Raw genomic sequence first — 55,875 nt, 5'->3', positions numbered from 1 at the left:
CGGCGTCGCCTTCGGAGCCGTGCTCGGCGTGGCCGTCGGCCCGGTCTTCGGCGCGGTCGCGGGCACGGTCTTCGGCAGCGCCTTGAGGGCGCTCTTCGGCTCGGCCGTGCTCGCGGACGGGCTGGGCGAGGAGCTCGGCTTCGTGCTCGGCGCGGAGCTCTCCGTCGCGGAGGGCGTCGCGCTCGGCTTGGCCGTCGTGACATCCGGCGCCGGCGTGTCGGACTGCGTGACACACGGACCGGGAGCGTACGGGTTCTTCGGCATCTCGTCGGCGAGCGCGAGATGCGGGGTTATGCCCATGCCCATCAGTACCGCTGTGGGCATCGCGGCGATGGCTATCGCCTTGCCCGCGGGCATCTGGAGCTTGGTGAAGAGCGACTTTCTCGGTGCGGCGTGGCGCGGCACCAATCTGGTACGGGGTCCGTCGCCGTGGGCCGGCAGAGCCTCGTCACCCCGCACTACGCCCTCCTATGGTCGTTGGTCGTCTCGTCGTCCGTTCCAGCGCCCGGCGACGCCGCGTTCTTCTCCAGCTGTGGTCCGTACGACTGCTGCTGCGGTACCGCGGCACCACCGTCGACCGACGCGCCGTCCGGCTCGGCCGCCACCGGAACTCCAGGCGCCCAGGCGACGGAGAGTGCTCCGCCGAGCAGGCTCAGCAGGAAGCCGATCAGGAAGCCGCCGATGTTGGACACCGGGATGGACACCAGTGCCAGCAGAATCGCGGCGACACCCGCGAATATCCGCACGGCCGGCTGGTACCACATGGTCAGGCCGAGCACCGCGAGGAGCACACCGATGACCAGCGAGCCCGCGCCCGCTGTGGTGGACATACGCACGGTGAGCTGGCCGAGGGTCATGTTCGCGTACGGGAAGTACGCGATCGGGATACCGCCCAGGAGGGTCAGCAGGCCCGCCCAGAACGGTCGCTGCCCCCGCCAGTTGTGAAACCGCGCGTGGACGGTATGGAAGGCGTTTGGTTGGTGCTCACGCAGCCCTGGCGACTCGGCACTCATGGAACAGCTCCCTGGGACTGGCTTTTGCGCAAGAAAAGTTGAGGGCGGTCGGGTGAGGAGCACAGGCCCCCCACCCGACCGGTCAAGCGACTAGTAGCACTCGTGAACGCCGGCCTTGACCGACATGCTCAGGTCCTTGAGCTTGAACGTGCCGGCGCTGGTCGCCCAAGCGGTCTGGCGCACGTTCGTGAGCTTGGCCGTCTCGGCCTCCTGCGCGAACGAGTTCGGCAGTGCCGGCGCACCCTGGCCGGGCGTCGTCGCCGGGCCCTGGGCCTTGTTGGTGGAGCCGGCCGCGACACCGATGTTGATGTTGCCGAACTCGGCATCCGCATCGAGCTGGTTCAGGTCGATGTACAGATTTTCGGCCTCGACCCGACGGGTCGGGTCACTCGCGCCCTTCGTACCAGCCGAGAGGTTCAGCGACACGCTCCCGAAGATGGGAACGTTCGGGATGACCACGGACTGGCACATGTCAGTGATGTAGGCGTGCTTGAAGCCGGAGACGGCGACGGGCTCAGCGCCCGCTCCGCCGGACTTGACGTCGACGCCGCCATACTGAACGAAGCCCGTGCCGTCAAGGTACGCGGCCTTGACCTTGAAGCTCTGGCCCGACACCGCGAACGACGCGGCGAGCGCGCCCTGGGCGAGCGCCATGCCGATCACTGCCGTGGCAGCAACACTCGGCACCATGACAACGGCGAACCGCTTCCACTTGGTGCCGCCTCTAACGACCGACTCCATGACTTTCCTCCTGATCGGACGTACACATCCGGCCGGATATGGAGATCCGGGGCCGGGATGGGGAGAAGAGCTACGTCCTCGGGAAAGGGAGCGCCGTCATCGAAGGCCGGTCCGCGGGTATGCGGACGGCGCAGTCCGAATCATCAGCGATCACCCCCGAGCGACAACCACTGGCCACGCTCTCGCGCAACCTGCTGGACAGGCCCTGCTGGGTGGGCAGAGACCCCCCTGTCCGGAAGCGGCGGCAGTTACGCCGTGCACTTCCACTCGGTGGGGACCCTCCCCCGGCTACCGCTGGGGGTCGCCCCCAGCCGCACCAGCTGGCTGCCGGATGGTCGGGGGAACAGGACCGAGCTTGGCCGATGGTGGTCCATTCCCAGCCGCTGCACAAGAGGTCTCGTTACCAGCGAGTAACGGAAGGATGTCGAGAGCGCGATCATCAAACGTCGCGATATCACGCAGCGTAGTTGCGGCGAGGGCGTGAATGTCCGACAAAGAGAAAGATTTCCGGAAGAAAAGGGGTCACTCTCTTACCGGAAGTAACAGCGACCGCACTTCATCACGATTGCGTAAAGTGCGGTCGCCGTATCGATGAATCAGCTGCGGTCAGAACAGGACGCGAGCCAGTGCGACACGCGCTGTCACCACGCGGGGGTCGTCGGTGCCGATGACGTCGAAGAGTTCCAGCAGACGCAGCCGTGCCGCGTCCCGGTCGTCACCGGCCGTACGGCGCACGGTGTCCACCAGTCGCCCGAAGGCGTCCTCGACATGCCCGCCGACGAGGTCGAGATCCGCCGCGGCCAGCTGGGCCGGCACATCGGCGGGGTTGTCGGCGGCGGCCTTGCGGACCGCCTGCGGGTCGGCGTCCTGCACCCGCTGCAACAGTTCGGCCTGGGCCAGGCCGAGCTTGGCCTCGGCGTTGGCCGGCTCGTCCGCCAGCACATTCCGGTACGCCTGGACGGCGCCGCCCAGATCGCCCGCGTCCAGCGCGTCGTGCGCGGCGGACAGCGCCAGCTCCTGCGGAGTGGCGGGCCGGGGCTCGGGGGTGGCGGCGGCGGCCGGAGCCGCGCCCGCCTCGACCGGAGCGGCGACGATGCCGAAGCGCTGCTCGCCCACGGCGATCAGCTGGTCCAGCACCTCGCGGATCTGGTCGTCGGCGGCCGCACCCTGGAAGAGCGGCATCGCCTGACCGGCGAGCACCGCGAAGACGGCCGGCACGCCCTGGGCGCCGAACTGCTGGAACAGCAGCTGGTTGGCGTACACATCGGCGCGGGCCAGAAGGAAGCGGCCGGCGTACTCGCCGACCAGCCGTTCCAGCGTCTCGTTGAGCTGCTTGCTCTGCTCGGCCTGTTCGGCCCAGAAGCTGATGACGACCGGGACCTCGGAGGAGCGCTGCAGTACTTCGCTCTCGAAAGTCTCCTCGGTGACATCGATGACGAGCGGGGAGGCGGCGGGGGCGCCGGCGTCCTGCCGTTGCGCCCTGGCCTGCTCGGCCTTCGCCTTGGCCTCACCGGCCGCCTTCAGCGCGGCGAGGTCGACCACGCCGCTCATGGACATGTTCCGTGGCTGCATGAGGTCAATCCTCCCCCCTCGTCGTAAAAAAGTGTGAACGGCCCCCGAACCGTCCGCCGGATCGCGGACAGCCGGGAGCCTCCACCGCTGTTCCAGAGTGTCCTTCTCGGCGTGGGTCCCCACCTGCGCCAGTGGTCATCGCTCTTTCGCTACGAGTCGTAGCGTAACTCCAAACTGTCCGGTCCCCGCAAGCTTCAACCCCGCGGGGCGGCGTGATCCCGGTCACGGAGCGGTCGCGGGCCACCCGGCGTACTGGCCGGTATGGTCCCAGCCATGCACAACGGCACTTCAGCGAAGAAGACGGGCCGCCCCCGCAGCGCCGACGCCGACCACGCGATCCTGGAAGCCACCAGGGCCGCCCTGGTCGAACTGGGCTGGGGCGGGCTGACGATGGGCGATGTCGCCACCCGGGCCGGCGTCGCCAAGACCACCCTCTACCGCCGCTGGGCGGGCAAGAACGAGCTGGTCGTCGACGCGGTCGCGGTGCTCTTCGACGAACTGGAGCTGCCCGACCGGGGAAGCCTCCAGGCCGACATCGAGGACGTGGTGCTGCAGTTCGCGGCGCTGCTCGCGCTCCCCGAGGCCAGGACCGCCCTGATGGCCGTCGTCGCCGAGTCCACCCACGACGAAGCCCTGCGGCGGCGGATCCGCGAGGCCATCGTGGACCGGCAGAAGTGCCTCGTGGTCCTCGGCCGCCGCCGCGCCCAGGACCGCGGCGAACTCCCCCCGGACGGCCCGGACACCGCCGACACCACCACCCAGATCGACCTCATCTTCGACGTCATCGCCGGCGCCGTCGTCCACCGCACCCTGGTCAGCGGCGAACCGGTGGACGCGGCCTGGGCCCGCACCTTCACGACGTTGCTCCTGGGCGGCCTGGCCGCCATCCGCTGATCCGGGGCCCTAATAGGTGGATGGGGCAGGCTCCTCGCCGTAGGCGTCGAACTCTCCCGCCTTGACGCTCTTCACGAACGCGTCCCATTTGGCAGGAGTGGTGACGACGATGGCTTCCGGGGCATCGCTCTCCCGGATGAGGACCATGCCGTCGTCGCCCACGGTGACTTCCAGGCACTCCTGCCCACATCCGGTCACCCTCAACCAGGTCCATAAAATGCCACAGTTGCCCGCGCATGACGCTTTCCGCCGCCAATTTGGGCACGGATCACCGGCTCATAGAGCGCTGCCCAGTACTTGGGTGCCGCTTCTGAGTCCAGCACTTCCTGCCTGGCCATGCGCGCTTCAACACCTCTGTCCATGCCCACGTCGGAGTCCGGGAAGCGCCCATGTCGAAAGAGCGCTCGCATGTAGTCGGGCGTCTGAAGCAGTCCCGGGACCAACACCGTCTGCCAAGCACTCAGCGAAACGGCAGCGGACTCCAGGTGCGCCAAAGTCGGCAATGCCGGTCAGGACGCCTGCGTATCGATTCCACCAGCCTCTACAAGTGTCCTTCTTGGCCATTTCAACCAGGGCATCGGCCAGTTTGCGATCCGTGACGCCGTACACCTTGAGCAGGCCACGCAGTTCGAAGCGTCGGATACCGTTGAGTCCTGTCTCGATGCGGCTGATCTTCGCCTTGTTGCACTTCAGCGACCTGCCCCCGTGGTGGTACACCGTCCAGCCGCCCTTCGGGTGGCAGTGCAAGACCCAGTGCAACCCTCCCCCGCCCCCGCTCCACCGCCGACAACCGGGAGGCGGGCCAAGGCCTCCACCTCGTTGCCGACTGCGCCACAACTTGGGGTATCTCCACCGACACCACCGGCAAGACCTTCTGGTTCGAACTCAAGTTCGGTGACTGATCGGCGGCGGGCTGCCCGCTGGAGGCACTGGACCCGTAGTGACCCCCAAGGCCGATGCCCAACGCCCGCAGAGCGAGCCCCTCGCATGAGAGGCCGCCCTGCGGGCGCAGTTCCGACTCTGGGTTCAGCCGCCCAGCCGCCTCTAACAGGGCGGCTCGATCAACGCGTGGTCAGGTCTGTCAGAAAAGCGACATCGACCACATGGAGCGGACCGTAGCCGAACCGCTCGCCCAGCGCTTCGAACCGCTCGTACCAGGCCTGGTCGATGGGGACCCAGTATTCGGCCATGGCCCGGAGGAAGAGCCGGAAGCCGAGATCTGGGCTGACCTGAGTGACGGCCAGTTCTAGCGCGGGGACCACGCCGGAGACCTCGTAGTGCCTACGTGTCATGGCTGACGCCGTCAGCCCGGGTCCCGCCACCAGGAGTTCGTCCAGCACGGCGCCGGTCAGTGAATCGTCCGCCGGTGCCGGGACGGCAACTACATAGGTCGCGTCCTCCATGCGGATCTGCTCAATGCAGATGTCCGCGATCTGGCGCAACCAGTCACGTCCATCGATGCCGAGGTGTTCAAGGTCGTAGGTCCGGCCTGTCGCCGCATGCCACAGGGCAGTGAGCGCCCAATTGGGGAGCGGCGACTCCCGTAGCCGGATCACGTCCTCCAGGATCGCGTGCGCGGCCTTCGCCCCGCCGTCAACGCCGGCGTGGTCGACGACGACGTCGGCTGCAGTCTGCTCCCGCGCCCATTCCTGATGGAACCGGCTGGTGAGGCGGGTGAGACCGAAGTCAAGCTCCGAGTAACGCTCGACCATACCTGCTCCTCAGTTGGGGAAGGTCGAATAGACAATGTACCCGCGCGGATGTCCCGGCATCTTCTTCAGCAGCAAAGTGAATTTATTACTCGCTGGATAGGAAGAACCGTCGGCTACATACGTGGTACCGAGCGAATTTTCGCCAAACTCGCCCGATATTGTGAACAGCGAGGTATCGGCTTTGGTGCGCATCCAGAGAGCGAATTTGTCTCTGGCCTTCTTACTCTTGGCCAGATAGCCCGCGAGGCCGTAGTCGGCCGCCTGCTGTGCGAGCTGCGCGTCGGTCCAGACGCTGTTGATACCCAGTCTTGTTCCTATCGTCTTCGAGATGGCCAATCTGAGGGATTCCGCCACCGTGGGGTTGACGTGCTCTTTCAGTGTGTGGGCGGCGTCAGGGAACTTCGCCTCATCAGCGACCAGTTCGGTGCAGTTGTGGACCAGCAGATCCTGCGGCTGGGTGCCGCTCGTACGTACATAGAAGGTATGCAGCCCATCGACCGTCAGGTCGTAGACCATTTGTGGGGCGAGGCCAGCATTCTCGCGCACCGAACTGACTGCGTGGACAGACCCGTCCGCTGCCCGCAACAGGTCACCAACGTGCAGTTCCGAAGCGAAGATCCAGCCGCGCTCGACCACATACACCCGGTGCCCTGCAGTGCTGGTCAGGCTGCCTCCGCCGGAGAGGGTGACGTCGACCAGCCGCTCCGTGTTGTGTACGAAGGAGGCGGTTACCAGCTCCGGGCGCAGCCCCCCGGTTGCCGGATCGGTCGCCATCAACCAGTCACCGGCGTGGACCGAGCTGATCGCCCGGTGTGAACCGTCAGCCATGAGGACTTGTGTGCCGCCCGGGAAGCTGTTCCTCGTACAAGCTGCGAAGGCGTCCTCGACGAGGTGAACTTCCTCATCGATCGCGGCCATCACTTTGGCGTCGAGGCTCAGGGCTCTCAGAGCCTTGTACGCGTCGGCGATACCGATGCCTGTGTGCAGTGCTGCGTCGAGCGCGCGAAGAAAGTCGGCGGCTTGGAGGACTTTTGCCTCCGGGACGAACCAGCTTGCTGTCCAGAGGCAATCTGAGACGCTGCCCTTGGCGCATTCGGCAATGTCCTGCACGAGCATGATCAAGAGGGCCTTGAAGATGTCCGGTTCGAGGAGCCAGAGCCCGTTCAGAAGCTCCTCGTCAGCGACGGAGACTATGTCCCACGTACTGAAGTGCTTGGTGACAACCTTGGTGACCTCATTGGTCGTACTACTGAGCCAGGTGCTGCTGCCGGCTGGGCAGGTAGCAGCAGTGACGTCGATAGGGGCCCCCGGATTGTCACAAAGGTAGAAGTCGACGGTCAGGTTGAAGTGCACCTTGTAGTTGACGTCACAGCCGCTGTTGCCCATCCCGAGGACGCAGTCGTTCTGAGGTTTCGGATCCTCCAGGAACACGATCTTCTGTGTGGTGAACATGTTCGCGACGCCGGTAGCTCCGCCGCGCCCGAGGTTGGCTTGGGACTGTGCGGTCTCGGCCCGGATCGCAGCCTGCTGTGCCTGTTCAGCGGCCTCGCGGGCGTTGGCCGCAGCCGTCTCGGCGGTCGTGGCGTCGCGTTCGGCCTGCTCGGCGATTCCGCGTGCAGTGCTAGCGTCGCCTTCCGCTGCGGTGGCGGCGCTACGGGCGGAGGCGGCGTCGGTTTCGGCGGCGTCGGCTGAGTTGCGGGCCTGGCTGGCATATCCGCTTGCCGTATCGGACGCCGTCGCCGCTGCGGCCGCGTCGTCGGTGGCCTGTTGGTCGTACGCGACCGTGTGGGTTTCCGCTGTCACGGCGGCTTTCGCCGCCGCCGAGGCCTCTGCTGCGGAACTGCGTGCTTGCGTGAGGGATGTTGCCGCCCTGGAGGCGGAGGCGGCTGCTTCGGCTGCCGCGGTGGCGGCGGCCTTGGCGTCAGCGGAGGCGGCTGCTGCCAGGGCTACGGCTTCGGTTGCGGCCTTCGCCGCCTGGCCAGCCTTGGCCTGGGCGAGTGCCTCTTGTTGCTGGGCTGCGGTCTTGGCGGCCTGGCCGCTGAGGACAGCCAAGCCGGCGGAGGCATCAGTTTCCTTGTAAGGGGAGCCGAGTTCGATCGCGTCGTTGGCGGGCTTGATGACCTGTGTCGCCGAGTCGCGGGCGGCCAAGGCTGCTTGGGCGGTGGAGTATGCGAAGCCAGCGGTGCGTACTGCGTCGGCCGCTGCGGCGTTGGCCTCCAGTCGGGCGATCGCGGCATCGGCCTTCGCCGTGGTGGCCTGCGACTTCGCAGTATCGGCGTAGATCTTCGCCAATCGCACATTCTCAGCGGCGGCCGCAGATGCTGCGATCGCGTCCGCTGCGGCCGCATGCGCCTTCCGCACCGCGGCGTTGGTAATCGCCACGTCGCGCTGGGCGGCATCAGAGGCCGCCTTGGCACGGGACGCTGCAGCCGTGGCGCGAGTGGCTGCTTGGCGCGCGTTGGAGGCAGCTGTCGTTGCTTCATCGGCAGCCGACCGAGCGTTGGTCGCAGCGGTGGTGCCATCATTCGCGGCGGTCCGCGCCTGGGTGGCGGCGGTCCTGGCTCCTGTGGCGGCGTCGGTGCCTTCTGCTGCGTCGGCGTACGCCTCCAATGCGTATGCTTTGGCCTCTGCACTGTCTCGATTGCCTTCGGCATCCACGGCGTGGTTGCGCGCCGTAATCGCCCTGCTCTCCGCCGCCACTGCCGCGTTCATCTTCTCGGTGGCCGTCGATCCTGCGGCCTGTGCGGTGCTCAGCGCGGTCGCCGCGACCTGGCGTTCGGACTGCGCTCGGGTATCAGCCGCAGAGGCCTTCGCCCGCTCGCTCTCGGCCAGTTCCTTCTGTGTTTTGGCGTTGTCACGCTCGGCCTCAGCGGTCAGCCGCTTCGCGTGCGCGTCGGCGGCAGCGTTCTTCGCCGTGTTCTCAGCGGCTCCAGCCTTGGCCTGGGCGGCCTTGGCCTTGACCGCGTTGGCCCCGGCTCGGGTGGCTTGGACGGCGGCGCCGTCCGCAGCGGCCTTGGCCTGGGCCGCGGCCTCCTGGGCGGCGATCCGACGGAAGTCGGCCTGCGAGGCGTGCGCCTGAGTCTGGGCGAGAGCCATCAGCGTCTTGCTGTCAGTGGCAGATGCGAGGGTGGCGTTCGAGGCGGTCTCCGTCGCCTTCGCCACCGCCGTCGCGGCGGCGGCCGAAGCACGGGTGACCTGGACGGCCTGCTGCCCGTACATGAGCCCGCGCCCGCGGGGCAGCCCGGCCGCATCCGCGATGTTGTAAGCGGTCTGCTGAGCGGCTACCGCCGCGGCGGCTTGGATCTGCGCGGATCGTGCGGCCCGTGAGGCGACGTGGACCCGGCCCAGCGCCATGGCCTGCGCCTTGACGATATCGGTCTTGACCTTGGCGAAGACCGCTGCGGCCGGGTACTGCAGGCCCGCGCTGGCAGGGGTCTGCTTGAGCCAGTAGGCCTGCCAGTCCGCCAGCCTGCTCGCGATGATCGACTGACCGAGGGCCTCGCCCATCGCCTGCGTGGCCACCTGCAGATCTGCTGAGGCCTGGGATTCCGCGCCCAGGATCGTGTCGCGCGGGACCGTTTGGCCGGCGAGCTCGTTCTGCCATTCGGTCGATGCCTGCGCCACCTCCGCGCCCAGCACCTGATGCGGGTCGAAGGGGTTGGTGCTGGCACAGGACGCAAAGCGGGCCTTGAGGCCCTCGACGTCGATCCGGAACTCCATCGACGCCGGATCGGGCGCCGTGGCGGGGAAGCCGCCGTATTGCAGGAAGAGCCGGGCGTCGTCGGCGTACAGGTTCTTGGACGGCGCGTCCGCCAGATCTTTCCAGCCCCGCCGGTCCTCGTAGGAGGCGGAGCCGTTCCAGTCGTACTCGGCGTTGCCCAGGGCCCGAACCGCGTCTGCCGACTCCTTCCCGGCCTGCGGCATCAGATCCTCATGGAACAGGTCGTACTCGCTCTGCCAGAACCGGTCGGCGATCCAGCCCGACAGACCGGTGGTGTTGAACGGATTGTCCTTCCACTCGATCCACTGGAACCCGGTGAAGGTGTAGCCATCCGGGGGCGGAGCGCTGAGGGACTTGTTCCACTCGTTGTAGCGGAAGTAGAGCTCGTCCACCTTGGCCGAGGCCCACGCCTGATCCTTGTCGAAGGCAGTGTCCAGCGGCACCCCGTTGTCATAGTCGGTCCTGGCAGCCTGCAGGAGCTCTTCTTCTGTGCCCTTCAATCCACGGCGGGCAGCGTTCTTGAGCTCTTGGCCGCCCTTGCGCTGCACGAGATTGAGCGTGCACTGGGCTGCACGTACCTCTGCGGCGTGGGCCGCGTTGAAGGCGGGCGCGTCCTCGGCGGCTCCGACCGGAACAGTGCGGGCCAGCGGTTGGAGTTGGCCGCCGGTGAACGTCACCGCCGCGACGGTGGCCAGGGCGGTGGTGGTGATGAGCCGCCCCAACAGGCGTCTGGGCAGGCGGGGGAAGGGTGGCGCGTTGGTGCGCATGAGCGTGGGTCAGCCGATCTGCTGATGCTGCCCCGGGCGGTCGTCGACGATCGTCGGATGACCGGGCCACAGGGCAGAGAAGTGGTGGGCCCGGACGTCAGAACAGGGTGTTGAAGGAGCTCCAACCGGAGGAGCCGATCTGCACCCGGGCGGCGAACGGGGCGGCGGAGTCGCCCGTGCCCTTGAACAGCCACAGCGCCCCTGCGGCGTCGCTGGCGATCAGGTCGGCCTTGCCGTCACCGTTTTGGTCACCCGTGGAGATCAGGACGTTGTAGGTGTTCCATCCCGCGCTGACCGTCAGCCGGCCCGTGCACACGGCGTCGGTCACGGCGTTGCCGGAACCAGGGAAGAGAAACAACGTCCCACCCGTGGAACGGGTGATGAGGTCTGCCTTCCCGTCGCCGGTGAAGTCCGCCCGCCCGATGATCCGGTCCATACCCTGGAAACCTGTGCCCAGGCGGACCTTCGCGGCCAGCACGCCGTCAGCCGCGGCCTGGTACAGCCACAAGGCCCCTGAGGGCTCCCGGGCGATGAGGTCCGGCTGTGCCGCTCCGCCGAAGTTCCCTCCCGCGACCAGAAGGTCGAACTGGTCCCATCCCGTGCCGAGCAGCTTGGTCTCGATTCCGCGCTCGGCGGTGTAATACAGCGCCCCGCCCATCCGGAAGTACAGGTCGCTGGCCCCGGCGGCGGAGACATTGTTCTGGACGATCGCGGTGGCGTTGCCGAACCCGCCGCCCAGATCCACCGCCGACCGGAAGCCGCCCGTGCCTGCGGGTTCGTAGTCGTACAGGTGCCCGTCAGCCCTGCGGCCGAACGCAGGAAACATCGGGGTGGTGGAAGTAGCGGCCTGAGCGGCAGGCCCTGCAGCCTGCGCGGACCCCCGGACGGCGGCCGGCGACGACGCCGAGGCCGCGACGGCCATGACGAGTACGGCGGCTGAAGCCAGACCGGAAGCACGGATCACCGCCCGGCGGATCGGGCGTTTGACGAAATTGAGCATGCGGACGAACGTCCTCACAAACGACACGAGCGCGAACACGCGCGCAGGCGCAGGCGCGACAGATCCGCCTGGCCACCCCCCACGGATGAACACACGCCAGGTCCACGACCATGGCCAACGCACACTATGGGAACTTGTGTTCGCTTGTGAAGACCGTGTGAGGGTGGCTTGCGACTGCTTGGGTCTCTGAGTCCTGATTCGGACTTGTCGTGCGCTCTACACCTGGTAGCGGTCCGTCGCGAAGAGGTTCAGGTTCTCCGCGACCCACTCCGAGGTGCGGCGCAGTCCCTCCTCCAGGGACACCTGTGGCTCCCATCCCGCCCACTGGCGCGCCCGGGAGTTGTCCGACAGCAGGCGCTGGACCTCGCTGCCCGAGGGGCGCAGGCGGGCCGGGTCGACGACGATCTCCGCTTCTCGGCCGGAGGCGGCGATCAGGGAGCCGGCGAGGTCGCCGATGGAGACCTCGCGGCCGGTGCCGAGGTTGACCACCTCGCCGAGGGCCCGGTCGCAGCCGGCCAGGGCCAGGAAGCCGGCGGCGGTGTCGGTGGCGTAGGTGAAGTCGCGGGTCGGCGCGAGGGATCCGAGGCGGATCTGCCGGGCGCCGGAGTGCAGCTGGGCGAGGATCGCCGGGATGACGGCGCGCGCGGACTGCCGGGGGCCGTAGGTGTTGAAGGGCCGGACGACCGTGACGGGCAGCTCGAAGGAGTGGAAGTACGACAGCGCCGTCATGTCCGCGCCGATCTTCGAGGCGGAGTACGGGGACTGCGGCTGCAGCGGGTGGCTCTCGCTGATCGGCACGGTGAGCGCGCTGCCGTAGACCTCGCTGGTGGAGGTGTGGACGAGCCGGCGCACTCCGTGCCGCAGACAGGCCCCGGCGACGTTCTGGGTGCCGGCCACGTTCGTCTGCACATAGGCCTCGGGGGCCTGGTAGCTGTACGGGATGCCGATCAGTGCCGCGAGGTGGAAGACGGTGTCGCAGCCGTCGACGGCGTCCATGACGCGGCCCGCGTCGCGGACATCGCCCGCGAGCATCTCGACGGGGCTGTCCGGCCGCAGATAGCCGGCGAGGTGGCCGCGTTCGCCGTAGGGCTTGTAGTGCACCAGGGCGCGGACGTTCGCGCCGCGCTCGACCAGCAGGTCGACCAGGGTGCTGCCGATGAAGCCCTCGGCGCCGGTCACCAGGACGGTGCGGCCGGTCCAGTCGACAGGGTTCAAAGATGTGGTCGCTGTCATGCGGCGTTCCTCAGTTCGAGAGTCTTGGCGGCGAGCAGATCGGCCGCCCGGGCGTGGGTGCCGGGGTCGGCGGCGCCGCTCATCGCGGCGAGCCGGCGCGGGTCGCGCAGCAGCGGCTCGACGAGCGCGGCCAGCCGGTCGGCGGTCGCTTCGGCGTCGGGGAGCAGCACGGCGGCTCCGGCGTCGGACAGGACGCGGGCGTTGTGCGTCTGGTGGTCGCCGGGTGCGTGCGGATACGGGACGAGCACGGCGGGCACCCCGGTCGTGGCCAGTTCGGCGATGGTCGCCGATCCGGCCCGGCAGATCACCAGGTCGGCGGCCGCGTAGGCGAGGTCCATCCGGTCCAGGTACGGGACGGCCTCGGCGACCGGGTTCCCGGCCAGCCGGGTCCTGGCCTCGGCGAGCGCGGCCGGGCCCGTCTTGATGAGCAGCCGTACGTCGTTCCGGTCCCGCCAGCGCGCGGCGAGTCCGATCGCCGCGTCGGTCAGCCGGGTGGCGCCCAGGCTGCCGCCGTTGACGAGGACCAGCCGGGCCCCGGCCGGTACGCCCAGCTCGGCGCGGGCCCGGCCGCGCAGGGCGGCCCGGTCCAGGGTGGCCAGCGGCCCGGACAGCGGCATGCCCACGGTCTCCGCCGTGCTGCCGGACGGCAGATGCGCGCGGCTGCGGTCGAAGGCCAGCGCGATGTTCGGGGTGAGCCGGGCCGCGAACTGGTTGGCGCGGCCCGGCACCGCGTTGGACTCGTGGACCAGGCTCGGCAGCCCCGCCAGCCGCGCCCCGAGGATCACCGGCGCGCTGGGATAGCCGCCCATCCCCACCGCGACCTGCGCGCCCTGCTCGCGCAGGATCGTCCGGCAGCGCACCGCCGAGCTCAGCAGCGCGGCCGGCAGCAGATAGCGGCGGGCGCCGAGCGACCGGTCGAACGGGATCATGTTGACCGTGTGCAGCCGGTAGCCGGCTTCCGGTATCAGCCGGGTCTCCAGCCCGCGTTCGGTGCCGACGAAGGTGACGACCGCCCGTGGATCGGCCCGGCGCAGCGCGTCGGCGAGTGCCAGTCCTGGATAGATGTGCCCACCGGTGCCGCCCGCCCCGATGACCACTGACAGTGGGATGTCCTGTGAGGTCCGCATGGCCGCAACGCTGACGGGACGGTCTAAGAGGGTTCTAAGAGCCCGGTTTGGGACCCTTGGGCCCATGGACACTGCACCACCGCCCGCCCGCATCCTCGTCGTGGACGACGAACCCGAGGTACGCGCCGCCGTCGAGGACGGCCTCACCGTCGAGGGCTACGCGGTGCGCGGGGCCGCCGACGGGCTCGCCGCGCTGTCGGAGGTGGCGGCCTGGGAGCCGGACGCGATCGTGCTGGACGTGATGATGCCGGTGCTCGACGGGCTGGCGGTCTGCCGGCGGCTGCGCGGGCTGGGCGACCGTACGCCCGTCCTCGTCCTCACGGCGCTCGACTCGGTGAGCGAGCGGGTCGACGGCCTGGACGCGGGCGCCGACGACTATCTCGTCAAGCCGTTCGCACTGGACGAACTGCTGGCCCGGCTACGGGCGTTGCTGCGCCGGGCCGCGTCGGGGGGCGGCGAGGAACCGGAACTTTCGTACGCGGATCTGGTCGTCCAGCCGGTCACCCGCACCGGCAGCAGAGGCGGCCGCCCGCTGGAGTTCAGCCGTACCGAGTTCGCGCTGCTGGAGCTGCTGATGCGGCATCCGGGGCAGGCGCTGCCGCGCGAGGTGATCCTGGAGCGGGTCTGGGGCCATGACTTCGGCCCGGACTCCAACTCGCTGGCCGTCTACATCGGTTATCTGCGGCGGAAGCTGGAGGCGGGCGGCGAACCGCGGCTGGTGCAGACCGTGCACGGCGTCGGCTACCGGCTGGACCTCGGGTGACGGGGACCCGCGGGATGGCGCGCTGGCGTCGGCACCGGCCGCTGCGCACCCGGCTGGCGGTCGCGGCGTCCGCCGCCGTCGCCCTGGTCGCGGTCGGGGTCTGCGCGGCGGCGTTCTTCGTCATCCGCTACGAACTCGTCCACCAACTGGATCTGCATCTCACCCAGTCGGCGACGCTGGTCAAGCAGCAGCACCGCGGCGAGAGCCCGCAGGTGGTGGCCGGGGAGTGCGTGTTCCTGTCGGCGCCCGCCTGCTCGCAGATCGTCCCGGCGGACCCGGCGGCCGACCCGCGGGAGCCGTATCCGCTGCCGGTCTCCGCGCCGGTGCGGGAGGTCGCGGCCGGCGACCGCCCGGCGTACTTCAGCAACATCACGCTGTCCGGGCATCCGGCGCGGATGTTCACCAGCGGCTTCGGCGGTGGCCGGGCGCTGCAGGTGGCGGTGCGGTCCGACACCGTCGAGCAGGGCGTCCGGCAGGCCGCCTGGCTGCTCGCGGGCGTCGGCGGCACGGGGGTGCTGCTCGCCGCCCTCCTCGGCTACTGGGTCTCCCGGACGGGACTGGCGCCGGTCGCCCGGCTGACGGCCACGGCGGAGCGGATCGCCGCCACCCGGGACGCCCGGCACCGGATCGAGATCCCGGCCGGTCCCGAACACCGCCAGGACGAGGTCACCCGGCTCGCCACCGCCTTCAACACCATGCTCGGCGAGCTGGAGCAGTCCGTCATGGCGCAGCGCCGGCTGGTGGCCGACGCCTCGCACGAGCTGCGCACACCGCTCACAGCGCTGCGCACCAACGCCGACCTGCTGGCGCGCGCCGACCGGCTCACCGACGCCCAGCGGGACCGCGCCTCCGGCGCTCTGCAGCGGCAGTTGCGCGAGGTCACCCAGCTCGTCAACGACCTGATCGAGCTGGCGCGGGACGAGGAACCGCTGCCGCTGGTCGAGGACGTGGGCCTCGCCGACCTGGCGGGCCATGCCGTACGGGCCGCCCGCGGCCACTGGCCCGACGTCCCCTTCACCCTGGCCACGGACCCGGCCGCCGCGCAGGCGCACGTCCCCGGCGTCCCGGCCCGGCTCAGCCGGCTGCTGACCAACCTCGTGGACAACGCGGCCAAGTTCAGCCCGCCGGGAGCCCCGGTCGAGGTCGCCCTCACCCGGACCGGCTCCGGGTCCCGTCCCGGGGAGGGGGAGGTGGTGGAGCTGACCGTCCGCGACCACGGGCCGGGGATCGCCCCGCAGGACGCCCCTTACGTCTTCGACCGCTTCTACCGCGCGGACTCCGCCCGCGCACTGCCCGGTTCGGGCCTCGGCCTCGCCATGGCCCGGCAGATCGCCCACGCCCATGGCGCCACCATCACGGCGGAACCCGCACCGGGCGGCGGCGCCCTGTTCCGGGTGAGCTTCCAGGATCCGCCACGACAGGACCGGGCTGAGGGCAAGCTCTAAGCCGTGTCCGGCTCCTCAGCGAACGCGTCGAACTCCCCCGCCTTGACGCCCTTCACGAACGCCTCCCACTTGGCGGGACTGGTGACGGCCACGATCTCCGGCTCGTCGGTCTCGCGGATGTAGATCATCCCGTCGTCTCCAACGGTCGCTTCGAGGGACATGTGCCGCCTTCCGGTCGTGCTCCATGGACACGGCCATCGTGATCCAGATCCCCCGCCGGAAGCAACGCCCCCCGCTCCGCCCGCGAGCCGCCCCGGCACGCAGGTGCCTTACCGGCTGCCGGCGCCCGGCGCTCCGTACAACGGGAAGCCCTCCGTATCGACGTGCCATTCGCCCACCTGCACCGTCTCACCGAACAGGAACTCGACGCGGGCCGCATACCGCTGACCCTCCGGCGTGGAGCGCGGCTGGGACAGGACAAGACCGGTGCCCTTGCGGGGATCCACAAGCAGGTAGTAGGGGATACCCATCACCGCGTAGTCGCGGGTCTTGCCCTCGTAGTCGTTCTCCGGGTTCGACCTCGATACGACTTCCACGACTGCCGTCACATCCGCGGGGTCAACGGTGTCGCCGTCCTCATCAAGGACATCCATGGGAAGGATCGTGATGTCCGGACGGCGCAGAGCTGCTGCCCCGCGCGGGTCCTCGATCTCGGCACCGGACTGCGCGATCACTCGCGGGGTCGTGCCCCTGAGCTGGTCGTTGAGCTGGTCAGCGATCTGGAACGAGATGAATTCATGCCGCTTCGCCGGGTTCATTATCATGATGATCTCTCCGCCGCTGATCTCAACGGCCCAGGCTTCCCGCCTGGTGGACAACTCATCGGCGATAAGACGCATGCGGGCGTACTCCACGACGGTCCCTCCAGCGGTGTTCTTCGAACAGCTTCCAGCCTATTCGCTGTGGTCGCGGAACACGCGCTCGTGGGCTCCGCTCCCCCCGTGCGGGGTGAAGCGGAGCCCCCGATCTCGGCTCAGAAGCGGGCCGGTTCTGTGTACGTGCCCCACTCCTCGCGCAGGACACCGCAGATCTCGCCGAGGGTGGCCTCGGCGCGGGCCGCCGCCAGCATCGGGACGATCATGTTCGAGCCGTCCCGGGCCGCGGCGAGCATGGCGGCGAGGGCCTCCTGGACGGCACTGTCGTCACGGGCCGCCTTGCGAGCGGCCAGCACGCGCACCTGCTCGCGCTCGACCTCGTGGCTGACCCGCAGGATCTCCAGGTCACCGGTGACCGAGCCGTGGTGACAGTTGACGCCGACGACGCGCTTCTCGCCCTTCTCCAGGGCGCGCTGGTACTGGAAGGCCGACTCGGCCGTCTCGCCGGTGAAGTAGCCGTCCTCGATACCGCGCAGGATGCCGCTGGTGATGGGGCCGACGGAGTGCTTGCCGCTGGGGACCGCCTTCGCGCCGAGCGCCCTGATCTTGTCGAAGATCTTCTCGGCGTCGGCCTCGATCCGGTCGGTGAGGGCCTCGACGTACCAGGAGCCGCCCAGCGGGTCGGCGACGTTCGCGACGCCGGTCTCCTCCATCAGGACCTGCTGGGTGCGCAGCGCGATCTCCGCGGCCTGCTCGCTCGGCAGCGCGAGGGTCTCGTCGAGGGCGTTGGTGTGCAGCGAGTTGGTGCCGCCCAGGACGGCGGCCAGCGCCTCCACAGCGGTGCGCACGACGTTGTTGTAGGGCTGCTGGGCGGTGAGCGAGACACCCGCGGTCTGGGTGTGGAACCGCAGCCACTGCGCCTTGTCGGTCTTGGCGCCGTACTCGTCGCGCATCCAGCGCGCCCAGATGCGGCGGGCGGCGCGGAACTTGGCGATCTCCTCGAAGAAGTCGAGGTGCGCGTCGAAGAAGAACGACAGCCCGGGGGCGAACGCGTCGACGTCCATTCCGCGCGACAGCCCCAGCTCGACGTAGCCGAAGCCGTCGGCGAGGGTGTACGCGAGCTCCTGCGCGGCCGTGGAGCCGGCCTCGCGGATGTGGTAGCCGGAGACGGAGAGCGGCTTGTACGCGGGGATGCCCGTCGCGCAGTGCTCCATGAGGTCGCCGATGAGGCGCAGATGGGGCTCGGGAGCGAAGAGCCACTCCTTCTGCGCGATGTACTCCTTGAAGATGTCGGTCTGCAGCGTGCCGTTGAGCAGGGCCGGGTCGACGCCCTGCCGCTCGGCGGCGACCAGGTACATGCAGAAGACCGGAACGGCCGGGCCGGAGATCGTCATCGAGGTGGTGACGTCGCCGAGCGGGATGCCCGCGAAGAGCACCTCCATGTCGGCGGCCGAGTCGATGGCGACACCGCAGTGGCCGACCTCGCCCAGCGCCATGCTGTCGTCGGAGTCGCGGCCCATCAGGGTCGGCATGTCGAAGGCGACGGAGAGACCGCCGCCGCCGGCCTCCAGGATCATCTTGTAGCGCTCGTTCGTCTGCTCGGCGTTGCCGAAGCCGGCGAACTGCCGGATCGTCCACGTACGGCCCCGGTAGCCGGTCGGGTGCAGACCGCGGGTGAACGGGTACTCGCCGGGCCATCCGATCCGCTCGAAGCCGTCCACGGTGTCGCCGGGGGCGGGCCCGTACACGGGCTCGACCGGATCCCCGGAGAGCGTGGTGAAGTCCGCGTCCCGCTTACGAGCCGCGTCGTACCGGGCCTGCCAGCGCTGGCGGCCCTCTTCGATGCCTTCGGCGTCCATACCCTCGAATTTACTAGGACGTCCTAGTAAATGTCGATGGCAAACCGCCCACCCCTTGCGGGGAAGGGCGGTGCGATGCGTCACGTGCCATGTGTCACACCCCGTACGTCACGTCCAAACGTCACGTCCAAGGTGTCACACGACGGGCGTCAGACCTGGGCCGGCTCGCCGTTCGCGGCGACGACCAGCGGGGCCACCTCGCGCGTCACGTTGCGCTCGACGAAGAAGGCGGCGGTCGGGATCGTGCCCGCCAGCAGCACCCAGGCCAGCTTGCCCAGCGGCCACTTCGCCTTGGAGCCCAGGTCGAAGGCGAACACCACGTAGACCACGTAGAGCCAGCCGTGGGCGATCCCGACGGCGGTGACGAAGCCGGCCGCGCCGTTCATGTCGAGGAGGTACTTCGCGATCACGCCCAGGGTGAGGAGGACCAGCAGGACGCCGGTCACATAGGCCATCACGCGGTAGCGGGTCAGCGTCCCTTGTTTCATGGCATTGAGCGTAACCGGTGCGATTCCGGCGCCCTCACGCCCCTCCTCGAACGCCGGACGCTTCAGCGCCCGTCCTCGAAGTCGCCCGCGGCTATCCGCAGCGGGCGCAGCGACGCGAAGATCTCACCGCACTCCTCGGCGTCGTAGACGCCCAGGCCGAAGTCCATCGCCATCAGGTCCCGGGTGGCCGCGTCGACCACCTCACGGCCCTTGTCGGTGATGGAGGCGAGGGTGCCGCGTCCGTCGTTCGGGTTGGGGCGCTTGGCGACCAGGCCGGAGCCGACGAGGCGGTCCACGGTGTTGGTGACCGACGTGGGGTGCACCATCAGCCGCTCGCCGATCTTCGACATCGGCAGTTCGCCGGCCTTGCTGAAGGTGAGCAGCACCAGCGCCTCGTACCGGGCGAAGGTCAGCCCGTACGGCTTGACGACGGCGTCCACCTGGCCCAGCAGGATCTGCTGGGCGCGCATGATCGAGGTGATGGCACCCATCGACGGAACGCGTCCCCAGCGCTGGGTCCACAGCTCGTCGGCGCGGGCGATGGGGTCGAAGGGCAGGCTCAGGGGCTTCGGCACGCCGATGAGCCTACCGGTCGGTCACATAGTGGGAGAGGCTGTCTCGTCCATCGGAACCGTAGACACCCGGGCCCGTTCGGGAACGGGTGCGAGCGCAGGCTCGGCGACCGGTTCCGGAACGGGCCCGGGACGGATTCCAGGACGGGTCAGGACAGGGCGCTCAGCTTCGCCCACGCCTCGGCGGTGAGGTTCCAGTCGCCGTAGCCGTTGCCCTTGTCGACGGTGGCGCGGGTCGATCCGGCGACCTCGACGACATCACCGCGGACGGCCTTGTCGAAGAACCACTTGGCGTCCGCGTCCGACATCCCGACGCAGCCGTGGCTGGTGTTCGCCTTGCCCATGTTGGCGTCGTTCCACGGAGCGGCGTGGACGAAGGTGCCCGAGGTGGTCAGGTGCACCGCCATCTTGACGTCCTTGTCGTAGAAGTCCGCGGCGTCCTTGTTGGTGGCGATGCCGACCGACGTCGACGTCATGTGGATCGTGGACTGCTTGCTGAGCACGACCATGCGGCCGTTCCAGGTCGGGAAGTCGCTCTTGCCCGCCGAGATGTTGATGACCTTGACGGTCTTTCCGTCCTCGGTGACCGTCATCTTCTTGGCGCCGATGTCGACCTTGGAGACCCGGGCGGTGCCGATGGTGAAGGTGGAGGTGACATCGCGGCGCAGGTAGCGGCCGCCGCCGGTGTCGAGGCCGCTGAGCTTGGCCGTCATCGTGACCTTGGTGCCCTTGGCCCAGTACGCGGCCGGGCGCCAGTCGGCGCGCTGGGTGCCGGTCAGCGGGTCGGTGATCCAGCCCCAGCTGCCCTGCACGGCGGGCGTCGTCGTCACGGACAGCTGCTTCTCGACGGCCGCGCGGTTGGTGACCGGCTTGTCGAAGGCGATGGAGACCGGCTGGCCGACGCCGACCACCGCGTTGCCCACCGGGGTGACGGTGACGCCGTTGGTCTTGGCCGCGGCCAGCGTGGTGAAGGTGCTGGTCTGCTCCTTCTGCGCGCCGGACTTGTCGGCCGCGGTGACCTTCACCGTGTAGGCGGTGCCGGGGGTCATCGTGCGGTCGGACAGCCAGCTGTGCTTGGTGGCGTCCAGCTTGCCGGTGACCTCCACGGCCTCGACGCCGTCGTTGCTCTTGGCCGCGGCGGTGACGGTCACCGCGCCGATGGTGCCCTCGGTCAGCGACACCTTCACCGGGCTGCCGGGGTCGACCCCGGTCTTGCCGTTGGCGGGCGACACGGTGACCGGCACGGCCGCCGGGGCGCCGGCGCCGCCCTTGTCACTGCCGCCCTTGGCGTTGTCATCACCACCGCTGCCGCCACAGGCGGTCAGCGCGACGGCCAGCAGGGCCGGCACGGCCAGGGCACGTATACGGGAAAAGGGAATGCGGGACGTTCGTATGGGTGTCACGGGAAATGTCCTCATCAGCAGCGGTCGGAAGAAGTCGGGGGGACGTAGTCCGGCGGGAACTTCGGATCGGGCGGCGGGACCGACGGGACGCCGCCCTCGGTCGCCGGGCCGGTGCCGCCGGCCGAGCCCCCGATCGAGCCCCCGGAGCCCCCGGCGAATGCGGACGACGGAGAAGTACCGGGGGTGGGGGTGGCCGGGACGGAGGGGGGAACGAGCTTCTCGAGGGACCGCGTCATGCACTGCACCGGCGTCCCGTCGAAGTACGGCGGATTCGGGCGCGCGCTCGCCGGCATGACCACCTGGAGCACCGACACGTACCGGCCCCGGTCCGCCAGCCAGACCTGGCTCACCTGGCTGCCCAGCTTCGTTGTCGCATAGACGCGGAACACGGTCTCCATGGTCCCCTCCTCCTTCCCAGTGTAGGCAGCAACTAGTCCGCATTTGCCCAATTCATCACGTATGCGGTTCAGTTCGGCAGCAGCCTTGGCCCCGTCACCAAGGTCATGGATCGCGTACCGCGCGCTGCTGTTCGCGTTCCCCTGATAGAAACGGACACTCGCCGAGGCCGGATCGTACAGCGACGTTCCGCAGTGCATGAGCGGGATCTTCGCCGAGACGTCCCCCGCGACGGTGCGCCAGTGCCAGTAGGAGTCCCAGGGCAGCGCGGTCGGCCGGAGCAGCGCACCGGTCAGCGGCTCGGTCGGCAGCGGGTCCGGCGAGGGGGAACCACTGACCGCCGGGGGCTGCGCGCCGCTCTCCAGCCGGGGCAGGACCGCCCAGGAGCCGACGGCCAGCGCGGCCGCGGCCACCACGGCCACCGCGCCGACCCGGCGCCGGGCACGGCGGCGCTCCCCACGCCTGCGGACGTCCGCGGGGCCGGCGAGGAGGATCAGCGGCTCGGTGTCGCGAGCCAGGTCCCGGAGACGGTCGTCGAGCGGGTCAGCCATGGAGGGGCACCTCCTCTTCCTCGGTCAGCCGGTCGCCCAGCGCCCTGCGTGCGCGGCTGAGCCGGGTTCGTACCGCCGCGTTGGACACTCCGGTCTCCCGGGCGACCTCCTCGACCGGCAGGTCCATCAAATGGTGCAGCACGACGGCCGTGCGCTGTTCCTCGCCGAGCTCACGCAAAGCGGCGATCAGAGCCACCCGGTCGGGTGCCAGCGCGGGCGCGTCCGCCGGCACCCCGTACCTGAAGTGTGCCCGTACCCGGTTGCGTGTCTTGCGCCACGTGCTCACCGCCAGCCGCAGAGCCACCGTGCGCACCCACGGCGTCGGGTCCCCCTCGGCCGTGAGCTTCGCCCACCGCTGCCACGCACGGGCATACGCCTCCTGCACGGCGTCCTCGGCCTCGCCGAGATCGCCGGTCACCGCGTACACCGCGGCGACCAGGCGTTTCGCGGTGACGGCGTAGAACTCGTCGAAGTCGTCCTGCGGCGTCGCGCCCGGGCTCACACCCACCCCGGAGGCGCGTGTGTCGTACGGATGTTCAATGTCCCTCCCGCTACCTACACGCACGGCGGGCCCGAAAGGTGACAACGAAATCAGGAAAACTTTCAGCGGCCGGGCAGCCGCCGCAGGACCGGGGCTGCCAGCGACTGCACCTCGGTCAGCCGCAACGGGCCCGCCAGGACCAGAACGGAGCAGCCGAGGGCGGCGCCGCCGAGCAGCAGCCCGGCGCAGTCCCCGGCGAAGCCGGTGCCGAGCAGCCGCCCGCTGCTCTGCGCGATCCCGTACGCGGCGGCCGCGCCCGGCAGGCACGCGACGGCCAGCCGGACGTGCATGCCCAGGACCGCGGGCCGCCAGTTCAGCCGCCGGCGCAGCACCCAGGTGGTGCACGCCAGCCCGGCGCAGCAGGCAATGGCGTAACCGCCCGCCATGCCGGCCACGGCCCAGCGGGCCGGCAGCAGCGTGTACGAGGCGACGGCGAGCCCGGCGTTGACGGCGGCGATGACGACGTTGAGGAAGAAGGGCGTACGGGTGTCGCCGAGCGCGTAGAAGCCGCGGGCCAGCAGGTACTGGCCGGCGAAGGCCGGCAGGCCGAGGGCGAACGCCATCAGGATCCAGGCGATGGCCTGGGCGTCCGCGTCGGTGGTGCGGCCGTGCTGGAAGACGACCCCGGTGATCTGCGGGCCGAGCGCCAGGAAGGCCAGCACCGCCGGCACGATCGCGGCGGCCGAGCCGCGCAGCCCGTACGACAGGTCGGCGCCGATCCGCGCGTGGTCGCCCTCGGTGGCGGCCCGGCTCATCCGCGGCAGCAGGGCGGTGACGAGGGAGACGGTGATGATCCCCTGGGGCACGACCCACAGCAGGTAGGCGTTGCTGTAGGCGGCGAAGCCGACACCCACGGGGCTGCCGCCGGCCAGCGCGTGGGCACCGGCCGAGGTGGCGAGCCGGGTGACGACCCAGTACGCGATCTGGTTGACGAAGACCAGCAGCAGCGTCCAGCCGGCGGCCCGCATGGGCTGCATGAGCCCGGAGCCGCGCCAGTCGAAACGGGGCCGCCAGCGGAATCCGGCGCCGCGCAGGGCCGGGATCAGCGCCAGGGCCTGCACGGCGATGCCCGCGGTGGAGCCGAGCCCGAGGAGCAGCGCGTTGGCGTCGCTCATGGTGCCGGCGGCGGTCGTGTCGTGCGCGACCGCGAGGTACAGACCGAACACCGCGATGACGACGACGTTGTTGAGGACCGGCGACCACATCATGGCGCCGAACCGGTCGCGGGCGGTGAGGATCTGGCCGAGCAGGGTGAACACGCCGTAGAAGAGGATCTGCGGCAGGCAGTACCGGGCGAGCGCGATCGTCAGGTCGCGCTGGGCACTGGTGAAGTCCGGCCCGTACGCGCTGACCAGCCAGGGGGCGGCGAGCGCGGCGCCGGCCGTGATCACCAGCAGCGCGGCCAGGCAGACGGTGAGCAGCCGGTCGGTGTAGGCGGCGCCGCCGTCGGCGTGCTCCTTGGCGGCACGCACCAGCTGAGGGACGAACACCGAGTTCAGCGCCCCGCCGATGAGCATGATGTACAGGATGTTCGGGACGGTGTTCGCGACGCTGAACGCGTCACCGAGCAGGGTGGTGCCGAGCGCGGCGGTGATGATGCCGCTGCGCACGAACCCGGTGGCGCGCGAGGCGAGCGAGCCCAGGGCCATGACGCTGCCGCTGCGTTTCAGCGAGGCCGCGGTGTCGGTCGTGGTGGAGGAGGCGGCGGCCGGCTCCATGGGAGCGGGAGGGGCTGCGGCTTCCGGCGGGCAGGGGCCGCCGAAGGGGGCGCTGCGCACCGCGTCCTGACCGCCGGGATCGCCGGTCCCCGCGTCACTGCCCACTGCTGATGTCACCCGTTGTGCTCCCCGGCCGGTCGCGGCCGTCGGCCGCGCAGACGCCGAAGTCTGCCCGTCCCGGGGCCGCTTGGGAAACCGGTGCGCACTGTCGCGAACATCTCTGTCACATAGCGGTCCTGTGGGGCGTGAGTAGAGGTGAGCGGGCCACCAGGCCCACCGCACCGCGGAGGACGACCTTGACGATGACCACCCACCAGGACGCCGCCCGCAACGCCCTCCCCGGCCCGGCACCACGGCTGCGACTGCGTCCCGTCCCGGAGGACGAACACCTGGCGTTCGTGCGGCGGCGCGGCCCGCGCTCGGTCAGTTTCCTGCAGAGCCCCTCCTGGGCCCGGGTCAAACCGGGCTGGTCGGCCGAGAGTCTGGGCTGGTTCGACGACACCGGGGCGATGGTCGGCTCGGCACTGGTGCTGTACCGGCAGCTGCCCGGCACCCGGAGATCGTTCGCGTACCTCCCGGAGGGCCCGGTGCTGGACTGGTCCGACCCGAACCTGGACCGCCTGCTGGAGCCGCTGCTGGACCATCTGCGCGGCACCGGCGCCTTCGCCGTACGGATGGGGCCGCCGCTGCCGTACCGGCGGTGGTCGGCGCGCACCCTCAAGGAGGCGGTGGCGCCCGGCCGCCGGATGGGCGACGTCCTGCCGGACCTGGTGGACCCGCTGGGCGCCGCGGTCGCCGACCGGCTGCGCGAGGCGGGCTGGCGGCGCGGCGGCGAGGACGGCGCCAACGGGGACGCCCAGCCCCGGCTGATCTTCGAGATACCGCTGGCCGGCCGCGGCCTCGACGACCTGTGGACCGGGCTGAACCAGGAATGGCGGCGGAACGTCAAGAAGGCCGCCAAAGCGGGGGTGGAGACCGCCGTCGGAGGCCTGGAGGAGATGGCGGCCTTCCATGAGCTGCTGGGCGTCACGGAGCGGCGCGACGGCTTCCGGCTGGGGCGCGACCTGGCCTACTACCGGCGCCAGTACGAGGTGCTGAACGCGGAACGGCCGGGCGCCATGCGGCTCTACACCGCCCGCCACGGCGGCGAGATCCTCGCCGCGCACACCCTGCTCGTCTCACCGGACGGGTCCCGCGTCTGGTACCAGACGGGTGCCTCCGCCGATCACCGCCGCGAGGTGCGGCCGAGCAACGCGCTGCAGTGGCGGATGCTCTGCGACGCGCACGTGCTGGGCGCGTCCGTGTACGACATGCGGGGCGTACCGGACAGCCTGGACCCGGACGCGCGCTCGTTCGGACTGTTGCGCTGGAAGCTCGGTACCGGCGGCGAGGCGGTGGAGACGCTCGGCGAGTGGGAGCTGCCGCTCCAGGGCGCGGTCAACAAGACCCTGCACCGGGCGATGAACGCGTACCTGGCGCGGCGCTGAACCGTACGGCGCCGGCCGGCCGGAACCGGCCGGTGCCCGGGAGGTGTTACGCGCGTCGACCAGCGGCAAAGGAATCTCCTGCCTCAGACCGCCTCCACCACACCGCGGCCGGTCGCCGCCACGGAGCGCAGCACCAGCAGCGTGCTCACCAGACCGAGACTCCCGGCGCCGGCGATCACGGCGTACGGCGGGGCGACCTCGGCGATCGCGCCGCCGATCGTCATGCCGAGGCCCTGGAGCGTCATCATGCCCGCGCCCAGCAACGACATCGCCTGGCCGCGCATCTCCTCCGGCACCGCCTCGACGAACCACTTGTCCATCCCGAGCGCGTAGGCGGAACACAGCCCCACCACCAGCATGATGCCGATGGCCACCGGCAGCGGCGGGTGGAAGGCGAACAGCACCATCGGCACCAGGGCCAGGCCGGCGAGCGGCATCGCGATCCAGGTGCGCGCGGCCGGTGACAGCAGCGTGCCGGCCGCCAGCTCGCTGATCACCGTTCCGGCCGGCATCGCCGCCAGCAGCAGACCGACCCCGGCGGAACCGGCGCCGGCCGCGGCGGCGAACGGTGTCGCCAGCCCCTCGGCCACCGCGAAGAACATCGGCGGCACCCACCACCACAGCAGCAGCGCCCGGATCCTGCGGTGGCTCAGCAACTCGCGGGCGCCGAGCAGCGACTGCCGCATCATCGAGCCGCTGCCGGTGACCCGCGCCGGCCGGTCCAGGGTGCCGAAGCGCAGCAGCGCGGCCGAGCAGAGGAAGGTCCCCACGGCCACGGTGAGCGCGGCGCGCGGCGACAGCACCACCAGCACCAGGCCGCCGATCCCGAACCCGATGATCTGCGCGCTCTGCGAGACGATCCTCAGCAGCGAACGGCCCAGGACGTACACATCGCCCTCCAGGATGTCCGCGAGGCTCGCGGCCCGCGTCCCCTGGAAGAGCGGCGTGATCATCGCAAGGACCGCCCGCAGCAGGAACAGCAGCGCCAGCGGCGTGAACGGCAGCGCGAGGACGCCGACGCAGGCCGCGCAGAGCAGGTCGCACGTCACGAGCACCCGGCGGGCCGGGTACCGGTCGGAGACCCCCGAGAGCAGCACCCCGCTGAGCGCGTACGGCAGCATGCCGAGCGCGAAGATCAGAGACGTCAGCAACGGGGACCCGGTGCGTTGGAACACCAGTACCGCCAGTGCGACCTCGGCGAAGAAGCTGCCGAACATGGACAGTACGTGGGCGGCGAAGATCGGCCGGAACTCACGGACCGCGAACACCGTGCGATATCCGACGGGCTGCGGCTCGACGGGATCGGCCGTCGTCCCCGCTGTCCCGTCGCACGTCGGCTCGTCACTTTTCTGAAGTCCCGAGTCTGAGTTTTCCGTTGTCATGGACGCAGCCTGGCGGACATCGGGACATGGCTTCTACTGTTTCGGCTGAAAACGAAACTTGGGAGACGTCATGCCGTTCCACATGCACTTCACGGCCGACGATCTGCTGTCCTCCCGGTTCGCGATCTCACCGCTCTGGGAGACCCAGGAGGCGATCCGTACCCTCCGGACACCCGCGCGCCAGGGGTACCACCTGCCGTGGCTGCGACAGGTCCGGTCGGTGGCCCGCGGGCTCGATCTCAGCCCGTTCGAGCTGGTGATGCCGCGGCGCGGCCACAACCCGGATTTCCTGTGCCCGCCGCCCGACGGGGTCTTCGCCACGATCGACGAGGAGCTGGCCCGGGTCCGCGGCACCGACCCGGCCGTGGCCCACGCGGACCTGGCCAGGGCGCTGGCGGTGATCCCGGGTGCCGCCGCCGACGAACGGGCCCGGGCGCTGCTCGACGACCCGGCGCGGACGGTGGACGAGCTCGCGGAGCTGATGGCCCGGGTCTGGGACACGCTCCTCGCCCCGTTCTGGCCCCGGATGCGCGCCGTGCTGGAGGCCGATGTGGCCTTCCACTCGCGCCGGCTGGCCGACGGCGGCCCGGAGCGGCTCTTCGCCGATCTGCACCCGAAGGTGAGCTGGTCGGACCGCACGCTCATGGTGGACCAGCGGACCGACCACGTCAGGACGCTGGGCGGCGAGGGGCTACTGCTGGTGCCGAGCGTCTTCGTCCGGCCGGACGTGGTGAGCGGCTTCGACCCGCCCTGGCAGGCCACGATGGTCTATCCGGCGCGCGGCACCGCCACCCTGTGGACCGTGCCGGGCCCCGCGCCCGCCGAGCCGCTGATCCGGCTGCTGGGTCCCAACCGGGCGGCGATCCTCACCAACCTGGACGCGCCCGCGACCACCAGCGTGCTCGCCCGCCGTCACGACCTCGCGCTGTCGTCGGTCTCCGCGCATCTGTCCGTACTGCGCGACGCGGGCCTGCTCACCTCGCACCGCGACGGCCACCGGGTGCTGTACGAAAGGACCCCGCTCGGCCTCACCCTCGCCACCGGCGGGGGGTAGCGGCGTCCGTCAGCTCCCGGCGGCGGGATCCGCGTCGGAATCCGCGGCGGGGGCGAGGAACCGCTCGACGGTCTCGACCTTCGACGTCATCCCGTCCGTCACGCCGGGCCGGATGTCGGCCTTCAGCACGAGGGAGACGCGCGGCGCACGGGCCTCAACGGCGGCGACGGCGCGCTTGACGACGTCCATCACCTCGTCCCACTCACCCTCGATGGAGGTGAACATCGCATCGGTGCGGTTCGGGAGACCGGACTCCCGCACGACGCGGACGGCGTCGGCGACGTACTCGCCCACGTCCTCGCCGACGCCCAGCGGGGAGACCGAGAAGGCGACGATCACGCGACGACGCCTTCCTGGCGGGCACGGGCGGCGATGATCTCCGACTCGGCCTCGCGGCGCAGCATGCGCTCGGCGAAGAAACCGCCGGTGGGGAGCACGGACAGCACCGCGTAGAGCGCGCCGCGGCCCAGCGTCCACTTGGCCCGGTACCAGGCCAGGGCCCAGAGGACCACGTAGAGGACGAACAGCACCCCGTGCACCATGCCCATGACCGGGACGGCGTTGAAGTCGGTGGTGCGCTTCAGGATCGAGCAGAGCAGCAGCAGGAGGAAGGAGACCGCCTCGGGGGCGGAGACCAGGCGGAGCCGGCGCAGGGCGGAGGCGGTCTTGATGTCCACGGATTCCTCATCATCGACGGGGGTGGTTCTTGTGAACGTGATCACAAGGCCCGTCCATTATCGCCGCCACCTCCCCCGGTCCCGCCCCGGGGGTCGAGAACCGCACGGAGGGCGATAGCGTCCCCCTCCACGTAGAACACGTGAATGACACCGACGGACGACAACAAACGGGGGAACGGGACCCATGAAGTTCGACTGGGACCGGCGCCACTGCTCGCGCCGGGGCCACATCACCTACGCGCCGGACGAGCGCCATCTGCGCGAGCGGCTGCACGCCACCACGTCCGTCGGCGAGGTCTGGCGCTGTCTGCGCTGCGGTGACTTCGCACTGGGCGAGCCGCACGGCTCGGGGCCGGCCGACCAGGCACCCGAGGTACCGCGCGGGCGGGCGCTGCGCGATCTGTTCATCCTGCGCTTCCTGGCGGCCGAGCGGCTGGTGCGCGGCGTCTTCATCGTGCTCGCCGCGTGGGCGGTGTGGCAGTTCAGCAACTCCCAGGACTCCGTCCGCAAGCTCTTCGAGGATCAGCTCTCGGTCTTCGGCCCGGTCGCCAAGCACTTCCACTACGACCTGGAGCACTCCCCGGTCGTCGACACCATCCGCAAGACCTTCGACTACAAGCACTCGACGCTGGTGATCGTCGCCGTCGCGCTGCTCGTGTACGCGCTCATCGAGATCGTCGAGGCGTTCGGGCTCTGGTGGGGCAAGCGCTGGGCGGAGTACCTGACGGTCGTCGCGACCGCCGCGTTCCTGCCGCTGGAGGTCTACGAACTGACCGAGAAGGTCAGCTGGGTCAAGATCGCGACGCTGACCCTCAACGTGCTGGCGGTGCTGTGGATCGCGCTGTCCAAGCGGCTGTTCGGGCTGCGCGGCGGCGTCGAGGCGTTCGAGGCCGAGCGCCGTGGCGCATCACTGCTGGAGGTCGAGGTGGCAGCCGGGGAAGCGCCTGTTCGCCCGATTCCGGTGACGGCTCCCGCACGGACGGATAGCGTCTGACCGTGGCCATGTTCCGATTGCAGGGCAGCAAAGTACTCGCCGTGGAGATGACCGGCGACGCCGTCAAGGCGAAGAACGGCGCGATGGTGGCCTACGACGGCCAGATGGCGTTCAAAAAGATGTCCGGGGGCGGTGAGGGGATCCGCGGCATGGTGACCCGCCGGCTCACCGGCGAATCCATGGAGGTCATGGAGGTGAAGGGGCACGGCACGTGCTACTTCGCCGACCGTGCGAGCGAGATCAACCTGGTGCGGCTGAACGGCGAGAAGCTCTACGTCGAGGCCAGCAACCTGCTGGCGACCGACCCCGGGCTGCGCACCGGCACCACCTTCACCGGGCTGCGCGGCGCGAGCCAGGGCAACGGCCTGTTCACCACGACCGTCGAGGGCGTCGGCCAGGCCGCGATCACCTCGGACGGTCCGGCGATCGTGCTGCGGGTCTCGGCGGGCATGCCGCTGCAGGTCGACCCGGGCGCGTACGTGGCGCACACCGGCAATCTGCAGCAGCACTTCCAGACCGGCATCAGCTGGCGGACGGTGATGGGCGAGGGATCCGGGGAGAGTTTCCAGATCCGTTTCGAGGGCGAGGGGCTGGTCTACGTGCAGCCCAGCGAGCGCAACACGATCGGGGGACAGCTCTAGTGCCGTTCACCAAGATCAATTCCAAGATGGTCGAGGCGCAGATCCTGCCCGGCCAGCGGCTGTTCAGCCAGCGCGGCGCGATGCTCGCCTACCGCGGCGAGGTGTCGTTCACGCCGAACATCCAGGGCGGCCAGGGCGGTATCGCCTCGATGATCGGCCGGCGGGTCGCCAACGAGGCGACGCCGCTGATGACCGTCGAGGGCCAGGGCTCGGTGATGTTCGGGCACGGCGGCCACCACATCCACACCATCGACCTGAGCGGCGAGACGCTCTACGTCGAGGCGGACCGGCTGCTGGCCTTCGACGGCACACTGCAGCAGTCCACGATGTTCATGGGCTCGCAGGGCGGCGTCATGGGCGTGATCCGCGGCCAGGTCACCGGCCAGGGGCTGTTCACCACCACGCTGCAGGGCAAGGGCTCGGTAGCCGTCATGGCGCACGGCGGCGTCATCGAGCTGCCGATCACCCACCAGGGCCCGGTGCACGTCGACCCGCAGGCGTACGTCGCGCACCGCGGCGACGTACGCAACAAGCTGTCCACGGCACTGGGCTGGCGCGACATGGTCGGACGGGGCTCGGGCGAGGCGTTCCAGCTGGAACTGTCGGGCCAGGGCACGGTGTACGTACAGGCGTCGGAGGACAAGCTGTGACCGCGATGGCCGGTGGGCCCGTCATTCATGATCCGCACACGCTGCCGGTGGACGACAACGTCAACCCGTACGCGTTCAGCGTCGAGCTCAAGGGGCAGTGGTTCCTGCAGAAGGGGAAGATGATCGCCTATTACGGGCAGATCGACTTCCACGGCATCGGCCACGGCCGGCTCGACCGGCTGGTCGCCACCAACTTCCACTCGCCGCTGCACGCCGCGGACTGGGTGGTCGCCGAGGGCCAGGGCAAGCTGCTGCTCGCGGACCGCGCGTACGACGTCAACTCGTTCGACCTGGAGAACGGCAACCTGACCATCCGGTCGGGCAACCTGCTGGCCTTCCAGCCGGGCCTGGCGCTCAAGCAGTCGATCATCCCCGGCTTCCTCACCCTGATCGGGACCGGCAAGTTCGTCGCCGCCTCGAACGGGGCCGTGCACTTCGTGGAGCCGCCGATCCGGGTGGACCCGCAGGCGCTGGTCGGCTGGGCGGACTGCCCCTCCCCCTGCCACCACTACGACCACGGCTACATGCGCGGCGTCCTGGGCGGCCTGCGGGCGCTGACCGGGATCGGCGGGACGTCGGGCGAGGAGCACCAGTTCGAGTTCGTCGGGGCCGGTCAGGTGCTGCTGCAGTCCACCGAGGTCCTGATGCCGGAGACGGCGACCGGCGGCGTGCCGGCCTCCGCCGGGCCCGGCGTGCCGGGCGCGGGCGTGCCGGGGGCGCCGGGCGGCCAGCAGGGACAGGTGCCGCGGCTGCCCGGTCAGCTGGGCGATCTGCAGCGGCGCTTCGGGCTGTGACCGGTTGACTACGGGGGCCGTTCGTACGGTTTTCAACTACATGTAGAATCTTCACATGGAGACTGAGAACGGCACCAAGTGGCTCACCGAGGACGAGCAGCGCGCCTGGCGCACACATCTCGACGTCAGCCGACTGCTGATGCACCAGCTGGAGCGTGACCTGCAGCCGTTCGGCCTCACCAACAACGACTACGAGATCCTGGTCAACCTCTCGGAGTCCGACGACCGGCGCATGCGGATGAGCGATCTCGCACGCGTCACTCTCCAGTCCAAGAGCCGGCTCTCCCACCAGGTCACCCGGATGGAGAGCACCGGCCTGGTCCGCCGGGAGAACTGCGAGTCCGACCGGCGCGGGCTGTACGCCGTGCTCACGGAGCTCGGCTGGGACACGATGCGGAAGGTCGCGCCGCATCACGTGGCGTCGGTCCGGGAGAACTTCATCGGACTGCTGCCGGCGGCGGACCTGGCGGCGCTGCACAAGGCGCTGCTGCCGATCGCGGAGCACTTGCGTTCGGCGCGCGGCCGCAGTTGATTTCCTGCCCGAGGCGGGCTGGGTTTGCGGGCGGGGCCGGGCTCTCCGGCGGAGGGTTCCGAAATCGTATGTTTACGGGCCTGGCGGCCCACAAATACACGGCAGCATTTCGGAACCCTCCGCCTGCGATCCCGGCCCCTCGCGTCACTGCCCCGCTGAGGTGGCGGCGGGAGCCTACGCCTGCGTGACGCTCTCGATCAGTTCGTCCGCCGCGGTGTAGGGATCCAGGTGGCCCGTGATGATCCGTTCCGCCAGGGCGTCGAGCCGCTGGTCGCCGTGCAGGTCGCCGATTCGCTCGCGCAGGGCGGTGACGGCGATGTTCTCCACCTCGTTGGCGGCACGGCGCCGGCGGCGGGCGTCCAGGACACCGTGCTCTTCCATCCAGGCGCGGTGCTTCTCCAGGGCCTCGACGACCTCGTCGATGCCCTCGCTGCGGGCCGCGACGGTCTTGACGATCGGCGGCCGCCAGTCCCCCGGGCCGCGTGACTCGCCCAGCCCGAGCATGTGGTTCAGCTCACGCGCGGTGGAGTCGGCGCCGTCCCGGTCGGCCTTGTTGACCACGTAGACGTCGCCGATCTCCAGGATCCCGGCCTTCGCGGCCTGGATCCCGTCGCCCATGCCCGGCGCCAGCAGCACCACGCAGGTGTCCGCCTGGGCGGCGATCTCCACCTCGGACTGCCCGACACCTACCGTCTCGACGAGGATCACCTCGCAGCCGGCCGCGTCGAGCACCCGGATCGCCTGCGGCGCCGACCAGGCGAGGCCCCCGAGGTGGCCCCGGGTCGCCATCGAGCGGATGTAGACGCCGGGGTCGGAGGCGTGCTCCGACATCCGCACCCGGTCACCGAGCAGCGCGCCGCCGGAGAACGGCGAGGACGGGTCCACCGCCAGCACCCCGACCCGCTTGCCGCGCTTGCGGTACGCGGTGACCAGCGCGGATGTCGAGGTGGACTTGCCCACGCCCGGCGAGCCCGTCAGGCCGACCACGTACGCGCCGCCGGACAGCGGCGCGAGCGCGGCCATCACCTCCCGGAGCTGCGGGGACGCCCCCTCCACCAGCGAGATCAGCCGGGCCACGGCCCGCGGCCTGCCCTCCCGCGCCTGCTCGACCAGCGTGGCGACGTCCACCATCAGTGCTCCGTCTCTCGTTACTACTTGCCGGGGACGCGGATGATCAGGGCGTCGCCCTGGCCGCCTCCGCCGCAGAGCGCGGCGGCACCCGTTCCGCCGCCGCGCCGCTTGAGCTCCAGCGCGAGGTGCAGGACGACTCGCGCCCCGGACATCCCGATCGGGTGACCCAGGGCGATCGCACCGCCGTTGACGTTCACCTTTTCAGGTGTCACGCCGAGGTCCTTCATCGACTGCACGGCGACCGCGGCGAACGCCTCGTTGATCTCGATCAGGTCCAGATCCTGCACGGTCAGACCGTCCTTGGCCAGCGCGTGCGCGATGGCGTTGGAGGGCTGGGACTGCAGCGAGTTGTCCGGGCCCGCGACGTTGCCGTGCGCGCCGATCTCGGCGATCCACTCCAGGCCCAGCTCCTCGGCCTTCGCCTTGCTCATGACGACCACCGCGGCGGCGCCGTCGGAGATCTGTGAGGAGGTGCCGGCGGTGATCGTGCCGTCCTTGGCGAAGGCGGGGCGGAGCTTGGCGAGCGATTCCGTGGTGGTCTCGGCGCGGATGCCCTCGTCCTGGCTGAAGATCACCGGCTCGCCCTTGCGCTGCGGGATCTCGACGGGGGTGATCTCGGCCTCGAACAGGCCGTTCTTCTGCGCGGCGGCGGCGCGCTGGTGGGACTTGGCCGCGATCTCGTCCTGGGCCGCACGCCCGATGCCGAGGCGGGTGTTGTGCTTCTCGGTCGACTCCCCCATCGGAATGTTCTCGAAGGCGTCGGTGAGGCCGTCGTACGCCATCGCGTCGAGCATCTCGATCGCGCCGTACTTGTAGCCCTCACGGGACTTCGGCAGCAGGTGCGGGGCGTTGGTCATCGACTCCTGGCCGCCGGCGACGACGATGTCGAACTCGCCGGCGCGGATCAGCTGGTCGGCGAGGGCGATCGCGTCGAGGCCGGACAGGCAGACCTTGTTGATCGTCAGGGCCGGGACGTTCATCGGGATGCCGCCCTTGACGGCGGCCTGGCGGGCCGGGATCTGGCCGGCGCCGGCCTGCAGCACCTGGCCCATGATGACGTACTGCACCTGGTCGCCGCCGATCCCCGCGCGGTCCAGCGCCGCCTTGATCGCGACGCCCCCGAGGTCGGCACCGCTAAAGGATCGCAAGGATCCGAGCAGCCTTCCCATGGGAGTTCTGGCACCTGCGACGATCACGGACGTACGTGGCTGGCTCATGGTGCGGCCCCTTCAGCAGAGGAAGAGAGAAGTTAACGAGGGTTACCGTCAATGTACTGAGCGGTAAGCGCGCGGTCATCGGGCGGAACGTGTGATCGCGCGCACGTTGCGTTACCGGGTCAGGTAGCGGTGCACTGTTCCCATGCTGACTCGCATCGACCACATCGGTATCGCGTGCTTCGATCTCGACGCCACCGTCGAGTTCTACCGCGCCACGTACGGCTTCGAGGTCCACCACTCCGAGGTGAACGAGGAGCAGGGCGTACGGGAGGCCATGCTCAAGATCAACGAGACCTCCGACGGCGGCGCCTCCTACCTCCAGCTCCTGGAACCGACCCGCGAGGACTCCGCGGTCGGCAAATGGCTGGCAAAGAACGGCGAGGGCGTGCACCACATCGCCTTCGGCACCGCGGACGTGGACGGCGACGCCGCGGACATCGCGGGGAAGGGCGTCCGAGTGCTCTACGAAGAGCCGCGAATCGGCTCCATGGGGTCACGGATCACGTTCCTGCACCCCAAGGACTGCCATGGTGTCCTCACCGAGCTGGTCACCGCCGCCAAGGACCACTGACCCCAGCCCCCCTTGGGCCGGTAGAGTGGCCCAGCCGACGGGTGGGCGTGGGGTACCGGCCCGCTCCACGGCGTGGATCAGACACACTTCTCCGTAGGGCTCTGTGCGAACAGGGCTCCGGAGAGTCTCACCCGGTTGGCGGGTGAGAACGCCAGGGGACGGATGGGACCGCGGAGTGCGGGGCAACGACCGCTACGAGGCCGACGATCACCTCTCGCTGTTCGAAGCTGAGATGGAGCGGCTTCGCACCGAGCGGGGTAAGGCCGTCGAGCACGCCGACGACCTGGGCTACCAGGTCGAGGTTCTGCGCGCCAAACTTCACGAGGCACGCCGCAATCTCGCCGCCCGCCCGGCCTACGACAACATCGGCCACCAGGCCGACCAGCTGCTGCGCAACGCCCAGATCCAGGCGGACCAGCTGCGCACCGACGCGGAGCGCGAGCTGCGCGAGGCGCGCGCCGCCACCCAGCGCCTGTTGCAGGAACAGGCCGAGCGGCAGTCCCGCTTCGAGGCCGAATGGCATGCCGAGGCCGTCGCCCGGCGCCGTCAGCTCGACGAGGAGCTGGGCGAGCGCCGGGCCACCGTCGAGACCCACGTCAACGAGAACGTGGCCTGGGCCGAGCAGCTGCGGGCCCGCAGCGAGTCCCAGGCCCGCCGGCTGCTGGACGAGACCCGCGCCGAGTCCGAGGCGGCGCTCGCCGCCGCCCGCGCCGAGGCGACCCGGATCGCCGAGCAGACCCGCGAGCGGCTCACCGCAGAGGCGGAGTCCGCGAAGTCCGAGGCCGAGCAGCTGCTGCGGCGGGCCAGGACCGATGCGGAACGGCTGCTGAACGCGGCCTCCAACCAGGCGCAGGAAGCCAGCAGCCAGGCCGAGCAGCTGCGCACCTCCACCCTCAGCGAGTCCGACGCGGCCCGCCAGGAGGCCACCGAGCTCACCCGGCTCGCCCAGGAGCGGATGCGCGAGGCGGACGATTCGCTGCGCGAGGCCCGCGCCGAGGCCGACCGGCTGCGCGAGGAGGCCAACACGGCCGCCTCGAAGCGGCTGTCCACCGCCGAGGCCGAGAACGAGCAGCGCACCCGTACCGCCCGCGCCGAGATCGCCCGCATGGTGACGGAGGCGACCAAGGAGTCGGAGGCCGCCAAGGCCGAGGCCGAGCAGGTCCGGGCCGACGCGGTCGCCGAGGCCGAGCGGGTCAGGGCCGAGGCCCAGGAGACGGCGCGGTCCGCCGCGTCCGAGGACGCCGCGGCGCAGCTGGCCCAGGCGGCCAGGAGCGCCGAGGAGGTGCTGACGAAGGCGTCCCAGGACGCCCGGTCCACCACCCGGGCGGCCGCCGAGGAGGCCGAGCGCATCCGCGGCGAGGCCGAGGCGGAGGCCGAGCGGCTGCGCGGCCAGGCCGAGGCGTCCGCTCAGGAGCTGCGCGGCGCCGCGCAGGACGACACCGAGGAGTACCGGGCCAAGACCGTCGAGCTGCAGGAGGAGGCGCGCAGGCTGCGCGGCGAGGCCGAGCAGCTGCGGGCCGACGCGGTCGCCGAGGGCGAGCGGATCCGCGGTGAGGCCCGCCGTGAGGCCGTCCAGCAGATCGAGGAGGCCGCCAGGACCGCCGAGGGCCTGCTGGCCAAGGCGAAGGCGGACGGCGACGAGATGCGCCAGGGCGCGTCCGCCGAGTCCGACCGGATGCGGGCCGAGTCCACCGAGCGTGCCTCCGCGCTGAACAAGAAGGCCGAGGAGGCCCTGGAGCGGGCCCGCGCCGAGGCCGACGTGCTGCGCGGCGAGGCCGAGCAGCAGGCCGGCCAGGTCAAGGACGACGCCGAGGCCGACGCGCTGCGGCAGCGCGGCGAGGCCGAGCAGACCGCGCTGCGGCTGCGTGCCGACGCCGAGGCGGACCTGGTGCGGCTGCTCAAGGAGGCCGAGCAGCGCGTCACCACCGCCGAGCAGGCGCTGCGCGACGCCCGCGGCGAGGCCGAACGGCTGCGCCGCGAGGCCGCCGACGAGGCGGAACGGCTGCGGAACGAGACAGCGGAGCGGGTCCGGGTCCTGCAGGAGCAGGCCGAGGCCGAAACGGTACGGCTGCGTGACGAGGCCGCGGCCGACGCCTCGCAGACCCGCGCCGAGGCCGAGACGATCGCGGTGCGGCTGCGTACCGACGCCGCGACCGAGGCCGAACAGCTGCGCACCGAGGCGCAGGAGACCGCGGACCGGCTGCGCGCGGAGGCCGCCGCGGCCGCCGAGCGGACCGGCACCGAGGCCGCCGAGGCACTGGCCGCCGCCCAGGAGGAGGCGGCCCGCCGCCGCCGCGAGGCCGAGGAACTGCTCGCGGCCGCGCGCGGCGAGGCCGATCAGGAGCGGGCCCAGGCCCGCCGCGAGAGCGAGGAGCTGCTCGCGTCGGCCCGAACCCGGGTCCAGGAGGCCGGGGTCGAGGCCGACCGGCTGGTCGCCGAGGCCGAATCGCGTGCCACCGAACTGGTCGCCGCCGCCGAGCAGACCGCTCAGCAGGTCCGTGACGCCGTCGCGCATCTGCACGAGCAGGCCGCCGAGGAGATCGCCGGACTGCGCTCCGCCGCCGAGCACGCCGCCGACCGGCTGCGTACCGAGGCCCAGGGCGAGGCCGACCGGCTGCACGCGGACGCCAACTCCGAACGGGAGCGGGCCGCCGAGGACGCCGCGCGGGTCCGCCGCGACGCCAAGGAGGAGACGGACGCCGCCAAGTCGCTGGCGGAACGCACCGTTTCCGAGGCGATCGACGAGTCCGAGCGGCTGCGCACGGAGTCCCGTGACGACGCCAACCGCCGCCGTACCGAGGCTGCCGGCCAGGCCGACCAGCTGATCACGAAGGCCCGCGAGGAGGCCGAACGTCTCGGCATCCTGGCCAAGGACGCCCTGGACACCGCCGAGCGCGAGTCGGAGGCGACCCGCGCGGAGGCCGACCGGATCCGCGACGAGGCCCGCGAGGACGCCAACCGCCGCCGCAGCGAGGCCGCCGAGCAGGCGGACGAGCTGATCGCCAAGGCGCAGGCCGAGGCGCTTCGGATCGGCGCCGCCGCCGAGGAGCAGTCCGACACGATGGTCGGTGCCGCCCGCACCGAGGCCGAACGGATCTTCGCCGAGGCGACGCTGGAGTGCAACGGACTGGTCGAGCGGGCCCGTACGGACGCGGACACCCTGCTCGGCGAGGCGCGCCGGGACGCCACGTCGATAAGAGAACGCACCGAGGAACTGCGCAACCGCGTCGAGACCGAGGTCGAGGAGCTGCACGAGCGGGCCCGCAAGGAGTCCTCCGAGCAGATGCGGACAGCCGGCGAGCGGGTCGACAAGCTGGTCGCGGCCGCCACCGAGCAGCTCACCGAGGCCGAGGCGAAGGCCGAGGAGCTCAAGTCCATGGCCTCGTCCGAGGCGAGCAAGGTACGGATCGCCGCCGTGAAGAAGGCCGAGGGGCTGCTCAAGGAGGCCGAGCAGAAGAAGGCCGACGCGGAGCGGGATGCCGAGCGGATCAAGGGGGAGGCCCGTGCCGAGGCGGAGCGTACGGTCACCGAGGGGAAGCGCGAGTTGGAGATCCTGGTGCGCCGCCGACAGGACATCAATGCCGAGATCTCCCGTGTCCAGGACGTCCTGGAGGCGTTGGAGTCATTCGAGACCCCTGGAGCCGGGAAGAACGCGGTGACCGCCGGTGCGGGGGCCGGAACCACCCGTTCGGGGGGCAAGCGCAACGACGATGCTCCACTCGATTGAGCGGACATTCTCCATACCTAATAGGCAATGGCTCGGTGACACGCCGTCCGGGCCCCTAGGATTCCCTCTATCACCTCACCCGGTCTGAATTGACAGGAACCCCATGAGTGACACCTCCTCCCCCTTCGGCTTCGAACTCGTTCGGCGCGGATATGACCGCGGTCAGGTGGACGACCGCATCACCAAGCTCGTCGCCGACCGTGATAGCGCACTGACCCGGATCACCGCGCTGGAGAAGCGCATCGAGGAGCTACACCTCGAGACCCAGAACGCGCAGGCGCAGGTCAACGACGCGGAGCCGTCGTACGCCGGCCTCGGCGCCCGCGTCGAGAAGATCCTCCGCCTCGCCGAGGAGGAGGCGAAGGACCTTCGTGAGGAGGCCCGCCGCGCGGCCGAGCAGCACCGCGAGCTCGCGGAGTCCGCCGCCAACCAGGTGCGCAACGACGCCGAGACCTTCGCCGCGGACCGCAAGTCCAAGGCCGAGGACGAGGGCGCCCGGATCGTCGACAAGGCGAAGTCCGACTCCACGCAGCTGCGTGGCGAGGCCCAGAAGGACGCCCAGGCCAAGCGCGAGGAGGCCGACGCCCTCTTCGAGGAGACCCGTGCCAAGGCCGCCCAGGCCGCAGCCGACTTCGAGACGAACCTGGCCAAGCGCCGCGAGCAGTCCGAGCGTGACCTGGCGTCGCGTCAGGCCAAGGCCGAGAAGCGCCTGGCGGAGATCGAGCACCGCGCCGAGCAGCTCCGCCTCGAGGCCGAGAAGCTCCGTACCGACGCCGAGCGCCGCGCCCGCCAGACGGTGGAGACGGCCCAGCGCCAGTCCGAGGACATCGTCGCGGACGCGAACGCGAAGGCCGACCGGATCCGCAGCGAGTCCGAGCGCGAGCTGGCGGCGCTGACCAACCGCCGCGACAGCATCAACGCCCAGCTGACCAACGTCCGCGAGATGCTGGCCACCCTCACCGGTGCGGCGGTGGCCGCGGCCACCGCCCCGGCCGACGAGGAGCCGATCTCCCGCGGCGTCCCGGCACAGCAGAGCAGGTAACACCACAAAGCGGGCACACCCCTCCCGCTGATCCCCCATCACCAGAAGCCCCCTTCCTCCTCGGATGGGGGTTTTTGGCGTGCCGGACGCCTAACCGCATATTTCGGACATTACGTTGGATGAATGATTGAACTGCAGGGGCTCACCAAGCGGTACGGGGACAAGACCGCTGTCGACCACCTCACGTTCACCGTGCGCCCCGGCGTGGTGACCGGCTTCCTCGGGCCGAACGGCGCGGGCAAGTCCACGACCATGCGCATGATGCTGGACCTGGACAACCCGACCGCGGGTGATGTGCGCATCGACGGAAAGCACTACCGGGACCTGAACGAGCCGTTCAAGTACATCGGCGCCCTCCTGGACGCGAAGGCCATCCACGGCGGCCGCACCGCGTACAACCACCTGCTGTGCCTCGCGCAGTCCAACCGCATTCCGGCCACCCGGGTCGCCGAGGTGCTGGAGACCGTGGGCCTGTCCTCGGTCGCCCAGAAGCGGTCCAAGGGCTTCTCCCTGGGGATGGGCCAGCGGCTCGGCATCGCGGGCGCCCTGCTCGGTGACCCCGAGATCCTGATGTTCGACGAGCCGGTCAACGGGCTCGACCCCGAGGGCATCCACTGGATCCGCAATCTGATGAAGGATCTGGCCGCCCAGGGGCGTACGGTCTTCGTCTCCAGCCACCTGATGAGCGAGATGGCGCTGACCGCCGAGCACCTGGTCGTCATCGGCCAGGGCCGGCTGCTCGCGGACACCTCGATGGCCGACTTCATCGCGATGAACTCCCGCTCGTACGTCCGGGTCAGGACCCCTGATCCGGAACGGCTGCGGGACGCGCTGGCCGCCGCGCAGATCACCCCGGTGGTCACCGGCGACGGCTCCTTCGAGATCGAGGGCGGCGATCCCGCGCGGATCGGCGAGCTGGCCGCGAAGCACCAGCTGACCCTGCACGAGCTGAGCCCGCAGCGGGCCTCACTGGAGGAAGCGTTCATGCAGCTCACCGCCGACTCGGTGGAATACCACGCGGGCGGGCACCTCGCCGGCGACCCGGCCGGTGCGGTACCCGTCTCGGACGGCGCCGCCCCGCAGTGGGGCGCCGGCTGGTCCGGCGGCAAGGACAGCACCCCCAGCACCGGAAAGGAGTCCTGACCATGGCGGCTCCCGGCGCGGTCCTGCAGTCGGAATGGACCAAGATCAGGACGGTACGGTCCACGGTGTGGACGCTGGCGCTGGCGTTCCTCGTCACCGTCGCCTTCAGCGCGATCATCTGCGCAGTGGTGAACAGCCAGTTCAAGACCTTCTCCGCAGAGGAGAAACTCACTTTCGACCCCACCGGCACCAGCTTCGCCGGGATTCTGCTCGGCCAGCTCGCACTGGTCGTCTTCGGTGTCCTGGTGATCGCGAGCGAGTACAGCTCGGGCATGATCCGTACCTCGCTCGCGGCGGTCCCGCAGCGTGCCTCGTTCTACTTCTCCAAGGTCGCCGTCGCCGGAGCGCTCGCCCTGGTGGTCGGCATGGCCACCAGTTTCATCTCGTTCTTCCTCGGCCAGTCGCTGCTCGGCAGCCACAAAGCGTCGATCGGCGACCCCGGCGTCCTGCGCGCGGTGATCGGCACCGGCCTCTACATGACGCTCCTCGTGCTGTTCTGCGTGGGCGTCGCCACGATGCTGCGCAGCCCGATGCTCGGGCTGGGCATCCTGATGCCGTTCTTCTTCCTCGTCTCGCCGATCCTGTCGGCGGTGCCGAAGGTGAAGACGGTGGCGAAGTACTTCCCCGACCAGGCAGGCCGCCAGATCACCACCGTGGTGCAGGTGGGCGACAACGCCGCGCCGTACGGCCCCTGGGCCGGATTCGCGATCATGGCGGCATGGGTGGTGGCCGCGCTGCTCGGCGGATATCTGATTCTCAAGAAGCGCGACGCGTGAGCGGTACCGGCAGGGGTACCGGAAGTACACCCCTGCTGGAACCGTTCAGGCCCCTGTAGCCTCCTAAACCTCACGGGGGCACGTGCCCCCGTTGAAGGCGAGGGGCAAGCATGATCGAGGCAACGGGCCTCACCAAGCGCTATGGCGCCAAGACGGCTGTGTACAACCTGTCGTTCCAGGTCCGATCGGGCGCCGTGACCGGCTTCCTCGGACCGAACGGTTCGGGCAAGTCCACCACCATGCGGATGATCCTGGGCCTGGACGACCCGTCGGCCGGCCGTGTCACCATCGGCGGCCAGCCGTACCGGCAGCTGACCAACGCCCCCCGCAGGGTCGGTGCGCTCCTCGACGCCAAGGCCGTGCACGGCGGCCGCAGCGCGCGCCAGCACCTGCTGTGCCTGGCGCAGCTGTCCGGCATCCCGGCCCGCCGGGTGGACGAAGTGCTGGGCGTCGTGGGGCTGCAGGACGTCGCGTCGCGCCGCTCCAAGGGCTTCTCGCTCGGCATGGGCCAGCGGCTCGGCATAGCGGGCGCCCTGCTCGGCGACCCCGAGGTGCTGCTCTTCGACGAACCGGTCAACGGCCTGGACCCCGAGGGCATCCTCTGGGTCCGCAACCTCATGCGGAAGCTCGCCGCCGAGGGCCGCACGGTCTTCGTGTCGAGCCACCTGATGAGCGAGATGGCGCTGACCGCCGACCACCTGATCGTGATCGGCCGCGGGCAGCTGCTCGCCGACATGAGCGTCAAGGACTTCATCGCCCGCAACTCGACCGCGCACGCCACGGTCCGCACCCCTGACGACGCCGGGATGCGCGAGAAGCTGTCGAAGGCACTCAGCGAGGCCGGCGGCCTCGTGCAGCCCGAGCAGGACGGCGCCCTGCGCGTCACCGGCCTGGAGCTGCCGCGGATCAGCGACCTCGCGCACGAGATCGACGTACGCCTCTGGGAACTGTCGCCGCACCAGGCCTCGCTGGAAGAGGCGTACATGCGGATGACCAGCGGCGCGGTGGACTACCGCTCCACGGAGGACCTGCGCCAGGGGCTGCAGCAGCCCGCCCCGCACCCGCAGCAGGGGTACCAGCAGGCCGGTTACCCGCCGCAGGGCCAGTACCCGCAGGGCGGCTACCCGCCGGCCGGTTACCAGCAGCAGGCGCCCGCCGGCTGGGGTCATCCGCCCACGCAGCAGGCCCAGCAGCAGCTCTACACCCAGCCGCCGGCGCAGCCCGCCCAGCCCTACGCGCAGCCGTACGCGGCGACCACCGCCGTGCCCGCGCAGCCGCCGGTCGCGCCTGCCGCCCCGGCCGCGCCGGCTCCCCCGGCCGCTCCCGCCGCTCCCGCCGCGCCCCCCGTGGTTCCGCCCACCGCTCCCAGCCTCAACAAGTCCGACAGCGAGGACGCCCGATGACCGCCCCCGTCCCCGCCCCCGGCGCTCCCTACGCGTACGCCCAGCAGTACACGTCGCCGATCCCGGTGCAGAACACCACGCTCGCGCACGCGCTGAAGTCCGAGTGGACGAAGATCCGCACGGTGCGCTCCACGGTGTGGACGCTCAGCGTGATGCTCGCCGTCGTCATCGGCATCGGCATGCTGGTGACCCTGGCGATGACCCACAGCGACTACGTCGGGGCGCCGCTGCTCAGCGGCGGCCTGTTCGGGCTGATGCTCGGCCAGCTCGCGGTGATCACCCTCGGCGTCCTGGTGGTGACCTCCGAGTACAGCACCGGCATGATCCGTACGACGTTCACCGCCTGCCCGAGCCGGTCCCGGGTGCTCACGGCCAAGGCGATCGTCTTCTTCGGCCTGTCGTTCGTGACGACGACCGCGGCCTGCGGGATCACCGCGCTCATCAACTCCGCGGCCCTGTCGGACCAGAAGGTCCCGTCCTCCGCCTACGAGGACTCGGTGATGCGGGATTCGATCGAGGCCGGCAAGGTCGTCGCCCACGGCGGCCAGTGGCTGGGCGCCACCGTCGGCGCCGGTCTGTTCGTGGCGCTGCTCGGTCTGCTCTCGCTGGCGATCGGCACCCTGCTGCGGCACTCGGCGGGCGCGATCACGGCCATGATGGGCGTGGTGCTGCTGCCGCTGATCCTCGCGCTCTTCATGTTCGCCGAGAGCATGCACTCGCTGCGCGACTTCCTGATCAAGTACTCGGCGCTCAACGGGCTCGCGTCCATGTACCGGATCCCGATGGACGGCGGCACCAGTACCGGCTGGCCCGGCCTCGGGCTGCTGGCGATCATCACGGCGATCGCCCTGGGCGGCGCCTACGCGGTACTGGCCAAGCGGGACGTCTGACAGCGCTTTTTTCAGTAGCGCGGTGCGTTACGGGACCGCTGCACCCTCGTGGTGCGGCGGTCTTTCGCGTTCCAGCACGCCCGGTGCCAGTGCCGGCGGTCGTCGACACCCCCGCCGTACTCCGGCCAGGCCACCAAGTGGCCGACGGCGGGCGGAATCTCCTGGTCGCACCCCGGGCACCGGTAGCTCTTGCCCGCGGCACTTCCGGCGATCGGCCGAACCGACCACTCCTCGCCCTGCCAGGTCTCGGTACGCTCGGGGCCGCGGCCCGAACCCGACTCCCCGGGACGGTCGGCGGGGCTGTCACCACCGCGCGGGTGGTTTCGACGCGGCGACATGGGACACCTCGCGGTTCGGTCGGATCGGGGCAGCTCGTTCCAGAGTACGCGGCGGGTCATGAGGCGGACGTACCTCCGATCCCGCTCCCACCCGGCCCTGTCCGACATCCACTGCCGAAAATCATGAAATCGCTGCGGTAGGCCGTGCCTTTGGCACGTGTCAAGCGTTAGTGCCTGTAGAGGAGGGAGTGACCAATGCGTGTTGGGACTTTTGTTCTCGCGGCGCAGTTCCCCGGCCAGGGCCAGGGTGAGGTGCTGCACCGGGCCGTACGGTCGGCCGAGCTGGCCGAGTCCGCGGGGCTGGACGCCGTATGGCTGGCCGAGCACCATTTCGTTCCGTACGGAGTCTGCCCGTCCGCGGTGACGCTCGCTGCGTTTCTGCTGGGTCGCACCAGCACCATCGGGGTCGGCACGGCGGTCAGCGTGTTGCCGACCGCCCATCCGGTGGCGCTCGGCGAGCAGGCGGCACTGCTGCACATAGCCTCCGGCGGCCGTTTCACCCTCGGTGTCGGGCGCGGCGGCCCCTGGGTGGACCTGGAGGTCTTCGGCGCCGGCATCGAGGCCTTCGAGCACGGCTTCCCGGAATCACTCGACCTGCTGATGCGCTGGCTGCGCGAGCCCCGGGTCGGGGCGGACGGGCCGCGCTACGCGTTCCGCGAGGTGCCCGTCGTCCCGCGCCCCGACGAGCTCGACGAGCCGGGACCCCCGGTGGTGGTCGCCTGCACCTCCCCCAACTCCGTCCGGCTGGCCGCGGAACGCGGTCTGCCGATGCTGCTCGGGATGCACTGCGGCGACGAGGAGAAGGCCGGGATGGTCGAGCTCTGGCAGCTCACGGCGCGGGCCGCGGGGCTCTCCCCCGAGGTCGTCGCGGCGGCCGGCGCCGAACATGTGTCGGCGGGCGTCGTCCAGATCGCCGACAGCCGTGAGGACGCGGTCGAGGCGCTGGTCAAAGCGATGCCCGGCTGGCTGCAACACGGGCTGGCGGCCCATCAGACCGTGGACGGCAGCGCCCGCGCGATGCGGAACCCGCTCAGCTACACGGAGTTGCTCTGCGATCTCCACCCGGTGGGTACGGCCCAGCTCTGCGCCGACCGGCTGGCGGCCACCTCCGAGCGGACCGGGATCACCCGCTTCGCACTGCTGGTGGAGGGTTCGGGAGATCTGGCTGTCACCGAGGAGAATGTCATGCGACTGGGCAGCGACGTGCTCCCGCAATTGGCCTGAACCGGAGGCGGGAGCACGTGAACCGCTGTCACACGAGGATCAGCAGTCCCTGAACTCCGGTGACTGGTTGAGCAGTTGGGAGCGAACGGACGTAAACTTCCCGTAACTCCCGTCAACGGCCGGGTCGAGCGGGAAAACCGCTACCCGGTGGCAGTTCTGGAACGCGAGTCGGACCCCGAAATGGCGCTGCAGGGCACCGCGTATCGCGTCACTCGCCAGCGCGCGCAGCAGTTGACCGCGCGCCTGTTCGTCCGGCGGCGGCACCTGGTTGTCGGCGAAGGAACCACCGTCAACCTTGAGTTGCGCCACCAGTGAACTGATCATCTCCCATGCGTACGGCAGGGAGGTCCGGACGCAGTCGACGAATTCCTTCTCGTCGACCTCGCCTCGCTCGGCCTGTTCGAGGAGGGCCGGTGAGACGTCGAGCGACATGGGTACTCCTCTCGTGACCCCGCGATGTGCGGGGCCAGACGGACATGGACCGGAAACCGGCCGAGCTTCTCCCGCACGACGGCTTCCACATACAACGGTAGGCGGCACGGTCCTGGCGCACCAGGAGGTAGCGCCCACAACCGGCCAATTTTCAACAGTCGCCCGGACCCTCCTCTTGAGGGCGAATCGCGCACGGGGCGGGGCGTCGAGTAGCGTTGCCCACCATGCGCCTCGTCATTGCCCGCTGCTCCGTGGACTACGCGGGCAAGCTCTCCGCCCACCTTCCGTCGGCGACCCGTCTGCTCCTCGTGAAGGCTGACGGTTCGGTCTCCATCCACGCCGATGACCGCGCCTACAAGCCGCTCAACTGGATGTCCCCGCCGTGCACCCTCAAGGTGGGCGACGACGGTGTCTGGACGGTGGTGAACAAGGCCGGTGAGCAGCTGATCATCACCATCGAGGAGGTCCTCCACGACTCCTCGCACGAGCTCGGGATCGACCCCGGCCTCATCAAGGACGGCGTCGAGGCCCACCTCCAGGAGCTGCTCGCGGACCGCATGGAAGTACTGGGTGCGGGCTGGACCCTGATCCGGCGCGAGTACATGACGGCGATCGGCCCGGTCGACATCCTCTGCCGGGACGCCGAAGGCGTCACGGTCGCGGTCGAGCTCAAGCGGCGCGGTGACATCGACGGCGTCGAGCAGCTCACCCGCTACCTCGAACTCCTGAACCGCGACCCGCACCTCGCCCCGGTGAAGGGCGTCTTCGCCGCCCAGGAAATCAAGCCCCAGGCCCGCGTCCTGGCCACCGACCGCGGCATCGGCTGCGTCGTCCTGGACTACGACGCGATGCGCGGCATCGAGGACGACAAACTCCGCCTGTTCTGATCGCAGGCCGTTCCGCTCACGAGCGGATCACGCTAGGCGCGCTGGGCCCCGACCCGGGCGAACGTCCGGGGGCCGGGGCCTTCGCGTTACGTCCTAGCCGCCAGTGCCGGTGGAGGTGCCGCCGGTGGGGTCACCGGTCGTACCCGTGGTGGTCCCGGTCGACGTGCCGCCGGTGGGATCACCCGTCGTACCCGTGGTGGTCCCGGTCGACGTGCCGCCGGTGGGATCACCGGTCGTACCTGTGGTGGTCCCGGTCGACGTTCCGGTCGAGGTGCCGGTGCTCGTTCCCGTGCTGGTCCCGGTCGACGTTCCGGTCGAGGTGCCGGTGCTCGTTCCCGTGCTGGTCCCGGTCGACGTTCCGGTCGAAGTGCCGGACGAGGTGCCGCCGGTCGCACCTGTCGACGTGCCTCCCCCTGCGGCCCCGCCGGCAGCGCCGGAGGTACCGCCCGTCCCGCTGGAGGACGATCCGCTGGTGCCGCCCGACCCCGGGGTGCTCGGCTTGCCCGTACCCGGCTTGCCCGACGTAGCGGGCGCTCCGCCCGGGGTCGTCGGGGCCGTGCCCGTGGTCGGGGTGCCCGGTTTCGTCGACGTGGTGCCGTCGGAGGTCTGCTGGTCGGCGGGGAGGCCCGCGTTCTGGTCGTCCGGTTGGGCGGACTCGACGGGCTTCACGTTGTTCGGCACGTTGCGGTTCTCGCTGCTGCCCGCCGAGGTGCCGAGCGTGACGACCGTGCCGATGATCGCCGCCAGTGCGGCGCCCGCGCCCGCGGCGAGGAGGTTGCGGCGGGAGTTTCCGAAGACGGTCCGTGCGGTCCTGCGGGCCGGCGGGCCGCCCGCGGCGAGCCGCTTGCTGATGACCGTGACGGGCGGTTCGTAGGAATCGCGGCCGGGCGCGGCGGACGCCGCGAGGTGCGAGTCCGGGCCGGCGCCGGGTATCTCCAGGCCGGCGCCCGGCAGCGTGAGCGCCACGGAGCCGCTGGAACGGTCGTTGACGAGCGCGAGGGTCCTGCGGCCCACCAGGGTGCCCTGGCGGTCGGCGAGCGCCCCGCGCAGGGCTATGGAGGCCTCCAGCTCGGCCCGGGCCCGGTCGAGGCTGCCGGTGCAGAGTGCGAGGACGCCCAACTCGTGATGGAAGTACGCCTCTTCGGCCACTTCCCCGGCCAGCCGGGCCGATTCCTGCCCGATCCGCAGTGCCCGCTCCCAGGCGCTCCAGTGCAGCGCGCCGGCGAACGCGGGGGCCGCGGTGCGGGCGAGGAGGACGGCGTTGCTGGGGTGTCCGGCGTCGCGGCAGGCGGCCATCGCGGCGAGGATCGCCTCGGCCTCGGTGGCGGCCCGCTCCGGGGCGACCGAGGGGTGGCCCGCCCACCAGGCGTAGTGCTGGGCCGCGGCGAGGGCGAGGGCGGTGTCCTCCGCCTCCGTGGAGAGTCCTACGGACAGCTGCTGACGCACCCCGGCGGCGAGCCGGTAGTGCGAGGCGACGGGGACGGCGAGGCCGCAGGCGGCTATCTCGCCGAGCGCGGCGTCACCGTGGGTGTCGCCCACGAGCGCGGGCAGGTGCGAAGGGTGCGGGCATTCGCCGTCGAGCGCGACGGCGAAGTCCAGCGCCTGCTGGGCCGCCTCGCTCAGCCGGGACGCGAGCAGTTCGGCGGGCGCGGCGCTCTCGGCGAGCGACGGCAGCGGTATACGACCGGCGGGCTCGGCGTCGAACGGGCCGTCGGCCTCGGGCCCTGAGCCCGAGGTCCAGACCGAGTCGTCCCACTCCTGCTCGGCCTCGATCGGGTTGCGCAGGACGTCGCGCTGCCGCAGCAGCGCACCGGCCTGGAAGAAACGCAGCGGCAGACCCTCGGACTCGAACCACAGGTCTGCCGCCCAGGCGGCCTCCTCCTCGTCGAGCGGGCGCTCCACGACGTGCTCCAGCAGAGCCAGGCACGCGACGCGGGTGAGGCCGGGCAGGAAGACCTCTTCGATCAGCGAGTCGGACGCGGGGGCGGCGACGTCCGGGGTCGCGGTGATCAGGAAGGCGCACTCCGGCACGGCGTTCAGCAGCTCTTCGAGCGCGGCGCCGCCGAATTCCAGGTCGTCCAGGACGACGATCGCGCCGACGTCGCTCAGCAGCTCCAGGAGCCGCGGGCGGTCGGGGCGGTACCCGTCGACCTCGTAGACGAGGGAGAAGAGGTCCTGCAGCAGGTCGGCGGAGGTGCGGCGGTAGCCGGACAGCCGCAGTATCCCGTCGGGCGCGAGGTCGGCGCAGGCGTCGGCGACGACGTCCAGCAGCGAACTGCGGCCGGCGCCGGAGGGGCCGGTGACCCGCACGGAGCGGCCGCGGGCGAGCAACCGGACGAGCCGCTCCCGTTCCTCTTCGCGCTCCAGCAGCGGCAGCTCGGGCGCACGCGGGCCCGGGGGCAGCTGCGGGCGGCGGTCCTTCGCCTGCCGCAGCCGGTCCTGCGGGGTGCGGCGCACGGGAGCGCGCCGCTCCTCCGGCGGGCACTGCGCGACTTCGCTGCCGTCCACCGGGTTGACGGTGAGCAGGAAGTCGCCGGCGACCACCTGGACGACCCGGGCGGGACCGGGGCGACCCGGGTCCCCTTCGGGCCACAGGGTCTCCCCGCCGAAGACGGGGGCAGGCTCGCGCGGCGGGCGCGGTATGCGCGCCAGCGCCATGGTCTCGTCGGCGGCACCCGTCTCGGGCTCTGGTACCGCGAGATCGTCTGGTCGACCGGAGTGTGGGTCCATTGTTTCCGCCCCCCATATGCGTCGCGTACGGGGTCGTGTCGGACCACCGTAGTCCGCTTAGCCGGACCGGTCCGGTTCCCCTCCTCGACCCACCGAGTGGCAGGCCGGAAACCGAACTCTAAAGCCCCGGACAGTATTGCCGAAGGGCAGGGGAGTTGCGCTCCCCTTACATCACCTTTCAGCCTCGATCGCCAGGATTCGGTGCAGTCGTGTGGCTACGAGCAGCCGCTGCATCTGTGGCGGAACGCCCCGCAGTACGAGCCGTCGGTTGACCCGGCCCGCCCTTCGGTGCGCTCCCATGATCACGCCCAGCCCCGCGGCGTCCCACGAATCCAATGCTGTCAGGTCCAGCACAAGATCGCCGCAACCGGAGTCCACGGCGGTGTGCAGGACGGTACGGGCGTCCGCCGCGCTGCGGACGTCGAGACGGCCTCCGACGACCAGCTCGGCATGGTCGCCCTGGATATGCATAAATCGCTCCCGTTGGAGTGATGGTGTGATGGGTTCCGCGATGGCTCACCACAACTGACGGTTCGTCGCATATAAACGTTGCCGTCTGTGAGCGAACCGATACCGAATTCACTCCTGGGAGTGAAAAGGGTTAGTACGTGTAGAAGCCCTGTCCGCTCTTCCGGCCCAGATCGCCGGCGTCGACCATGCGGCGCATGATCTCCGGTGCGGCGAACTTCTCGTCCTGCGACTCGGCGTAGATGTTGCCGGTGGCGTGCAGCAGGATGTCGACGCCGGTCATGTCCGCGGTGGTCAGCGGACCCATCGCGTGGCCGAAGCCGAGCTTGCAGGCGATGTCGATGTCCTCGGCCGACGCGACCCCGGACTCGTAGAGCTTGGCCGCCTCGACGACGAGCGCCGAGATCAGCCGGGTGGTGACGAAGCCCGCCACATCGCGGTTGACGACGATGCAGGTCTTGCCGATCTCCTCGGCGAAGGCCTTGGCGGCGGCCAGCGTCTCGTCACTGGTCTTGTAGCCGCGCACGAGTTCGCACAGCTGCATCAGCGGTACCGGCGAGAAGAAATGGGTGCCGACGACGCGCTCCGGGCGCTCCGTGACCGCCGCGATCTTGGTGATCGGGATGGCGGAGGTGTTGGAGGCGAGGATGGCGTCCTGCCGGGCGATCTTGTCGAGCGCCCGGAAGATCTCCTGCTTGACCTCGATCTTCTCGAACACCGCCTCGACGACGATGTCGGCGTCGGCGACGGCTTCCAGCTCGGTGGTGGCGGTGATCCGGGCGAGCGCCGCCTCGGCGTCCTCGGCGGTCATCTTCCCCTTGGCGACGAACTTCCCGTACGAGGCCTGGATACCGCCCAGACCGCGGGCGAGCGCCTCGTCCGTGACGTCACGCAGCACCACGTCGTAACCGGCTGCCGCCGATACCTGGGCGATGCCGGAGCCCATGAGACCGGCTCCGATGACGGCGAGCTTCTTCGCCACGACACACACCTTTACGTTCGGGGATTCTGGCCGGACCTTAACGCCCGCTCACACCCCGGCGCAGTAGGAAGAGAGGCGGGTCACTCTGTGTCTTTCGTCGCATAGTTGAGGATCTCGTCGCTCAGCAGGGCTTCCATGGCGTCCAGTTTGACCAGAACCGCCCGCGAGACCTCGTTGGGCTCGCCGCCGTCGGCCATCGCGCGGCCGATGCCGCGCATCACCGTGTTCTGCAGCCAGGCGATCTGACCGGCTACCAGTTCGGGCATCAGATCGCCCCGGTCCGCGCCGGTTTCCCGCTCCAGGGTGCGGGTCAGGTCGTCCTGCGCGAGGTTCTGCATCCGCCAGACCTTGGCCATCAGCGTGGGCGAGGAGTGGCAGATCCGCATGAAGCCGGCGTAACCGGGGATCAGGCCGAGCGAGGGCGAGACCATGACCAGCTCGTCGCGCAGCGCGCGGACGACGGCTCCGGCCGCGGACTCGCCGGGCCGCCGGCCGCGCACGATGCCGGAGAGCCGCTCCACGACCGCGTCGTGCCGGTCGAAGAACAGGTCCGCCTTGTCGGGGAAGTAGTTGTAGACGGTGTTGACCGACACATCGGCCGCGTCGGCGATCTCGGCGATCGTCACCTCGTCGAACCCGCGCTTGAGGAAGAGCCCGGTGGCCACGTCGGAGATGTACTGCCGGGTCTGTCGCTTCTTGCGCTCCCGCAGCCCCTCGGCCCGCTGCTCGCCGCCCTGCGCTGTCCCGTCGTCCATGACCGCAGTCTAGCTTTGGTGGTGTCATAGCAATTTTGGAGCCGTTGCAATTTTTCCATCACTCTGATTTTCTGGGGCCATGCCGACCCCGATCATCAGGACCGCCGGGCTCGCCCGGACCTTCCAGACCAAGCGCGGACCCGTCGAGGCCGTCCGCGGCATCGATCTCACCGTCGAACGCGGCGAGATCATCGGCTTCCTCGGGCCCAACGGCGCGGGCAAGACCACCACCCTGCGGATGCTCACCACGCTCCTCGCCCCCACCGGCGGCAGCGCCACGGTCGCCGGCCGCGATCTCGCCCGCGACCCCTCGGGGGTGCGTGAGCGGATCGGCTACGTCGCCCAGGCCGGCGGCGTCGACCCGGCGATCTCGGTCCGCGAGGAGCTCGTCACCCAGGGCCGGATGTACCGGCTGGCCAAGGACGAGGCCACCGCCCGCGCCACGGAGCTCGCCGGCCAACTCGGCCTCGACGGGCTGCTCGACCGCAAGTGCGCCGCCCTGTCCGGCGGTCAGCGCCGCCGGCTGGACATCGCCATGGGACTCACCCACCGGCCGCAGATCCTCTTCCTCGACGAGCCGACCACCGGACTCGACCCGGGCAGCCGGGCCGACCTGTGGGACCTGGTGCGCACCATCCGCGCCGAGCACGGCACGACGGTCTTCCTCACCACCCACTACCTCGACGAGGCGGACGCGCTCGCCGACCGGCTGGTGGTCGTCGACCACGGACGGATCGTCGCCGAGGGCACCCCGCGGGCCCTCAAGGCCGAGTACGCCGGCTCGCCCGGCGCGACGCTGCAGGACGCGTTCCTCGCCATCACCGGGCGCAGCGCGCCCCAGGACACCACGCCCGTCGCCGTCTGATCCGGAGCCCCGCCATGTCGTCCACCACCGTCACCGCCCCCGCCCCCACGACCAGCCCCACCGCCCGGCTCTCCCATCTGCTGTCCGACACCGCGCTGATCTTCAACCGCTATCTCCGGCAGACCGTGCGCTCCCGTCTCGGGCTGGTCTTCGGTCTGCTCATGCCGCTGCTCTATCTGTTCTTCTTCGGGCCCCTGCTGCGGGACCTGCCGCTCGGCGGCAAGGGCGACGCCTGGCAGACCCTCGTACCCGGCCTGATGATCCAACTCGGCCTGTTCAGCGCCGCGTTCTGCGGATTCGCCATCCTGATCGAGAAGCAGAACGGGATCGTCGAGCGGATGCGGGTCACACCGGTCAGCCGGCTCGCGCTGCTGCTGGGGCGCACTCTGAAGGACGTGCTCCTGCTGTTCGTCCAGTCGCTGGTCCTGGTGCTGGCCGCGGTGGCGCTGGGGCTGCGCACCCCGGTCCTGGGCGCGGTCGTCGGCTTCCTGTTCACCGGGCTGCTGACGATCTCGCTGGCCTCGCTGTCGTACGCCTTCGCGATGCGCGTCAACACCCCGCAGGAGTTCGCCCCGGTCATCAACGCCGTCAACATGCCCGCGATGCTGCTCTCCGGCCTGCTGCTCCCGATGTCGCTGGCTCCCCAGTGGCTGAACGTCGTCTCGCACTTCGTGCCGTTCCGCTATCTCGTGGACGCCGTCAGGGCCGCCTTCGTCGGCGACTACTGGACGGGCACGGTCGGCGTGGGCGCGCTGGTCGCCATCGCGTTCGCGGTGGTGTCCGTGACGGTGGGCACACGGGTCTTCACCAGAGCCGGTGCGTGACTACGCTCGGCCGTATGGTCAATCTGACGCGCATCTACACCCGCACCGGGGACACCGGCACGACCGCCCTCGGTGACATGAGCCGCACCGCCAAGACCGATGTACGGATCTCGGCCTACGCGGACACCAACGAGGCGAACGCCGCCATCGGGGTGGCCATCGCGCTGGGCTCACTGCCGGCGGAGGTCTCCACGGTCCTCACCCGAGTGCAGAACGATCTCTTCGATGTCGGTGCGGACCTCGCCACGCCGGTGGCCGAGGACCCGAAGTACCCGCCGCTGCGCGTCGAGCAGTCGTACATCGACAAGCTGGAGGGCGACTGCGACCGCTTCCTGGAGGAGCTGGAGAAGCTCCGCAGCTTCATCCTGCCCGGCGGGACGGCGGGGGCGGCCCTGCTGCACGCCGCCTGCACGGTGGTCCGGCGCGCGGAGCGCTCGACGTGGGTGGCGCTGGAGCAGTACGGCGAGATCATGAACCCGCTCACCGCGACGTACCTCAACCGGCTGTCGGACCTGCTGTTCATCCTGGCGCGGACGGCCAACAAGGAGCACGGCGACGTGCTGTGGGTGCCAGGCGGCGAGCGGTGACCTCCGTGGGAGGCGGCGGCGATGAGGCAGCCCCGACCAAGCTCCTGCAACCTACGGGCACACGGTGCCCAGCGCCGCGGAAGAGCCCCGACTGCGCGACCGCATGACCTCGCGCCACCTCGCCGCCTACGAGAGGGACCACGGTCCGTTCACGGACCGGGAGCGGGAAACGGCGGCCGGCATCCGGTCACGGGCGGAGAGTGCCGAAGGGTGAGAGCTCACCCGCGGATCGCGGCGCGCTCGCGCTTCGGCCAGATCGTGTAGCTGGCGGCGATGACCAGGTTGATGCCGGTGATCATCGCCATCCGCAGCTGCCACTGCGTCAGCGCGGCCGTCCGGTCCGCGTCGCCGACCGCCCGGACGGCCGCCTGCAACAGCACCACGGCGATGACCGCCGCAAGCGCCGTGCGGGCGAGGATCCGCCACTCGTGGACAGCGCGCGCCCTGCCGTACTTGGGCGCCCCGGCCGGCTTCGGTCCGCCGGCGAAGCGGTGGGCGAAGTGGCCGTCGGCCCACGTCACCATGGAGTGGCCGTAGGCGATCGAGAAGCCGATGTAGGCGGCGGCCAGCCCGTGCTTCCAGTCGGCGGTGGCGCCCGCGCGCAGGTCGAGGACGGTGGCGGCGAGCAGCACCACGTCCACCAGCGGCACGCAGGCCAGGACCACCGCACCGGCCTTCGGCCGCCGCAGCGGATAGCGCAGGACGAGCCCGGCCGCCAGCACCAGCCAGAAGCCGATCTCGCACGCGACGATCACGGTGATGATCATTACCTGACACCTTTCCCTCGATTTCCTCCAGCCTCGCGGGCGTCCCGCCCGGTTACGTCGTCGCACCTGACGATCCGCGTCTGCATCCTTCGATGTACCGGCCTACGACCGGCGGACGACGCCCGGACCCCCGCGGCATGCTGTGATGGAGTCATGCCGCTCGCCCTCCCCCGCCCGCATCCGGTCGATGTGCGGATCGCCGCCGCCGGGCTGCTCGGCGGGCTGGTGATGTGGTCGTTCGGCCTCTACACGCATTCGGGCCGGGCGCCGCAGGTCCCGGCCTGGGGGACGCTGCTGCCGCTGGCGCTCATGGCCGGCTGCGAACTGCTGCGCCGGGTCGCCCCGCTGGTGGCGATCATCACCGGCGTCGTCGCCCTGACCGCCGACATGATCATCGGTTCGCTGCTGGTCACGGTGCTGATGTTCACCGACATCGTCTACGCGGCCGTGCTGTACGGCCCGAAGCGCATGACGCGGTCCGTGCCCGCCGTGAGCATCGTCATAACGACGGCGATCACCATCACCCTCGCGCTGACCCAGCGCAACGCGCAGGCGCTCTCCGGCGGCCTGATCT

Annotated in this window: 55 protein-coding genes (2 of these 55 only partly in view); 23 read left to right on the top strand and 32 right to left on the bottom strand. The window is 70.4% G+C overall.

What is annotated here, in order from left to right; all coding sequences use genetic code 11:
• The 4 genes from G3I60_RS12705 to G3I60_RS12690 all read right to left on the bottom strand — a co-directional run.
• On the bottom strand, positions 1–459 hold the beginning of the coding sequence (locus G3I60_RS12705) for a hydrogenase expression protein HypF (RefSeq protein WP_164293400.1). Its footprint begins 825 nt before the window's first position; the window shows 459 of its 1,284 coding nt (coding positions 1–459); the start codon lies at positions 457–459; its stop codon lies off the left edge, out of view.
• Positions 459–1,013, bottom strand: coding sequence for a DUF6114 domain-containing protein (locus G3I60_RS12700; RefSeq protein WP_164293399.1), 555 nt, complete (start codon positions 1,011–1,013; stop codon positions 459–461). The genes G3I60_RS12705 and G3I60_RS12700 overlap by 1 nt, the downstream gene beginning before the upstream one ends.
• A gap of 90 nt (positions 1,014–1,103) precedes the next feature.
• Complete coding sequence (locus G3I60_RS12695) at positions 1,104–1,754, bottom strand: DUF6230 family protein (RefSeq protein WP_164293398.1); 651 nt, start codon at positions 1,752–1,754, stop codon at positions 1,104–1,106.
• 606 nt (positions 1,755–2,360) lie between these two features.
• A complete protein-coding gene (locus tag G3I60_RS12690; RefSeq protein WP_164293397.1) occupies positions 2,361–3,326 on the bottom strand; it encodes a tetratricopeptide repeat protein in 966 nt (321 codons plus the stop codon).
• 273 nt (positions 3,327–3,599) lie between these two features.
• On the opposite strand from G3I60_RS12690, the gene G3I60_RS12685 reads away from it, so the two are divergent.
• Positions 3,600–4,220: a TetR/AcrR family transcriptional regulator gene (locus G3I60_RS12685; RefSeq protein WP_164293396.1), complete on the top strand. Its 621-nt coding sequence runs from the start codon at positions 3,600–3,602 to the stop codon at positions 4,218–4,220.
• A 9-nt stretch (positions 4,221–4,229) separates the two neighbouring features.
• Here the strand turns inward: G3I60_RS12685 and G3I60_RS44555 are convergent, their stop codons facing one another.
• The 7 genes from G3I60_RS44555 to G3I60_RS12655 form a co-directional block, all read right to left on the bottom strand.
• Positions 4,230–4,418, bottom strand: coding sequence for a DUF397 domain-containing protein (locus G3I60_RS44555; RefSeq protein ID WP_343240913.1), 189 nt, complete (start codon positions 4,416–4,418; stop codon positions 4,230–4,232).
• Between the two features lie 2 nt (positions 4,419–4,420).
• Positions 4,421–4,714: a Scr1 family TA system antitoxin-like transcriptional regulator gene (locus G3I60_RS47060; RefSeq protein ID WP_369334865.1), complete on the bottom strand. Its 294-nt coding sequence runs from the start codon at positions 4,712–4,714 to the stop codon at positions 4,421–4,423.
• A gap of 567 nt (positions 4,715–5,281) precedes the next feature.
• Positions 5,282–5,932: a hypothetical protein gene (locus G3I60_RS12675; protein WP_164293395.1), complete on the bottom strand. Its 651-nt coding sequence runs from the start codon at positions 5,930–5,932 to the stop codon at positions 5,282–5,284.
• Between the two features lie 9 nt (positions 5,933–5,941).
• On the bottom strand, positions 5,942–10,420 hold the full coding sequence (locus G3I60_RS12670; protein ID WP_164293394.1) for a polymorphic toxin-type HINT domain-containing protein: 4,479 nt from the start codon (positions 10,418–10,420) through the stop codon (positions 5,942–5,944).
• A 97-nt stretch (positions 10,421–10,517) separates the two neighbouring features.
• Positions 10,518–11,420 (bottom strand): FG-GAP-like repeat-containing protein, encoded by a 903-nt coding sequence (locus G3I60_RS12665; RefSeq protein ID WP_164293393.1) that lies wholly within the window; start codon positions 11,418–11,420, stop codon positions 10,518–10,520.
• Between the two features lie 216 nt (positions 11,421–11,636).
• On the bottom strand, positions 11,637–12,653 hold the full coding sequence (locus G3I60_RS12660; RefSeq protein ID WP_164293392.1) for a GDP-mannose 4,6-dehydratase: 1,017 nt from the start codon (positions 12,651–12,653) through the stop codon (positions 11,637–11,639).
• Complete coding sequence (locus tag G3I60_RS12655) at positions 12,650–13,780, bottom strand: glycosyltransferase (protein ID WP_164293391.1); 1,131 nt, start codon at positions 13,778–13,780, stop codon at positions 12,650–12,652. The genes G3I60_RS12660 and G3I60_RS12655 overlap by 4 nt, the downstream gene beginning before the upstream one ends.
• Positions 13,781–13,844: 64 nt before the next feature.
• Between G3I60_RS12655 and G3I60_RS12650 the strand changes: the two genes are divergently transcribed.
• Together G3I60_RS12650 and G3I60_RS12645 are read left to right on the top strand one after the other, a co-directional pair.
• On the top strand, positions 13,845–14,543 hold the full coding sequence (locus G3I60_RS12650) for a response regulator transcription factor (RefSeq protein WP_164293390.1): 699 nt from the start codon (positions 13,845–13,847) through the stop codon (positions 14,541–14,543).
• A complete protein-coding gene (locus G3I60_RS12645; RefSeq protein ID WP_138357127.1) occupies positions 14,540–15,988 on the top strand; it encodes a cell wall metabolism sensor histidine kinase WalK in 1,449 nt (482 codons plus the stop codon). The genes G3I60_RS12650 and G3I60_RS12645 overlap by 4 nt, the downstream gene beginning before the upstream one ends.
• On the opposite strand, the gene G3I60_RS12640 is transcribed toward G3I60_RS12645, so the two are convergent.
• The 9 genes from G3I60_RS12640 to murJ all read right to left on the bottom strand — a co-directional run bounded on the left by G3I60_RS12640 (position 15,985) and on the right by murJ (position 24,331).
• The gene (locus tag G3I60_RS12640) at positions 15,985–16,149 is read right to left on the bottom strand and encodes a DUF397 domain-containing protein (RefSeq protein WP_138357128.1); all 165 of its coding nucleotides are present in this window, start codon (positions 16,147–16,149) and stop codon (positions 15,985–15,987) included. The two genes, G3I60_RS12645 and G3I60_RS12640, sit on opposite strands and share 4 nt — an antisense overlap.
• Before the next feature lie 108 nt (positions 16,150–16,257).
• Positions 16,258–16,842 carry a Uma2 family endonuclease gene (locus G3I60_RS12635; protein ID WP_164293389.1) on the bottom strand — a complete coding sequence of 195 codons (585 nt, stop codon included), beginning with the start codon at positions 16,840–16,842 and terminating at the stop codon, positions 16,258–16,260.
• 119 nt (positions 16,843–16,961) lie between these two features.
• The gene (locus tag G3I60_RS12630) at positions 16,962–18,662 is read right to left on the bottom strand and encodes a methylmalonyl-CoA mutase (protein WP_138357130.1); all 1,701 of its coding nucleotides are present in this window, start codon (positions 18,660–18,662) and stop codon (positions 16,962–16,964) included.
• Positions 18,663–18,811: 149 nt separating this feature from the next.
• Positions 18,812–19,150 carry a DUF3817 domain-containing protein gene (locus G3I60_RS12625; RefSeq protein ID WP_138357131.1) on the bottom strand — a complete coding sequence of 113 codons (339 nt, stop codon included), beginning with the start codon at positions 19,148–19,150 and terminating at the stop codon, positions 18,812–18,814.
• A 62-nt stretch (positions 19,151–19,212) separates the two neighbouring features.
• Positions 19,213–19,725, bottom strand: coding sequence for a MarR family winged helix-turn-helix transcriptional regulator (locus G3I60_RS12620; RefSeq protein WP_138357132.1), 513 nt, complete (start codon positions 19,723–19,725; stop codon positions 19,213–19,215).
• A gap of 146 nt (positions 19,726–19,871) precedes the next feature.
• On the bottom strand, positions 19,872–21,125 hold the full coding sequence (locus G3I60_RS12615; RefSeq protein ID WP_244809436.1) for an Ig-like domain-containing protein: 1,254 nt from the start codon (positions 21,123–21,125) through the stop codon (positions 19,872–19,874).
• 14 nt (positions 21,126–21,139) lie between these two features.
• On the bottom strand, positions 21,140–22,072 hold the full coding sequence (locus tag G3I60_RS12610) for a hypothetical protein (RefSeq protein WP_164293388.1): 933 nt from the start codon (positions 22,070–22,072) through the stop codon (positions 21,140–21,142).
• On the bottom strand, positions 22,065–22,574 hold the full coding sequence (locus G3I60_RS12605; protein WP_138357135.1) for a SigE family RNA polymerase sigma factor: 510 nt from the start codon (positions 22,572–22,574) through the stop codon (positions 22,065–22,067). The genes G3I60_RS12610 and G3I60_RS12605 overlap by 8 nt, the downstream gene beginning before the upstream one ends.
• A gap of 101 nt (positions 22,575–22,675) precedes the next feature.
• A complete protein-coding gene (murJ, locus tag G3I60_RS12600) occupies positions 22,676–24,331 on the bottom strand; it encodes a murein biosynthesis integral membrane protein MurJ (RefSeq protein WP_138357155.1) in 1,656 nt (551 codons plus the stop codon).
• Positions 24,332–24,633: 302 nt separating this feature from the next.
• Between murJ and G3I60_RS12595 the strand changes: the two genes are divergently transcribed.
• Entirely contained in the window at positions 24,634–25,818 is a 1,185-nt protein-coding gene (locus G3I60_RS12595; protein WP_138357136.1) for a peptidoglycan bridge formation glycyltransferase FemA/FemB family protein, read from the top strand.
• Between the two features lie 83 nt (positions 25,819–25,901).
• Here the strand turns inward: G3I60_RS12595 and G3I60_RS12590 are convergent, their stop codons facing one another.
• On the bottom strand, positions 25,902–27,200 hold the full coding sequence (locus G3I60_RS12590; RefSeq protein ID WP_138357137.1) for an MFS transporter: 1,299 nt from the start codon (positions 27,198–27,200) through the stop codon (positions 25,902–25,904).
• Between the two features lie 70 nt (positions 27,201–27,270).
• On the opposite strand from G3I60_RS12590, the gene G3I60_RS12585 reads away from it, so the two are divergent.
• The gene (locus G3I60_RS12585) at positions 27,271–28,254 is read left to right on the top strand and encodes a DUF5937 family protein (protein WP_164293386.1); all 984 of its coding nucleotides are present in this window, start codon (positions 27,271–27,273) and stop codon (positions 28,252–28,254) included.
• A 9-nt stretch (positions 28,255–28,263) separates the two neighbouring features.
• Here the strand turns inward: G3I60_RS12585 and G3I60_RS12580 are convergent, their stop codons facing one another.
• Both G3I60_RS12580 and G3I60_RS12575 read right to left on the bottom strand, forming a co-directional pair.
• Positions 28,264–28,593: an MTH1187 family thiamine-binding protein gene (locus G3I60_RS12580; protein ID WP_164293385.1), complete on the bottom strand. Its 330-nt coding sequence runs from the start codon at positions 28,591–28,593 to the stop codon at positions 28,264–28,266.
• Entirely contained in the window at positions 28,590–28,931 is a 342-nt protein-coding gene (locus tag G3I60_RS12575) for a DUF3817 domain-containing protein (protein ID WP_138357140.1), read from the bottom strand. Before G3I60_RS12575 ends, G3I60_RS12580 begins: the two co-directional genes overlap by 4 nt.
• A 184-nt stretch (positions 28,932–29,115) precedes the next feature.
• Here G3I60_RS12575 and G3I60_RS12570 point away from each other — a divergent pair, with 184 nt between their 5' ends.
• The 5 genes from G3I60_RS12570 to G3I60_RS12550 are packed head-to-tail and all read left to right on the top strand — an operon-like array spanning position 29,116 to position 32,542.
• Complete coding sequence (locus tag G3I60_RS12570) at positions 29,116–29,925, top strand: DUF2127 domain-containing protein (protein ID WP_164293384.1); 810 nt, start codon at positions 29,116–29,118, stop codon at positions 29,923–29,925.
• 2 nt (positions 29,926–29,927) lie between these two features.
• Positions 29,928–30,566, top strand: coding sequence for an AIM24 family protein (locus tag G3I60_RS12565; protein WP_138357143.1), 639 nt, complete (start codon positions 29,928–29,930; stop codon positions 30,564–30,566).
• Complete coding sequence (locus G3I60_RS12560; protein WP_138357144.1) at positions 30,566–31,216, top strand: AIM24 family protein; 651 nt, start codon at positions 30,566–30,568, stop codon at positions 31,214–31,216. The genes G3I60_RS12565 and G3I60_RS12560 overlap by 1 nt, the downstream gene beginning before the upstream one ends.
• A gap of 5 nt (positions 31,217–31,221) precedes the next feature.
• A complete protein-coding gene (locus G3I60_RS12555; RefSeq protein WP_138357156.1) occupies positions 31,222–32,010 on the top strand; it encodes an AIM24 family protein in 789 nt (262 codons plus the stop codon).
• A 55-nt stretch (positions 32,011–32,065) separates the two neighbouring features.
• Positions 32,066–32,542: a MarR family winged helix-turn-helix transcriptional regulator gene (locus G3I60_RS12550; protein WP_138357145.1), complete on the top strand. Its 477-nt coding sequence runs from the start codon at positions 32,066–32,068 to the stop codon at positions 32,540–32,542.
• Positions 32,543–32,716: 174 nt separating this feature from the next.
• Here G3I60_RS12550 and meaB read toward each other — a convergent pair whose 3' ends face one another.
• Complete coding sequence (meaB, locus tag G3I60_RS12545; protein WP_138357146.1) at positions 32,717–33,673, bottom strand: methylmalonyl Co-A mutase-associated GTPase MeaB; 957 nt, start codon at positions 33,671–33,673, stop codon at positions 32,717–32,719.
• Between the two features lie 20 nt (positions 33,674–33,693).
• Positions 33,694–34,869, bottom strand: coding sequence for an acetyl-CoA C-acetyltransferase (locus G3I60_RS12540; RefSeq protein WP_164293415.1), 1,176 nt, complete (start codon positions 34,867–34,869; stop codon positions 33,694–33,696).
• A 163-nt stretch (positions 34,870–35,032) separates the two neighbouring features.
• Here G3I60_RS12540 and mce point away from each other — a divergent pair, with 163 nt between their 5' ends.
• From mce to G3I60_RS12505, 7 genes are all read left to right on the top strand, one after another.
• Positions 35,033–35,461, top strand: coding sequence for a methylmalonyl-CoA epimerase (gene mce / locus G3I60_RS12535; protein ID WP_138357147.1), 429 nt, complete (start codon positions 35,033–35,035; stop codon positions 35,459–35,461).
• A 232-nt stretch (positions 35,462–35,693) separates the two neighbouring features.
• On the top strand, positions 35,694–39,188 hold the full coding sequence (gene scy, locus G3I60_RS12530; protein WP_239069778.1) for a polarized growth protein Scy: 3,495 nt from the start codon (positions 35,694–35,696) through the stop codon (positions 39,186–39,188).
• A gap of 103 nt (positions 39,189–39,291) precedes the next feature.
• Positions 39,292–40,230 (top strand): cellulose-binding protein, encoded by a 939-nt coding sequence (locus tag G3I60_RS12525; protein ID WP_164607126.1) that lies wholly within the window; start codon positions 39,292–39,294, stop codon positions 40,228–40,230.
• 123 nt (positions 40,231–40,353) lie between these two features.
• Entirely contained in the window at positions 40,354–41,373 is a 1,020-nt protein-coding gene (locus G3I60_RS12520; protein ID WP_164293382.1) for an ABC transporter ATP-binding protein, read from the top strand.
• A gap of 2 nt (positions 41,374–41,375) precedes the next feature.
• Positions 41,376–42,149: an ABC transporter permease gene (locus tag G3I60_RS12515; protein WP_164293381.1), complete on the top strand. Its 774-nt coding sequence runs from the start codon at positions 41,376–41,378 to the stop codon at positions 42,147–42,149.
• A 110-nt stretch (positions 42,150–42,259) separates the two neighbouring features.
• Entirely contained in the window at positions 42,260–43,552 is a 1,293-nt protein-coding gene (locus tag G3I60_RS12510; protein ID WP_164293380.1) for an ABC transporter ATP-binding protein, read from the top strand.
• Complete coding sequence (locus G3I60_RS12505) at positions 43,549–44,442, top strand: ABC transporter permease subunit (protein ID WP_138357357.1); 894 nt, start codon at positions 43,549–43,551, stop codon at positions 44,440–44,442. Before G3I60_RS12510 ends, G3I60_RS12505 begins: the two co-directional genes overlap by 4 nt.
• An 11-nt stretch (positions 44,443–44,453) precedes the next feature.
• Here G3I60_RS12505 and G3I60_RS12500 read toward each other — a convergent pair whose 3' ends face one another.
• The gene (locus G3I60_RS12500) at positions 44,454–44,780 is read right to left on the bottom strand and encodes an ATP/GTP-binding protein (RefSeq protein ID WP_138357356.1); all 327 of its coding nucleotides are present in this window, start codon (positions 44,778–44,780) and stop codon (positions 44,454–44,456) included.
• A gap of 195 nt (positions 44,781–44,975) precedes the next feature.
• Here G3I60_RS12500 and G3I60_RS12495 point away from each other — a divergent pair, with 195 nt between their 5' ends.
• Positions 44,976–46,004: an LLM class flavin-dependent oxidoreductase gene (locus G3I60_RS12495; RefSeq protein WP_164293379.1), complete on the top strand. Its 1,029-nt coding sequence runs from the start codon at positions 44,976–44,978 to the stop codon at positions 46,002–46,004.
• Between the two features lie 39 nt (positions 46,005–46,043).
• Here the strand turns inward: G3I60_RS12495 and G3I60_RS12490 are convergent, their stop codons facing one another.
• The gene (locus G3I60_RS12490; RefSeq protein WP_138357354.1) at positions 46,044–46,436 is read right to left on the bottom strand and encodes an SCO5389 family protein; all 393 of its coding nucleotides are present in this window, start codon (positions 46,434–46,436) and stop codon (positions 46,044–46,046) included.
• Between the two features lie 224 nt (positions 46,437–46,660).
• On the opposite strand from G3I60_RS12490, the gene nucS reads away from it, so the two are divergent.
• Positions 46,661–47,323 (top strand): endonuclease NucS, encoded by a 663-nt coding sequence (gene nucS, locus G3I60_RS12485; protein WP_198357678.1) that lies wholly within the window; start codon positions 46,661–46,663, stop codon positions 47,321–47,323.
• A gap of 93 nt (positions 47,324–47,416) precedes the next feature.
• Here nucS and G3I60_RS12480 read toward each other — a convergent pair whose 3' ends face one another.
• The 4 genes from G3I60_RS12480 to G3I60_RS12465 all read right to left on the bottom strand — a co-directional run bounded on the left by G3I60_RS12480 (position 47,417) and on the right by G3I60_RS12465 (position 52,258).
• A complete protein-coding gene (locus tag G3I60_RS12480; RefSeq protein ID WP_164293377.1) occupies positions 47,417–50,053 on the bottom strand; it encodes an ATP-binding protein in 2,637 nt (878 codons plus the stop codon).
• Between the two features lie 171 nt (positions 50,054–50,224).
• On the bottom strand, positions 50,225–50,524 hold the full coding sequence (locus tag G3I60_RS12475; RefSeq protein ID WP_138355950.1) for an STAS domain-containing protein: 300 nt from the start codon (positions 50,522–50,524) through the stop codon (positions 50,225–50,227).
• Between the two features lie 130 nt (positions 50,525–50,654).
• Positions 50,655–51,503 carry a 3-hydroxyacyl-CoA dehydrogenase family protein gene (locus tag G3I60_RS12470; protein ID WP_164293376.1) on the bottom strand — a complete coding sequence of 283 codons (849 nt, stop codon included), beginning with the start codon at positions 51,501–51,503 and terminating at the stop codon, positions 50,655–50,657.
• An 80-nt stretch (positions 51,504–51,583) separates the two neighbouring features.
• Positions 51,584–52,258 (bottom strand): TetR/AcrR family transcriptional regulator, encoded by a 675-nt coding sequence (locus tag G3I60_RS12465; RefSeq protein ID WP_164293375.1) that lies wholly within the window; start codon positions 52,256–52,258, stop codon positions 51,584–51,586.
• A 79-nt stretch (positions 52,259–52,337) separates the two neighbouring features.
• Here G3I60_RS12465 and G3I60_RS12460 point away from each other — a divergent pair, with 79 nt between their 5' ends.
• The 3 genes from G3I60_RS12460 to G3I60_RS12450 are packed head-to-tail and all read left to right on the top strand — an operon-like array spanning position 52,338 to position 54,534.
• Positions 52,338–53,123: an ABC transporter ATP-binding protein gene (locus tag G3I60_RS12460; RefSeq protein WP_164293374.1), complete on the top strand. Its 786-nt coding sequence runs from the start codon at positions 52,338–52,340 to the stop codon at positions 53,121–53,123.
• A gap of 14 nt (positions 53,124–53,137) precedes the next feature.
• Positions 53,138–53,947 (top strand): ABC transporter permease, encoded by an 810-nt coding sequence (locus G3I60_RS12455; RefSeq protein WP_164293373.1) that lies wholly within the window; start codon positions 53,138–53,140, stop codon positions 53,945–53,947.
• 14 nt (positions 53,948–53,961) lie between these two features.
• A complete protein-coding gene (locus G3I60_RS12450; protein WP_164293372.1) occupies positions 53,962–54,534 on the top strand; it encodes a cob(I)yrinic acid a,c-diamide adenosyltransferase in 573 nt (190 codons plus the stop codon).
• A 218-nt stretch (positions 54,535–54,752) separates the two neighbouring features.
• On the opposite strand, the gene G3I60_RS12445 is transcribed toward G3I60_RS12450, so the two are convergent.
• Positions 54,753–55,301: a hypothetical protein gene (locus G3I60_RS12445; RefSeq protein WP_164293371.1), complete on the bottom strand. Its 549-nt coding sequence runs from the start codon at positions 55,299–55,301 to the stop codon at positions 54,753–54,755.
• A 153-nt stretch (positions 55,302–55,454) separates the two neighbouring features.
• Between G3I60_RS12445 and G3I60_RS12440 the strand changes: the two genes are divergently transcribed.
• Positions 55,455–55,875, top strand: the 5' portion of a protein-coding gene (locus G3I60_RS12440) for a sensor histidine kinase (RefSeq protein ID WP_164293370.1). The gene runs 791 nt beyond the window's last position; 421 of the gene's 1,212 nt are visible here — the first part of the coding sequence; its start codon is at positions 55,455–55,457; the stop codon falls past the right edge of the window.

Source organism: Streptomyces sp. SID13666, assembly GCF_010548325.1.
Taxonomy (GTDB): domain Bacteria; phylum Actinomycetota; class Actinomycetes; order Streptomycetales; family Streptomycetaceae; genus Actinacidiphila; species Actinacidiphila fildesensis.
The sequence above is the reverse complement of the archived record's forward strand: the minus strand, read 5'-3'. Positions and strand labels throughout refer to the sequence as shown.

Excerpts from the sequence above, each read along its gene's own strand:
- G3I60_RS12525 (WP_164607126.1), top strand. The coding sequence starts at position 39,292 with ATGAGTGACACCTCCTCCCCCTTCGGCTTCGAACTCGTTCGGCGCGGA.
- G3I60_RS12490 (WP_138357354.1), bottom strand. The coding sequence starts at position 46,436 with ATGTCGCTCGACGTCTCACCGGCCCTCCTCGAACAGGCCGAGCGAGGC.
- scy (WP_239069778.1), top strand. The coding sequence starts at position 35,694 with ATGGAGCGGCTTCGCACCGAGCGGGGTAAGGCCGTCGAGCACGCCGAC.
- G3I60_RS12550 (WP_138357145.1), top strand. The coding sequence starts at position 32,066 with ATGGAGACTGAGAACGGCACCAAGTGGCTCACCGAGGACGAGCAGCGC.
- G3I60_RS12700 (WP_164293399.1), bottom strand. The coding sequence starts at position 1,013 with ATGAGTGCCGAGTCGCCAGGGCTGCGTGAGCACCAACCAAACGCCTTC.
- G3I60_RS12610 (WP_164293388.1), bottom strand. The coding sequence starts at position 22,072 with ATGGCTGACCCGCTCGACGACCGTCTCCGGGACCTGGCTCGCGACACC.
- G3I60_RS12445 (WP_164293371.1), bottom strand. The coding sequence starts at position 55,301 with ATGATCATCACCGTGATCGTCGCGTGCGAGATCGGCTTCTGGCTGGTG.
- G3I60_RS12495 (WP_164293379.1), top strand. The coding sequence starts at position 44,976 with ATGCGTGTTGGGACTTTTGTTCTCGCGGCGCAGTTCCCCGGCCAGGGC.
- G3I60_RS12595 (WP_138357136.1), top strand. The coding sequence starts at position 24,634 with ATGACCACCCACCAGGACGCCGCCCGCAACGCCCTCCCCGGCCCGGCA.
- G3I60_RS12630 (WP_138357130.1), bottom strand. The coding sequence starts at position 18,662 with ATGGACGCCGAAGGCATCGAAGAGGGCCGCCAGCGCTGGCAGGCCCGG.
- G3I60_RS12480 (WP_164293377.1), bottom strand. The coding sequence starts at position 50,053 with ATGGACCCACACTCCGGTCGACCAGACGATCTCGCGGTACCAGAGCCC.
- G3I60_RS12455 (WP_164293373.1), top strand. The coding sequence starts at position 53,138 with ATGTCGTCCACCACCGTCACCGCCCCCGCCCCCACGACCAGCCCCACC.
- G3I60_RS12510 (WP_164293380.1), top strand. The coding sequence starts at position 42,260 with ATGATCGAGGCAACGGGCCTCACCAAGCGCTATGGCGCCAAGACGGCT.
- G3I60_RS12665 (WP_164293393.1), bottom strand. The coding sequence starts at position 11,420 with ATGCTCAATTTCGTCAAACGCCCGATCCGCCGGGCGGTGATCCGTGCT.
- G3I60_RS12460 (WP_164293374.1), top strand. The coding sequence starts at position 52,338 with ATGCCGACCCCGATCATCAGGACCGCCGGGCTCGCCCGGACCTTCCAG.
- G3I60_RS12555 (WP_138357156.1), top strand. The coding sequence starts at position 31,222 with ATGGCCGGTGGGCCCGTCATTCATGATCCGCACACGCTGCCGGTGGAC.
- G3I60_RS12660 (WP_164293392.1), bottom strand. The coding sequence starts at position 12,653 with ATGACAGCGACCACATCTTTGAACCCTGTCGACTGGACCGGCCGCACC.
- meaB (WP_138357146.1), bottom strand. The coding sequence starts at position 33,673 with ATGGTGGACGTCGCCACGCTGGTCGAGCAGGCGCGGGAGGGCAGGCCG.
- G3I60_RS12465 (WP_164293375.1), bottom strand. The coding sequence starts at position 52,258 with ATGGACGACGGGACAGCGCAGGGCGGCGAGCAGCGGGCCGAGGGGCTG.
- G3I60_RS12655 (WP_164293391.1), bottom strand. The coding sequence starts at position 13,780 with ATGCGGACCTCACAGGACATCCCACTGTCAGTGGTCATCGGGGCGGGC.
- G3I60_RS12450 (WP_164293372.1), top strand. The coding sequence starts at position 53,962 with ATGGTCAATCTGACGCGCATCTACACCCGCACCGGGGACACCGGCACG.
- G3I60_RS12475 (WP_138355950.1), bottom strand. The coding sequence starts at position 50,524 with ATGCATATCCAGGGCGACCATGCCGAGCTGGTCGTCGGAGGCCGTCTC.
- G3I60_RS12650 (WP_164293390.1), top strand. The coding sequence starts at position 13,845 with ATGGACACTGCACCACCGCCCGCCCGCATCCTCGTCGTGGACGACGAA.
- G3I60_RS12590 (WP_138357137.1), bottom strand. The coding sequence starts at position 27,200 with ATGACAACGGAAAACTCAGACTCGGGACTTCAGAAAAGTGACGAGCCG.
- G3I60_RS12500 (WP_138357356.1), bottom strand. The coding sequence starts at position 44,780 with ATGTCGCCGCGTCGAAACCACCCGCGCGGTGGTGACAGCCCCGCCGAC.
- G3I60_RS12670 (WP_164293394.1), bottom strand. The coding sequence starts at position 10,420 with ATGCGCACCAACGCGCCACCCTTCCCCCGCCTGCCCAGACGCCTGTTG.
- G3I60_RS12585 (WP_164293386.1), top strand. The coding sequence starts at position 27,271 with ATGCCGTTCCACATGCACTTCACGGCCGACGATCTGCTGTCCTCCCGG.
- G3I60_RS12690 (WP_164293397.1), bottom strand. The coding sequence starts at position 3,326 with ATGCAGCCACGGAACATGTCCATGAGCGGCGTGGTCGACCTCGCCGCG.
- G3I60_RS12675 (WP_164293395.1), bottom strand. The coding sequence starts at position 5,932 with ATGGTCGAGCGTTACTCGGAGCTTGACTTCGGTCTCACCCGCCTCACC.
- mce (WP_138357147.1), top strand. The coding sequence starts at position 35,033 with ATGCTGACTCGCATCGACCACATCGGTATCGCGTGCTTCGATCTCGAC.
- nucS (WP_198357678.1), top strand. The coding sequence starts at position 46,661 with ATGCGCCTCGTCATTGCCCGCTGCTCCGTGGACTACGCGGGCAAGCTC.
- G3I60_RS12520 (WP_164293382.1), top strand. The coding sequence starts at position 40,354 with ATGATTGAACTGCAGGGGCTCACCAAGCGGTACGGGGACAAGACCGCT.
- G3I60_RS12570 (WP_164293384.1), top strand. The coding sequence starts at position 29,116 with ATGAAGTTCGACTGGGACCGGCGCCACTGCTCGCGCCGGGGCCACATC.
- G3I60_RS12505 (WP_138357357.1), top strand. The coding sequence starts at position 43,549 with ATGACCGCCCCCGTCCCCGCCCCCGGCGCTCCCTACGCGTACGCCCAG.
- G3I60_RS12515 (WP_164293381.1), top strand. The coding sequence starts at position 41,376 with ATGGCGGCTCCCGGCGCGGTCCTGCAGTCGGAATGGACCAAGATCAGG.
- G3I60_RS12640 (WP_138357128.1), bottom strand. The coding sequence starts at position 16,149 with ATGTCCCTCGAAGCGACCGTTGGAGACGACGGGATGATCTACATCCGC.
- G3I60_RS12695 (WP_164293398.1), bottom strand. The coding sequence starts at position 1,754 with ATGGAGTCGGTCGTTAGAGGCGGCACCAAGTGGAAGCGGTTCGCCGTT.
- G3I60_RS12625 (WP_138357131.1), bottom strand. The coding sequence starts at position 19,150 with ATGAAACAAGGGACGCTGACCCGCTACCGCGTGATGGCCTATGTGACC.
- murJ (WP_138357155.1), bottom strand. The coding sequence starts at position 24,331 with ATGGAGCCGGCCGCCGCCTCCTCCACCACGACCGACACCGCGGCCTCG.
- G3I60_RS12685 (WP_164293396.1), top strand. The coding sequence starts at position 3,600 with ATGCACAACGGCACTTCAGCGAAGAAGACGGGCCGCCCCCGCAGCGCC.